Source organism: Geodermatophilus sp. SYSU D01176 (assembly GCF_054050015.1).
In genome coordinates this window covers 1-49,982 of the sequence record NZ_JBJGYN010000036.1, presented here as the reverse complement: position 1 = coordinate 49,982, position 49,982 = coordinate 1, and the positions used below count along the sequence as shown (strand labels likewise).

Annotated in this window: 47 protein-coding genes, 1 pseudogene and 1 riboswitch; of the genes and pseudogenes, 18 read left to right on the top strand and 30 right to left on the bottom strand. The window is 74.6% G+C overall.

The window, feature by feature from the left end; genetic code table 11:
* Nucleotides 1-43 precede the first annotated feature (43 nt).
* The 3 genes from ACI78Z_RS17845 to ACI78Z_RS17835 all read right to left on the bottom strand — a co-directional run bounded on the left by ACI78Z_RS17845 (nucleotide 44) and on the right by ACI78Z_RS17835 (nucleotide 2,082).
* Nucleotides 44-196 (bottom strand): hypothetical protein, encoded by a 153-nt coding sequence (locus ACI78Z_RS17845; RefSeq protein WP_457037886.1) that lies wholly within the window; start codon nucleotides 194-196, stop codon nucleotides 44-46.
* Between the two features lie 3 nt (nucleotides 197-199).
* A complete protein-coding gene (locus tag ACI78Z_RS17840) occupies nucleotides 200-856 on the bottom strand; it encodes a class E sortase (protein WP_457037885.1) in 657 nt (218 codons plus the stop codon).
* Between the two features lie 65 nt (nucleotides 857-921).
* A complete protein-coding gene (locus tag ACI78Z_RS17835) occupies nucleotides 922-2,082 on the bottom strand; it encodes a PKD domain-containing protein (protein ID WP_457037884.1) in 1,161 nt (386 codons plus the stop codon).
* A 298-nt stretch (nucleotides 2,083-2,380) separates the two neighbouring features.
* On the opposite strand from ACI78Z_RS17835, the gene ACI78Z_RS17830 reads away from it, so the two are divergent.
* Nucleotides 2,381-3,019, top strand: coding sequence for a dihydrofolate reductase family protein (locus ACI78Z_RS17830; RefSeq protein WP_457037883.1), 639 nt, complete (start codon nucleotides 2,381-2,383; stop codon nucleotides 3,017-3,019).
* Here the strand turns inward: ACI78Z_RS17830 and ACI78Z_RS17825 are convergent.
* Nucleotides 3,009-4,220, bottom strand: coding sequence for an EAL domain-containing protein (locus ACI78Z_RS17825; protein ID WP_457037882.1), 1,212 nt, complete (start codon nucleotides 4,218-4,220; stop codon nucleotides 3,009-3,011). The genes ACI78Z_RS17830 and ACI78Z_RS17825 overlap by 11 nt on opposite strands.
* A gap of 134 nt (nucleotides 4,221-4,354) precedes the next feature.
* On the opposite strand from ACI78Z_RS17825, the gene ACI78Z_RS17820 reads away from it, so the two are divergent.
* The gene (locus tag ACI78Z_RS17820) at nucleotides 4,355-5,344 is read left to right on the top strand and encodes an LLM class flavin-dependent oxidoreductase (RefSeq protein WP_457037881.1); all 990 of its coding nucleotides are present in this window, start codon (nucleotides 4,355-4,357) and stop codon (nucleotides 5,342-5,344) included.
* Between the two features lie 131 nt (nucleotides 5,345-5,475).
* Here ACI78Z_RS17820 and ACI78Z_RS17815 read toward each other — a convergent pair whose 3' ends face one another.
* From ACI78Z_RS17815 to ACI78Z_RS17740, 16 genes are all read right to left on the bottom strand, one after another.
* Entirely contained in the window at nucleotides 5,476-6,018 is a 543-nt protein-coding gene (locus tag ACI78Z_RS17815; RefSeq protein ID WP_457037880.1) for an aggregation-promoting factor C-terminal-like domain-containing protein, read from the bottom strand.
* A 255-nt stretch (nucleotides 6,019-6,273) separates the two neighbouring features.
* A riboswitch (cyclic di-AMP (ydaO/yuaA leader) is annotated at nucleotides 6,274-6,432 on the bottom strand.
* A 453-nt stretch (nucleotides 6,433-6,885) separates the two neighbouring features.
* The gene (locus ACI78Z_RS17810) at nucleotides 6,886-7,317 is read right to left on the bottom strand and encodes a VOC family protein (protein WP_457037879.1); all 432 of its coding nucleotides are present in this window, start codon (nucleotides 7,315-7,317) and stop codon (nucleotides 6,886-6,888) included.
* A complete protein-coding gene (locus ACI78Z_RS17805; RefSeq protein WP_457037878.1) occupies nucleotides 7,314-8,162 on the bottom strand; it encodes a TcmI family type II polyketide cyclase in 849 nt (282 codons plus the stop codon). The genes ACI78Z_RS17810 and ACI78Z_RS17805 overlap by 4 nt, the downstream gene beginning before the upstream one ends.
* On the bottom strand, nucleotides 8,159-9,442 hold the full coding sequence (locus tag ACI78Z_RS17800; RefSeq protein WP_457037877.1) for a cytochrome P450 family protein: 1,284 nt from the start codon (nucleotides 9,440-9,442) through the stop codon (nucleotides 8,159-8,161). The genes ACI78Z_RS17805 and ACI78Z_RS17800 overlap by 4 nt, the downstream gene beginning before the upstream one ends.
* Before the next feature lie 67 nt (nucleotides 9,443-9,509).
* Nucleotides 9,510-12,374, bottom strand: a complete 2,865-nt coding sequence (locus tag ACI78Z_RS17795) for an FAD-dependent monooxygenase (RefSeq protein ID WP_457037876.1) — start codon at nucleotides 12,372-12,374, stop codon at nucleotides 9,510-9,512.
* Complete coding sequence (locus ACI78Z_RS17790) at nucleotides 12,371-12,715, bottom strand: antibiotic biosynthesis monooxygenase family protein (RefSeq protein ID WP_457037875.1); 345 nt, start codon at nucleotides 12,713-12,715, stop codon at nucleotides 12,371-12,373. Before ACI78Z_RS17790 ends, ACI78Z_RS17795 begins: the two co-directional genes overlap by 4 nt.
* A complete protein-coding gene (locus tag ACI78Z_RS17785) occupies nucleotides 12,712-13,953 on the bottom strand; it encodes a beta-ketoacyl synthase N-terminal-like domain-containing protein (protein ID WP_457037874.1) in 1,242 nt (413 codons plus the stop codon). Before ACI78Z_RS17785 ends, ACI78Z_RS17790 begins: the two co-directional genes overlap by 4 nt.
* Before the next feature lie 73 nt (nucleotides 13,954-14,026).
* Nucleotides 14,027-15,319: a beta-ketoacyl-[acyl-carrier-protein] synthase family protein gene (locus tag ACI78Z_RS17780; protein ID WP_457037873.1), complete on the bottom strand. Its 1,293-nt coding sequence runs from the start codon at nucleotides 15,317-15,319 to the stop codon at nucleotides 14,027-14,029.
* Between the two features lie 103 nt (nucleotides 15,320-15,422).
* Nucleotides 15,423-15,848 carry a cupin domain-containing protein gene (locus tag ACI78Z_RS17775; RefSeq protein ID WP_457037872.1) on the bottom strand — a complete coding sequence of 142 codons (426 nt, stop codon included), beginning with the start codon at nucleotides 15,846-15,848 and terminating at the stop codon, nucleotides 15,423-15,425.
* On the bottom strand, nucleotides 15,845-16,807 hold the full coding sequence (locus tag ACI78Z_RS17770; RefSeq protein ID WP_457037871.1) for an ACP S-malonyltransferase: 963 nt from the start codon (nucleotides 16,805-16,807) through the stop codon (nucleotides 15,845-15,847). The genes ACI78Z_RS17775 and ACI78Z_RS17770 overlap by 4 nt, the downstream gene beginning before the upstream one ends.
* On the bottom strand, nucleotides 16,804-17,313 hold the full coding sequence (locus ACI78Z_RS17765) for an SRPBCC family protein (protein ID WP_457037870.1): 510 nt from the start codon (nucleotides 17,311-17,313) through the stop codon (nucleotides 16,804-16,806). The genes ACI78Z_RS17770 and ACI78Z_RS17765 overlap by 4 nt, the downstream gene beginning before the upstream one ends.
* A 23-nt stretch (nucleotides 17,314-17,336) precedes the next feature.
* On the bottom strand, nucleotides 17,337-17,597 hold the full coding sequence (locus ACI78Z_RS17760) for an acyl carrier protein (protein ID WP_457037869.1): 261 nt from the start codon (nucleotides 17,595-17,597) through the stop codon (nucleotides 17,337-17,339).
* Complete coding sequence (locus tag ACI78Z_RS17755) at nucleotides 17,561-19,084, bottom strand: acetyl-CoA carboxylase biotin carboxylase subunit (protein ID WP_457037868.1); 1,524 nt, start codon at nucleotides 19,082-19,084, stop codon at nucleotides 17,561-17,563. The genes ACI78Z_RS17760 and ACI78Z_RS17755 overlap by 37 nt, the downstream gene beginning before the upstream one ends.
* Nucleotides 19,081-19,614, bottom strand: a complete 534-nt coding sequence (gene accB, locus ACI78Z_RS17750) for an acetyl-CoA carboxylase biotin carboxyl carrier protein (protein ID WP_457037867.1) — start codon at nucleotides 19,612-19,614, stop codon at nucleotides 19,081-19,083. Before accB ends, ACI78Z_RS17755 begins: the two co-directional genes overlap by 4 nt.
* A gap of 2 nt (nucleotides 19,615-19,616) precedes the next feature.
* Nucleotides 19,617-21,323, bottom strand: coding sequence for an acetyl-CoA carboxylase carboxyltransferase subunit alpha (locus ACI78Z_RS17745; protein WP_457037866.1), 1,707 nt, complete (start codon nucleotides 21,321-21,323; stop codon nucleotides 19,617-19,619).
* A 28-nt stretch (nucleotides 21,324-21,351) separates the two neighbouring features.
* Nucleotides 21,352-21,678: a TcmI family type II polyketide cyclase gene (locus ACI78Z_RS17740; protein WP_457037865.1), complete on the bottom strand. Its 327-nt coding sequence runs from the start codon at nucleotides 21,676-21,678 to the stop codon at nucleotides 21,352-21,354.
* 410 nt (nucleotides 21,679-22,088) lie between these two features.
* Here ACI78Z_RS17740 and ACI78Z_RS17735 point away from each other — a divergent pair, with 410 nt between their 5' ends.
* The 7 genes and pseudogenes from ACI78Z_RS17735 (at nucleotide 22,089) to ACI78Z_RS17705 (ending at nucleotide 28,587) form a co-directional block, all read left to right on the top strand.
* Nucleotides 22,089-22,790: a LuxR C-terminal-related transcriptional regulator gene (locus ACI78Z_RS17735; protein ID WP_457037864.1), complete on the top strand. Its 702-nt coding sequence runs from the start codon at nucleotides 22,089-22,091 to the stop codon at nucleotides 22,788-22,790.
* Nucleotides 22,791-23,028: 238 nt separating this feature from the next.
* Nucleotides 23,029-23,748, top strand: a complete 720-nt coding sequence (locus ACI78Z_RS17730) for a LuxR C-terminal-related transcriptional regulator (protein WP_457037863.1) — start codon at nucleotides 23,029-23,031, stop codon at nucleotides 23,746-23,748.
* A 203-nt stretch (nucleotides 23,749-23,951) separates the two neighbouring features.
* Nucleotides 23,952-25,040 (top strand): alkene reductase, encoded by a 1,089-nt coding sequence (locus tag ACI78Z_RS17725; RefSeq protein ID WP_457037862.1) that lies wholly within the window; start codon nucleotides 23,952-23,954, stop codon nucleotides 25,038-25,040.
* Nucleotides 25,041-25,242: 202 nt separating this feature from the next.
* Nucleotides 25,243-26,376 carry a serine hydrolase domain-containing protein gene (locus ACI78Z_RS17720; RefSeq protein ID WP_457037861.1) on the top strand — a complete coding sequence of 378 codons (1,134 nt, stop codon included), beginning with the start codon at nucleotides 25,243-25,245 and terminating at the stop codon, nucleotides 26,374-26,376.
* A 19-nt stretch (nucleotides 26,377-26,395) separates the two neighbouring features.
* Complete coding sequence (locus ACI78Z_RS17715; protein WP_457037860.1) at nucleotides 26,396-26,956, top strand: hypothetical protein; 561 nt, start codon at nucleotides 26,396-26,398, stop codon at nucleotides 26,954-26,956.
* A gap of 129 nt (nucleotides 26,957-27,085) precedes the next feature.
* Nucleotides 27,086-27,652: pseudogene (locus ACI78Z_RS17710) on the top strand (peroxiredoxin family protein); the annotation flags it as partial.
* A complete protein-coding gene (locus ACI78Z_RS17705; RefSeq protein ID WP_457037859.1) occupies nucleotides 27,649-28,587 on the top strand; it encodes an oxidoreductase in 939 nt (312 codons plus the stop codon). The pseudogene ACI78Z_RS17710 and the gene ACI78Z_RS17705, both read left to right, overlap by 4 nt.
* A 16-nt stretch (nucleotides 28,588-28,603) precedes the next feature.
* Here ACI78Z_RS17705 and ACI78Z_RS17700 read toward each other — a convergent pair whose 3' ends face one another.
* Genes ACI78Z_RS17700 through ACI78Z_RS17680 form a run of 5 tightly spaced genes read right to left on the bottom strand, consistent with a single transcriptional unit; the run spans nucleotide 28,604 to nucleotide 34,580 of the window.
* The gene (locus ACI78Z_RS17700; RefSeq protein WP_457037858.1) at nucleotides 28,604-29,269 is read right to left on the bottom strand and encodes a CoxG family protein; all 666 of its coding nucleotides are present in this window, start codon (nucleotides 29,267-29,269) and stop codon (nucleotides 28,604-28,606) included.
* Complete coding sequence (gene cutA / locus ACI78Z_RS17695; RefSeq protein WP_457037857.1) at nucleotides 29,266-31,680, bottom strand: aerobic carbon-monoxide dehydrogenase large subunit; 2,415 nt, start codon at nucleotides 31,678-31,680, stop codon at nucleotides 29,266-29,268. Before cutA ends, ACI78Z_RS17700 begins: the two co-directional genes overlap by 4 nt.
* 40 nt (nucleotides 31,681-31,720) lie before the next feature.
* Nucleotides 31,721-32,239, bottom strand: coding sequence for a (2Fe-2S)-binding protein (locus tag ACI78Z_RS17690; protein ID WP_457037856.1), 519 nt, complete (start codon nucleotides 32,237-32,239; stop codon nucleotides 31,721-31,723).
* Nucleotides 32,236-33,108, bottom strand: coding sequence for an FAD binding domain-containing protein (locus ACI78Z_RS17685; protein ID WP_457037855.1), 873 nt, complete (start codon nucleotides 33,106-33,108; stop codon nucleotides 32,236-32,238). Before ACI78Z_RS17685 ends, ACI78Z_RS17690 begins: the two co-directional genes overlap by 4 nt.
* Nucleotides 33,105-34,580, bottom strand: coding sequence for a uracil-xanthine permease family protein (locus tag ACI78Z_RS17680; RefSeq protein ID WP_457037854.1), 1,476 nt, complete (start codon nucleotides 34,578-34,580; stop codon nucleotides 33,105-33,107). Before ACI78Z_RS17680 ends, ACI78Z_RS17685 begins: the two co-directional genes overlap by 4 nt.
* A 176-nt stretch (nucleotides 34,581-34,756) precedes the next feature.
* Here ACI78Z_RS17680 and ACI78Z_RS17675 point away from each other — a divergent pair, with 176 nt between their 5' ends.
* From ACI78Z_RS17675 to ACI78Z_RS17665, 3 genes are read left to right on the top strand one after another with little or no spacing between them, the layout of a single operon-like run.
* Nucleotides 34,757-36,229, top strand: coding sequence for an FdrA family protein (locus ACI78Z_RS17675; RefSeq protein WP_457037853.1), 1,473 nt, complete (start codon nucleotides 34,757-34,759; stop codon nucleotides 36,227-36,229).
* The gene (locus tag ACI78Z_RS17670; RefSeq protein ID WP_457037852.1) at nucleotides 36,226-37,623 is read left to right on the top strand and encodes a DUF1116 domain-containing protein; all 1,398 of its coding nucleotides are present in this window, start codon (nucleotides 36,226-36,228) and stop codon (nucleotides 37,621-37,623) included. Before ACI78Z_RS17675 ends, ACI78Z_RS17670 begins: the two co-directional genes overlap by 4 nt.
* On the top strand, nucleotides 37,620-38,297 hold the full coding sequence (locus ACI78Z_RS17665) for a hypothetical protein (protein WP_457037851.1): 678 nt from the start codon (nucleotides 37,620-37,622) through the stop codon (nucleotides 38,295-38,297). The genes ACI78Z_RS17670 and ACI78Z_RS17665 overlap by 4 nt, the downstream gene beginning before the upstream one ends.
* A 91-nt stretch (nucleotides 38,298-38,388) precedes the next feature.
* On the opposite strand, the gene ACI78Z_RS17660 is transcribed toward ACI78Z_RS17665, so the two are convergent.
* On the bottom strand, nucleotides 38,389-39,141 hold the full coding sequence (locus tag ACI78Z_RS17660) for a DUF2470 domain-containing protein (RefSeq protein ID WP_457037850.1): 753 nt from the start codon (nucleotides 39,139-39,141) through the stop codon (nucleotides 38,389-38,391).
* A gap of 62 nt (nucleotides 39,142-39,203) precedes the next feature.
* Here ACI78Z_RS17660 and rpsD point away from each other — a divergent pair, with 62 nt between their 5' ends.
* From rpsD to ACI78Z_RS17645, 3 genes are all read left to right on the top strand, one after another.
* Nucleotides 39,204-39,806, top strand: a complete 603-nt coding sequence (gene rpsD, locus ACI78Z_RS17655) for a 30S ribosomal protein S4 (protein WP_457037849.1) — start codon at nucleotides 39,204-39,206, stop codon at nucleotides 39,804-39,806.
* A 381-nt stretch (nucleotides 39,807-40,187) separates the two neighbouring features.
* A complete protein-coding gene (locus tag ACI78Z_RS17650) occupies nucleotides 40,188-40,322 on the top strand; it encodes a hypothetical protein (protein ID WP_457037848.1) in 135 nt (44 codons plus the stop codon).
* Nucleotides 40,319-40,606: a Dabb family protein gene (locus ACI78Z_RS17645; protein ID WP_457037847.1), complete on the top strand. Its 288-nt coding sequence runs from the start codon at nucleotides 40,319-40,321 to the stop codon at nucleotides 40,604-40,606. Before ACI78Z_RS17650 ends, ACI78Z_RS17645 begins: the two co-directional genes overlap by 4 nt.
* 104 nt (nucleotides 40,607-40,710) lie before the next feature.
* On the opposite strand, the gene ACI78Z_RS17640 is transcribed toward ACI78Z_RS17645, so the two are convergent.
* From ACI78Z_RS17640 to ACI78Z_RS17630, 3 genes are all read right to left on the bottom strand, one after another.
* Nucleotides 40,711-41,952, bottom strand: coding sequence for a Cache 3/Cache 2 fusion domain-containing protein (locus ACI78Z_RS17640; RefSeq protein ID WP_457037846.1), 1,242 nt, complete (start codon nucleotides 41,950-41,952; stop codon nucleotides 40,711-40,713).
* A 132-nt stretch (nucleotides 41,953-42,084) separates the two neighbouring features.
* Nucleotides 42,085-43,188, bottom strand: coding sequence for a barbiturase (bar, locus tag ACI78Z_RS17635; protein ID WP_457037845.1), 1,104 nt, complete (start codon nucleotides 43,186-43,188; stop codon nucleotides 42,085-42,087).
* A gap of 26 nt (nucleotides 43,189-43,214) precedes the next feature.
* On the bottom strand, nucleotides 43,215-44,165 hold the full coding sequence (locus ACI78Z_RS17630; protein ID WP_457037844.1) for a carbamate kinase: 951 nt from the start codon (nucleotides 44,163-44,165) through the stop codon (nucleotides 43,215-43,217).
* Between the two features lie 157 nt (nucleotides 44,166-44,322).
* On the opposite strand from ACI78Z_RS17630, the gene ACI78Z_RS17625 reads away from it, so the two are divergent.
* A complete protein-coding gene (locus tag ACI78Z_RS17625; protein ID WP_457037843.1) occupies nucleotides 44,323-45,531 on the top strand; it encodes a sensor domain-containing phosphodiesterase in 1,209 nt (402 codons plus the stop codon).
* Between the two features lie 7 nt (nucleotides 45,532-45,538).
* Here the strand turns inward: ACI78Z_RS17625 and ACI78Z_RS17620 are convergent, their stop codons facing one another.
* A complete protein-coding gene (locus ACI78Z_RS17620; protein ID WP_457037842.1) occupies nucleotides 45,539-46,357 on the bottom strand; it encodes a PHP domain-containing protein in 819 nt (272 codons plus the stop codon).
* Between the two features lie 80 nt (nucleotides 46,358-46,437).
* On the opposite strand from ACI78Z_RS17620, the gene ACI78Z_RS17615 reads away from it, so the two are divergent.
* Both ACI78Z_RS17615 and ACI78Z_RS17610 read left to right on the top strand, forming a co-directional pair.
* Nucleotides 46,438-48,711: a DEAD/DEAH box helicase gene (locus tag ACI78Z_RS17615; protein ID WP_457037841.1), complete on the top strand. Its 2,274-nt coding sequence runs from the start codon at nucleotides 46,438-46,440 to the stop codon at nucleotides 48,709-48,711.
* A gap of 40 nt (nucleotides 48,712-48,751) precedes the next feature.
* Nucleotides 48,752-49,375, top strand: a complete 624-nt coding sequence (locus tag ACI78Z_RS17610) for an alpha-ketoglutarate-dependent dioxygenase AlkB (protein ID WP_457037840.1) — start codon at nucleotides 48,752-48,754, stop codon at nucleotides 49,373-49,375.
* The last annotated feature ends 607 nt before the right edge of the window (nucleotides 49,376-49,982 follow it).

The following is a 49,982-nucleotide window of genomic DNA, read 5'->3' as shown; positions in this document are numbered from 1 at the left end:
CGACGCCCTGGCGCGCGCGAGAGGCAGTACGGGGCCAGAGTGCTCAGAGGGTGGGGTTCCACAGGCCGTCAGGACCGTCCAGCGTCGGGAAGACGGCGAACAGCAGCAGCGCCGCCACGACGAGGAAGAGCAGGACGGCCGTCGCCACCCGCACCGCGAGCGGGCCGGGCAGGTGGCGCCAGATCCACGGGTACACGGCTCAGACCTCCTCGAGGGCCGCGGGGCCGTCCGGGACCTCGGCCTTGCTCACCGAGGCCTCCAGCTCGCCGTGGACGACGAGCCGCTCGCGGGTGGAGAACGTCGGGTGGCAGGTGGTCATGGTCAGGAAGGCGCCGGTCGCCGCCCCGTCCGCCGCCCCGCCGGGCGTCGGCGCGACGACGCTGCTCTCGCTCGGGTCGACGACGGTCGTGGTCGTCACCCGGTAGACGTGCCAGGCGTCCACGGTCTCCACGACGACGGGGTCGCCGGGCTGGAGCACGTCGAGGTTGAGGAAGGGGCTGCCGCGCCCGACGCGGTGGCCTGCCATGGCGAAGTTGCCCTGCTCGCCAGGCAGCGCCGAGCCGACGTAGTGGCCGGGGCCGTCCTCGAGCTCGGCGGGGTCGGTCCCCTCGACCACCGCGCGGGTCCAGTCCGCGCCGAAGCGCGGGATGTGGACGAAGGCGAAGGCCTGGCCGAAGTCCGGCTCCGCGTGCGGCGCACCGGACTCCCAGTCCTCGCGGAGCTCCTCGGCCACCTGGTCCTGCGCCCGGTCGCTCCGGAGGTCGGTGACCCAGACCTCGTAGAGCACGAACAGCAGCAGCACCGCGCCGGCGGTGATCGCGAGCTCGGAGAGCCCGCGGACGATCGTGCGGATCATCGGTCCCCCTGACCGAGGGCGTCCCGCCCGCCGGGTGCCGGCGGGCGGGACGCGACGAGCGACGGTCAGGACGCGGAGCCGGCCCTGCGGCGACGGCTCACGACCAGCCCGGCGCCGCCACCGGCGAGCACGAGACCGCCGATCGCGGCCAGGCCGAGGACGTCGGCGCCGGTGTCGGGCAGCGGGGTGCCGTACTCGGTCGGCTCCGCCGGGTCGGTCGGGCCACCGTCGGTCGCGGGGACGACGACCTGGCGGGTGGCCGTGGTCGAGGCGCCGTCGTCGTCGGTGACGGTCAGCGTGACGGTGTAGGTGCCCGCGGCGGCGTACCGGTGCGTCACCTCGGCGCCCTCGGCGGTCGCGCCGTTCCCGAAGTCCCAGCGGTAGCCGGTGATCTCGCCGTCGCTGTCGGTGGACCCGGCGGCGGAGAAGGTGAAGTCCGCGCCGGTGTTGGTGGCCGTGACCGCGGCGATCGGCGCCTGGTTGGCCGGGTCCCCGCCCGTGTCCCCGCCCGTGTCCCCGCCGGTGTCCCCGCCGGTGTCGCCACCGGCGTCGCCGCCGGTGCCGGGGCCGGAGCTGAACCGGAACTCGTTGCAGCCGAACGTCATGCCGTGGACGACCACGTCGGCGCCGGGCTGGTACAGCAACTGGAAGCCCAGGCTGGTCACCGTGGCGTCGGGGTAGGCGGCGCTGATCTCGACGAGGCTGGCCTCGTCGTTGCTCTCGGACTCGAGCGCGCTCAGCGGGCCGAGCGCGCTCCACCACAGGTCGGCCGGCGCACCCGCCTCCGGCTCCCAGTACACGAGGATGGCCTGGGCGGGGTCCTCGTTCGCCGGCCCGTCGAGGTCGACGTACAGCTCGTAGGTCGGGTGGTTGCCGACCGGCTGGCCCTCGGCGAGCGTGGCGTCCAGGTCGACGTTGGACTGCGCGGTGGCGTCGGCCAGCGGGATCTCGAGCCCGTCCATGAACCAGGAGGCGTACGCGGCGCCGTCCGGGTCGTCCTCGGTCGAGGGCATCGTGAGGTGCAGGCCCCCGGCCAGCATCTCCGCGGTGGCGCCGTCGCCCACACCGGTGAGCTCACCGTCGAAGGCCGCCTCGAGTCCGGCCAGGTCGAGCGGGGTGACGCCGCAGCCGCTCGCCGAGGCGATCCCCGGTGCGACCGTGCTGATCAGGGCGATCGAGCCGAGGCCCAGGGCTCCTGTGGTGAGCAGGCTGGTGGTGCGCTTCATGACAACCCCCGATGTCAGTGGACGTGCGGGGGTGGGTCGGCCCGGCCCCCGTCGAGCGGTGCCGACACTGACCGCCGGTACAGGGGGTCGACACCCCCCGTTCCCGCCGTCCGGCGCACCCCAGCCCTGGGGGACATCCGTCGCGCCGTCACTCGCAGTCACGTCGTCGGGCGCGCTCCGCAGTGGTCGCACCCCCAGGTCCGGGGATTGCCCGCCCGACCGATGAGGACCGGCCCCGAGCGCCGTCCCAGGAGCAGCGGCCGCCGTCCCCGCGGCCCGGCACCCGAGGAGGACCACCGTGCGACCACTCGTCGTCACCGAGTTCACGACCCTGGACGGCGTCGTGCAGGCCCCCGGCGGCCCCGACGAGGACACCACCGGCGGCTTCCCGCACGGCGGCTGGCTGGTGCCCTTCTTCGAGGAGACCCTCGGCGCGCAGATCGACGCCTGGTTCGCCGGCGTCGAGGACTTCCTGCTCGGCCGCGGGACCTACGAGATCTTCGCCGCGGCCTGGCCGCAGATGCCGACCGAGGGCGACCCGGTGTCGGAGGCGCTGAACACCCGGACCAAGCACGTCGCCTCCCGCACGCTGACCTCGCTGGAGTGGTCCGGCGCGCGGCTGGTCGAGGGCGACGTGGTGGAGGCGGTGCGCGCGCTGCGGGCCGCGGACGGCGGTGAGCTGCAGGTGCACGGCTCCCCCGGCCTGGTGCAGACGCTGCTGCGCGCCGACCTGGTCGACGAGCTGCGGCTGGTCGTGGCGCCGGTGGTCCTCGGGCAGGGCAAGCGGCTGTTCGGGGACGGCGCGATCCCTCGGTCGTGGCGGCTGACCGCGTCCTCGACGACGCCCACGGGCGTGCTGCTGTGCACCTACCGCCGGGGCGGCGAGGTCGAGACCGGCGCGATGGGACCCGAGTACGAGGACGCCGTCAGCGGCTGAGCGCGAGCCCCTCGGCCGGTGTCCGGGGCAGCGGGACGGCGAGCGCCTCGGGCGGGCCCGGCCGGCCGAAGTGCCAGCCCTGGCCGGAGTCGACGCCCAGCGCCCGCAGCGCGGCCGCGTCGTCCGCCGTCTCCACGCCCTCGGCGACCACGCGGGCGCCGGAGCCGTGCGCGAAGGTGACCAGCGAGCCGACCAGCGTGGACAGCACGCGGTCGGTGGCCACGCCGCTGGCGATGCTGCGGTCGAGCTTGATGACGTCGGGGGCGGTGACCACGATGTGCCGCAGCGAGGAGAAGCCGGCGCCGACGTCGTCGATCGCCAGCCGCAGCCCGGCGGCGCGGAACGGCGCCAGGACGGCGGACAGCCGGTCGTAGTCCTCCACCGCGTCGTGTTCGGTCAGCTCCAGGACGACGCGGTCCAGCGGTATCCGGCCCAGCAGCTCGGCGCACTCCGGGGCGAGCACAGCGGCGGGGGAGACGTTCATCGCCACGTACCCGCAGACCCGGTCGAGGTGCTCGGCGGCCCGGGCCAGGGCCTGCAGCTCGAGGACGTCGCCCAGGCCGACGCTGTGCGCCTCGGCGAAGACGACGTCGGGGGTGCGGTTCCAGTCGGCCGGGAAGCGGGACAGCGCCTCGGCGCCGACGCGGGTGCCCGTGGCGAGGTCGACGATCGGCTGCAGCAGGACGACGGGCCCGCCGCCGGCGACGACCGGCTGGAGCCGGCCCTCGATCTCGGTGCGCCGCCCGCGTTCGCGGACCTCGGGCTCGACGATGACGGCGGCCGCGGAGGCGAGCACCTTCATCAGCGCCTCGTCGCGCTTGCCGAGCTCCTTGTCCGACCGGAAGCCGAAGGCGCAGAACGTGCCGTAGAGGGTGCCGTCGGACAGGTGCACCGGCGTGGAGACGTAGCTGCGGATGCGCGGGATGCGCGCCGAGGGCAGGGACATCGCCAGCGGGAACCGCTTCACGTCGGGGATGACGGCGGGCAGCTTCCCGTCGAGGATCGCCTGGCAGAACGAGGCGTCCTGGCGCACCTTGGCGCCCTCCTGCACCAGCACCGGCACCGAGGTCTCCACGACCTCCAGGTGCTGCGTCGTGCCGTCGAGACGACTGAGGAAGGCGACGCTGAGGTCCAGCGACTCCTTGGCGGTCACCAGCAGGTCGGCGATCTGCTGGTCGGCGGCCGAACGCTTCCTGCGCATGGGCTGCCTCCTCTCGTCCTGCACGGTCATCGGCCGTCCAGGACGTGAGCTGGAGCGCCCTCACCCGTTGGGGGAAGGACGGCGGGACGACGGTGGTTGCGCAGGACAACACCAGCTGAGAGGTCCGAGAGCACATGAGCATCCCGTTGTCCGTCCTCGACCTGGCGCCGATCTCGACGGGCCAGACGCCGGGCGAGAGCATCGCGGCGAGCGTCGCGCTGGCCCAGCGGGCGGAGCAGTCCGGGTACCGCCGGGTCTGGTACGCCGAGCACCACAACATGCCGACGATCGCCTCCTCGGCGACCAGCGTGCTCATCGCGCACGTCGGCGCGCACACGTCGTCCATCCGGCTGGGCGCCGGCGGCGTCATGCTGCCCAACCACTCGCCGCTGACCATCGCCGAGCAGTTCGGCACCCTGGACGCGGTGTACCCGGGCCGGATCGACCTGGGGCTGGGCCGCGCGCCGGGCTCGGACCAGAACACGATGTACGCGCTGCGCCGCGACCCGCGCTCGGCCGACCGCTTCCCGCAGGACGTGCTCGAGCTGCAGGGCTACCTGACCGGCGAGACCCGCGTGCCCGGCGTCGACGCCGTCCCCGGGAAGGGCTCGGACGTCCCCCTCTACATCCTGGGTTCGTCGATGTTCGGCGCGACGCTCGCCGCCGCGCTGGGCCTGCCGTACGCCTTCGCCTCGCACTTCGCGCCGGCGATGCTCGAGCCCGCGGTGGAGGCCTACCGGAGGGAGTTCCAGCCGTCGGCGCAGCTGGAGCGGCCCTACGTGATCGCCGGGGTCAACGCCGTGGCCGCCGACAGCCGCGCCGCCGCGGAGGAGGCGTTCGCCGCGGCCCGCCGGCGGCTGGCCGTCGGCCTGTTCGGCCGCGGCCGGAAGCTGTCGGACGACGAGGCGCAGCTGCTGCTCGACGGCGGCGCCGGCCTGCACGTCGACACGATGCTGACCCACACCGCCGTCGGCACCCCGGCCGAGGTGCGCGAGTACCTGACCGGCTTCGCGCGCGCGGCCGACGCCGACGAGCTGATCGTCGCCCACCAGTTCCCGGGCGTGGAAGGTCGGCTGCGGTCGGTCGAGCTCACCGCGGAGGCGATGGAGTCCGTCGCCGCCTGAGAGAGGGCCCCGCTCCCCACCCTTCGCAAGCTCAGGGCGGGCCCCGGGACGGGGCCGTTGCGGGCGTTCCTCGCGCTGTGCCGGCGTTGTTGCGGCCGCAGAGCACGAGGAACGCCCGCAGAGCCCGAGGATCAGTACCAGTTGTTGGCCTGGTGGAAGCTCCAGGCGGCGCAGGGGCTGCCGTAGCGCTGCTCGATGTAGACCAGGCCCGCGTCGATCTGCCGGAACGGGTCCGACGTCTTCGCGATGCCGGTGCCCGCCCAGGTCCCGTTCAGGAACTGGGCGATGCCGTACGCCGTGCTCGTCGGGTTCTGCGCGGCCGGGTTCCACCCGCTCTCCGCCTCCCACAGCGCGTCGAGGCAGTCGAACTGGCCGTCCCCGACCCGGCCCGCCGCGTAGTCCTTGTAGGCCTGCTCCCCGGTGCCGGTGGGCGCCGGTGCCGGTGCCGGTGCGGGCGCGGGGGCCGGTGCGGGAGCGGGTGCGGGAGCGGGTGCCGCGGCGTCGTCCCGCCTGCGGTCGCCGTCCCACCGGGAGCCGTCCCAGGACGACGACCGGTCGCCGTCCCGTCCCGGCTCGTCGGCCTGGGCGAGCGACTGCCCGGCGAAGGTGAGCGTGAGCGTCATGGCGCCCGTGGCGGTCAGCAGGTGCAGGGTGCGGCGGGTGCGTGCGTGCATGAGGACAGTTCCTCCGGGGTGCGAGCTGCGGGAGGGCGCGCGCCGATGGCCGGCGGCGCCGGTGCGGGACGAGCTGCGGCACGAGGCCTGGACGTGCAGGGTCGGCAGCCGGGCGCGCGGCACCGGCCGGACGACGGGCTCGGTCCGGCTGCAGGGGTGCCGTGCGGTGGCTGGTCCTGACAGGAAGGCAGGCGGGAGCGCGACAGCTCCAGGCCTGCGGGCGCGGGGCTCGAGAGGCCCCGGCGCGATGGAACTCCGTTCTCCCCTGGCCGCCTACCGGGTGAGCTGACGGGTTCGGGCTGGGAGGGCCCTACCCGCCCCCGGACGGCGTCCGGGAGCGGGACTCACCCCGGTGGTACAGGTGGGTCCCCGGCTCGCGCCCCCACAGGGTGCGCGACTCGGCGGCATCCGGCGCGGGTTCCCCGGGTGGGGAGGTGCCGACCGGCCGGACGCAGGGAAACGTAGGGCCGTGACCGTTCCGTGACAATCGCAGGGCCCGGTTCGGCGCCGGCACCCCTGTGACAGGCCGCCGACACGCCAGGACGCGCGCTCGTCAGCTCACCCTGTGCGACCACCGGTGCCGGCCAGGGGCTCGCTGTCGCGGTTGCTGCGGGGCGTGGAGGAGGAGCTCGGACCTGGCGACCCGGTCCAGCCTCACCGCGCTCGCCGGGCTCAGCCGGGTGAGCGAGCGCGTCGCACGTCCGGTCCGTCGCTGCGTTCCCCGGCGAGGTGTGTCTTCGCGCTGCGCACCCGTCCATCCCGGTCGTCGTCCCGGCGGCGGCGATCGCAGGCTGGAGGAACGGAGGAAACGGTCCGGGCAGGACGGTGGCCGGCCCGGGACGCACCCGGGCCGGCCACCGTCAGCCGTCAGTTCGCCGTGGTGACGGCTATGTAGTCACCGGTGTAGTGCGGCGTGGCCGCGACCCCCTGCAGGCCGAGCAGGTTGCCGAAGGGGTCGACGACGACCGCGGTGACGAACGGCCCGTGGGGCGTGGGCGGCGTGTACTCCGTCGCCCCCATTGCCTTCAGGCGCGTGAGGGTGGCCGCCAGGTCGTCGACGCGCCAGTGCACGATCGCGCCGGCCGGGCCGGCGGCCCTGCCCGCGGGGGCCCGGCTGCTGTCTGCGAGGGCCAGCTCGCCCTGGTGGTCGCCGATGACGAACTTGGCGTAGACGACGCGCCCGTCCGGCCCGGGCCGGGTGAAGACGGGCGCCTGGCCCAGCAGCTCGGTGTACCAGTCCGTGGCCGCGGCCACGTCGTCCACCAGGAAGACGAGCGCCGAGAACCCCCGCAGGCTCACTGCCCGGCCTCGGGCTGCCAGTCCGGAGCCACCCAGCGGTGGAACACCCGGGCCACCGAGTCGCGCGGGCTCTGCCAGGTCTCCGGGCGGTACGGGCTGACGTAGGGGGCGAGGTCCGCCATGACCTTCGCGAAGGCCGGCCGCATCGACTCGTGGTTCTCCCGCACGGCCGCGGCCTTGACCCGGTCCTGCTCGAGGAGGTGCACGAACACGTCCTCCATCGAGTACAGCCAGCGGCCGGTGACGCCGGTCTCCGTCGGCAGCCCACCCGCGTCGGACTCGGCGAACACCCGGGCGATGTCCTCCTCGCTGCCCGGCTTCATCCGCTGGACGATGACGGTCATCTCCCGGTCGGGGGAGACCTCGCCCTCGGGCACCCACGTGTAGAAGTGCTTCGCCACCGAGTGCGACGGGTTCTGCCAGTAGCTCGGGTAGGGCGTCACGTAGGGGGCGATGGCCTCGGCGATCGCCTGGAACGCCGGCAGGCCACGGCGCTGGCCGGAGACCTCCGGGTCCTCCTTGCGCTCGATGACGTGCAGGTACAGGCCCTCGTAGGAGAGCAGGACCCGGCCGACGACGCCGAGGTCCTGCGGCCGGGTGGTCCGGTCGTAGTAGGCGAACACCGGCCCGACCTTGTCCTCGCTGCCGGGGGCCATCCGGCAGACGATGACGTTGCGGAACGGGCGCCAGGTGCCCGAGTACCAGGTCGCGGGCGCCGAGGAGGTGTTCGCGAACTCGACGGTGTCGTTCGCCCAGGGCGGTTCCGTGGGGGTCGTCGAGGCGTCGGCCGCGGGGTCGGCCGAGGGAGCGGCCTCGGGGTTGGCCGAGGGTGTCGTCTGCGTCATCGGGGGCCTCCTTCGGTGGGAGTGGGGGTGAAGCGGAGCGGGAGCTCGAGCAGCCCTCGGAAGGCCGAGGCGGCCGGGAGCCACTGCAGGTCCTCGACGGGGACGTCGAGGCGCAGGTCGGGCAGGCGGACGAGGATCCGGCGCAGCGCCGTCGTCGCCTCCAGGCGGGCCAGGGCGGTGCCCAGGCAGTAGTGGATGCCGTGCCCGAAGGACATGTGCGGGGTGTCGCCGCGGGTGAGGTCGAGCGCGTCGGGGTCCTGGGTCAGCGCCGGGTCGTGGTTGGCGGAGCTGAGCACGATCGTGACGATCGAGCCCGCCGGGACGGGCACACCGCCGATCTCGAGGTCCTCGGTCGCGAACCGGAAGCTCGACACCGGCACCGACCCGTCGAAGCGCAGCAGCTCCTCCACGGCGTCGGGCAGCAGGTCGGGGTCGGCCAGCAGCTTGGCCATCTCCTCGGGGTGGGTCAGCAGCGCGACCACGGCGTTGCCCAGGAAGTCCGAGGTGGTCTGGTAGCCGGCGAACAGCAGCAGGAAGCAGGTGCTCACCAGCTCCGCCTCCGACAGCCGGCCGTCGCCGTCGCGCGCGGCGATGAGCGCGCTGACCAGGTCCTCGCCGGACTCCCGGCGCTTGGCGGCGACCAGGCCGGTGAAGTAGGCGTGCAGCCGCTCCTGGGCCTGCCCGATGGCGGCCCGGTCCTCCTGGGGGCTGCGCCCGCCGGTGCCGACGGTCCGGATGACCTGGGTGCCGGCCAGGATCTCCTCGTGGTCGGCCTCGGGGATGCCGAGCAGGTCGCCGATGACCGCCAGCGGCAGCCGGAGGGCGAACTCGTCGACGAACTCGGTCCGCCCCTTCGGCGCCATGCGGTCGAGCAGCCCCTCGACGATCTCCTCCACCCGGGGCCGCATCGCCTCGATCCGCCGCGGGGTGAACGCCTGGGTCACCAGGCGGCGCAGCCGGCTGTGCTCGGGCGGGTCGGAGTTGAGCATGTTGGTGTTGATCTGCCGCGCCTTCTCGCCGAACACCGCCAGGTAGGTGTCCCCGGCGCGGTACAGGTCCTTGGACAGCCGCGGGTCCGACAGCGCCTGCCGGGCGTCGTCGTACCGGGTGACCAGGAACGAGTCGAAGCGCGGCGTCCGCACCTTCACCACCGGCCGCTCGGCGCGCAGCCGGGCGTAGACGGGGTAGGGGTCGGCGCGGAACTCCGGCGTGTAGATCTCCTGACCGGGGACGACGTCGTCCGGGGGTGCGGCCGACGCCGGTGGTGCGGTCTGGGTCATGTCGTCTCCCTGGGGGGTGGGGCGGTCTCGGGTGCGGTCCGTCGGGAGCGGGCCGTGGCTGGGCCGGTCACTGCGCGAACACCCCCGCCAGGTGGTCGAGGAGGGCGTCCTCGTCCAGCGGGCGGCTGCGGAAGCCGACGTGGCCGTCGGGGCGGACCAGGTAGGCCGCCGTCCCCGCGCCCGCGGTGCCGTAGGCCGCGGCGAAGCTGCCCGCGGCGTCGCGGACGACGGGCAGGTCGACCAGCAGCGGCACCCGGGCGTCGGGGGCGGCGACCAGGTAGGCGCCCACCTCGCCGCGGGTCTGCTGCCTCACGGCGACGGCCAGCTTCTCCAGGTCCGACACCTGCTCCTCCGACGCGGTGGCGTCGGCCGCCAGCAGCAGCGTGGAGCGGGTGCCGCGGGTGAGGTCGAACAGCCGCAGCGGGTGCGCGACGCCGAAGCGCCGCAGCCCGTGCACGTCCGGGGCGCGGTGCCCGGGCTCCGGCCCGGCGGGGAAGCCGCCGGGGGCCGTCTCGCCGACCAGCGGGCTACCGGCGTAGTTCATGGTCATCTGCATCTCGAGCAGGAACTGCGCCTTCTCGTCGGCCATGTCCATCTCGTCGGTGAACGCGATGGCCACGGCGCGGTCGACGATCATCTTCCCCGCGGGACGGCGCTCGGCCTCGTAGCTGTCCAGCAGCCCGGGCGCGGCCAGCCCGCGTACGGCGAGGGCGAGCTTCCAGCCGAGGTTCCAGGCGTCCTGGATGCCGGTGTTCATCCCCTGTCCGCCGGCCGGCGGGTGCAGGTGCGCGGCGTCGCCGGCGACGAAGACCCGCCCCTCGCGGTAGCGGTCGACGATGCCGTGCTTGATCCGGAAGATCGACGACCAGCGCAGGTTGCTCGCCGTCGTCCCGGGCGGCCCCAGGTCGTCGATCGCGGCCTGCATGTCGGCCAGCGTGGGCGGCTCGTACTCCTGCCAGAACCCGGGCGGGACGACGCCGGAGCCGACCGCGTCCTGCCACCGCTGGGGGGCCAGGGTCGCGATCCGGTAGCGGTTGCGGCCCTTGAGCGGGACGCAGACGAGCATCCCGGTGAAGTCGTCCTCGTTCTCGATGCGCACGAAGCGCACCAGGTGCCCGGCCGGCAGGTCCCAGTCGACGTCGACGTCCCCGAGCATGAACAGCTGCGGGAACATCGACAGCCCGCCCTCGAAGGCCAGCCCGAGCCCGGCGCGGACGGCGCTGTGCGCCCCGTCGCAGCCGACCAGGTACTGGGCACGGGTCGTCTCGAGCTCGCCCGAGGCGTGCCGCAGCTGCGCGGTGACGCCCTCGTCGTCCTGGCTGAAGGCGACCAGTTCGACGCCGCGCTCGACCACCACGCCGAGGGAGGTCAGCTTGGCGCCGAGGATGCGCTCGGTGTCGTACTGCGGCAGGCCCAGGTGGGCGTAGGGCAGCTCGTCGAGACCGGCCCAGTCGACCTGGTGGGTCTGCACGCCGTTGACGAACACCGTCTGGCCGTACAGCCAGATCCCGGCGTCCATCGCCTCGGTGACGATGCCCTGGTCCTCCCAGATCTCCATCGTCCGGCAGTGGATGCCGATCGCCTTGTCCGCCTGCGTCGACGCCTGGGGGCGCTTGTCCACGACGCGGACGGCGATGCCGCGGCGGGCCAGCTCGATGGCGTGGGTCAGGCCGGCCGGGCCGGCGCCGACGACGAGCACCTCGACCGCCCGCCCGGGCCGTGCGGCGACGTCCGCCGCCGCGGGGAGGACGGGCGCCGGGGCGTGCGTCTCCTCGGGTTTCTCCACGAACTCCTGCACGCTGGCGCTGGGCACCGGCGCCACCCGGTCAGGGTGCCTTTCGCGCGCGGAAGGCACCTCGGGGGCCCGCACCGGTGGCCCGGCCACCAGCTCCAGGTCCGGCTCCGGCGCCACGGACACGCCGACGTCCACGGCCGCCGGCTGCTGCGCGGGTCCGGGCGTCGCCGGTCGGGCGCGCAGCGCGAACACCCGGCGGTCCTCGCCCCTGGCCAGCCACCGGCCCAGCGGCCCGGCGGCCCAGTTCGCCGGTTCCGCCGCCCAGTCGGTGAAGCGCTGCTCGGAGTCCCACTCGGCGACGACGTGGTAGCGCCGCCCGTCGGGCTCGCGCAGCAGCTCCTCGCGGGCGTGGCCCGGAGCGCTGCGGGCGAGCTGCGCGGCGGCGAGGTAGGCGAGCTCGAAGGCGTCGGCCTCCCAGGGCTCGACGGCGACGGCGGTGTCGACGCGCACCCGCTCCACCTCGACGTCCCCGCCGGGCGAGAGCAGCTCCGGGAAGTCCGTGTCCGCGTCGGGCCGCTGCCGGATCTCCAGCACCTCGCGCCGGAACTCCACCGAGTGCCACCGGGCCAGCGGTGCGCCGGCCACCATGTGCACCGGGTCCTCGACCCACTGCACGAAGTCGTCCTCGGACTCCCACTCCGCGAAGATGTGGTACCGCAGGCCGCTCGCGTCGCGCAGCAGCTCCTCGCGCACGTACCCGCGGGAGTCGCCGATCCGCTGGGTGACCGTCGCGTAAGCACGCTCGAAGGCCACCTGCTCGCCCGGCTTGACGCTGGTGGAGAAGTCGATGCGCACCGGCCGGGGCCGCTCGGCCTGCACCGTGGCCAGCACGGTGAAGGTCGAGCGGGTGGCGTCCTCGCGCAGGTCGCGCAGCGCCTCGGTGAGCGTCTCCCGGGCGGCACTGCGCCCGAAGGCGTCCACCGACGCCCGGTCGGTCCAGTCGCTGACGATGCCGAACCAGCGCGGGTCGCCCTCGTCGCGCATCAGCTCCTGGCGCAGGTTGCCCGGCACCCGGGCGATCTCCGCGGCGGCCCGGTGCCAGGCCGCCTCGAACTCCGCCTCGCAGCCCGCCCGCGCGCGCATCCGCAGGAGGGTCCGCACCGTCGTCCTGCCGCCGTCCGCCAGTGTCGCCGTCATGCGCGGACCTCCGCCGGGCGGCCCGCGCCCGGGACGACGGCCAGCACCTCGTAGGTGTTGCGGCTGGCGTCCTCGCGCAGGTCCCGCAGCGCCTCGGTCAGCGTCTCGCGGGCACTGCTGCGGCCGAACCCGTCGACCGCGGCCCGGTCGGTCCAGTCGCTGGTGATGAGGAAGGTGCGCGGGTCGTCGGCGTCGCGGATGAGCTCCTGGCGCAGGTTGCCCGGCACCCGGCTGATCTCCGCCGCCGCCCGGCGCCAGGCGGCCTCGAAGTCGGCCTCCCGGCCCTCGAGGGTGCGCATCCGCAGGATCGTCCGCACCGTCCCGCCCGAGGGGGTGGTCACGGCGTCCCCTCCCCGGCCGGGCGGCGCAGCACGAGGCAGCTGTTGAAGCCACCGGCGCCGCGGGCCAGGACGACCACGGTCGACACCTGCTGCACGCGGGCGTCCCGCACCAGGTCGACGCCGGGCGCCTCGACCGGCTGCTCGAGGAACGCCGTCCCCGGGACGATGCCGTCGCGGGCGGCGAGCAGCGCGGTGGCGACGGCGAGCGCCGAGCCCCCGGCCATGAGCCGGCCGGTCCAGGACGACGGCGCGGTGACCGGCACCGGCGTCGCCCGGTTCCCGAACACGGCGCCGATCGCCTGCAGCTCGAGCGCGTCGAGCTCCGGCGTCCCGGCCCCGTCGGCGATCACGAGGTCGACCTCGTCGGGCGACACGCGGGCGTCGGCGAGGGCCAGCCGCATCGCCCGGGCGTACTGGGTGGCGTCGGGCGCGGGGTCCTCGTGGTGGTGGGCGTCGTGCGTGGCGCCGTAGCCGGCGACCTCGCCCCACACCTTCTCCGCGCCGCGGGCCCGCGCGGCGCCGGGCTCCTCGAGGAGCAGGATCGCGCCGCCCTCCCCGACGACGTGGCCGTTGGCGCGCCGGTCGAACGGCAGGTACGCCTCCTCGGGACGGGTGGCGGTGGACAGCCGGCCGCTGGTCGCCTGGCACAGCAGGGCGTAGGGGCACATCCCGGCCTCGGTGCCGCCGACGAGCACCGCGGGGGTGCCGCGGCGGGCGACGCGGCGCGCCCAGCCGATGCTGTCCAGCCCGCCGGCGCCCTCGCTGACCACGACGCCGGAGGGGCCCTTGTAGCCGTCGCGGATGGAGATCTGGCCCGTGCTGGCCGCGTAGAACCAGGCGATGGACTGGTAGGCGCCGACCGACCGGGGGCCCTTCGCCCACAGCCCCTGGATCTCGTGCTGGCTGAACTCGTTGCCGCCCGAGCCCGACGCCAGGAACACCGAGGTGGCGTAGACGTCCTCGGGCTGCTCGTAGCGGGCGTCGGCCGCCGCGAGGGTGGCCGCGGCCAGCGACATCCACGTCCAGCGGTCGGTCTGCACCTTCAGCTGCGGCGACACGTGCTCGTCGGGGTCGAAGTCGCGCACCTGCCCGGCCAGGGTGATGCCGTAGGGCGAGGAGTCGAAGCCCTCGATGGGACCGATCGCCGGCCGGCCGCGCAGCATCGACTCCCAGTGCGCCTCGACGCCCACCCCGGTCGGGGCGACGACCCCGATCCCGGTGACCAGCAGGCCGGTCACGACTCCTCCTCGCTGGCGCTCGTCGGCGTCGGGACCGACGGTGCTGTGGTCATGGGTGACCTCGCGAGCTCGGTCACTCTGTCCTCCTCGTGGGGGCGGCCAGCACGATGGCCGACTGGAACCCGCCGAACCCGCTGCCGACCGAGACCGCGACGTCGACCTTCTGCTCGCGGGCGACCTTGGGCACGTAGTCCAGGTCGCACTCGGGGTCGGGCACCTCGTAGTTGGCGGTGGGGGGCAGGACGCCGCGCTGCACGGCCAGCGCCGTCGCGGCGACCTCGATCGAGCCGATCGCGCCCAGGGAGTGGCCGATCATCGACTTGATCGAGCTCATCGCCACCCGGTCGGCCGCCGGCCCGAGGCTCTTGTGCACCGCCGCGGTCTCGTGCCGGTCGTTCTGCTTGGTGCCGGAGCCGTGCGCGTTGACGTAGCCGACCTCGCCGGGGTCGATGCGGCCCTGGTCGAGCGCCTGGCGGACCGCTTCGGCCATCTCGGTGCCGTCGGGCTTGAGGCCGGTCATGTGGAAGGCGTTGCAGCGGCTGGCGTAGCCGGTGACCTCGCAGTAGACCTCCGCGCCCCGCGCCCGGGCGTGCTCGAGCTCCTCCAGGATCAGCACCGCGGCGCCCTCGCCCATGACGAAGCCGTTGCGGCGGGCGTCGAAGGGCTTCGAGGCGTGCTCGGGGTCGGCGTTGTTGTCCGTCGTGGCCCGGATCGTGTCGAAGCAGGCCATCGAGATCGGCGAGATGGGGGCGTCGCTGGCCCCCGCGACCACGACGTCGGCATCGCCGTCCTCGATCAGCTGGCTGCCGTAGCCGATCGCGTCGATGCCGGAGGTGCAGCCCGTGGAGACCACGGTGGCCGGCCCGTGGGCACCGAAGCGCACGGCGAGCTCGGTGGCGCCGCAGCTGGGGACGAGGGCGTGGGACAGGAAGCGGGAGGCGTAGCGGGGGTCGACCAGCCAGTGCGTGCCCGCGTCGCTGACCGAGACGTACTCCTGCTCCAGCCGCATGGTGGCCCCGACGGCGCTGCCCAGGGTGATCCCGACCCGGTCGGGGTCCGGGGCGTCGGGCGAGTCCGACCCGATGGGGAGCCCGCTGTCGGCCACGGCCTCGTCGGCGGCCACCATCGCCATCTGCACGAAGCGGTCGTTGCGGTGCACCTCCTGGGCGGTCAGGCCCAGGAGCCGGCCGTCGAAGTCGACCTCGGCGGCCACCTGGGACCGGAACCGGCTCGCGTCGAAGAACGTGATGCGCCGCGTCGCCGTCCGGCCGGCGGTGATCATGTCCCAGAAGCCCTCGCGGCCCATCGACCCGGGAGCGACCACCCCGATCCCGGTGACGACGACCCGGCGCCGGTCGGCGTTCACTGTTCGACTCCGCGGTCGTTCCGCTCCTCGGTCGCTGTCCCCCGCAAGCGGGAGGTGCCCCCAGCGCGCAGCGATGCTCGCTCCCGCGTCGTCTCCACGGCGGTCACCGCGCGCTCGGCGGCAGCTCGGTGTCCACGTGCCCCAGCTCCGGCCGCGGGGCCAGCGGGCCGCAGAGGAACACGAAGGTCGCCGTCGTCGCCGAGTCGTTGACGATGCGGTGCTTGACGCCGATCGGGATGTGGACGGCGGACTCGCCGACCAGCCGCCGCTCCTCGCCGTCCAGGGTGACCAGGACGTCGCCGCTCTGGCAGTAGAGGAACTCCTCCGAGTACGGGTGCCAGTGCTCGGTGACGATCTCGCCGGGCTCCAGGGTCAGGGTGCCCATGAAGCCGGCGGTGGAGCCGACGCTCGCCGGCGACAGCAGGACGCGGATGTCCCCGCCGCGCCGGCGGTTGGCGGGTGTGTCCGCCCGGTGGACGGTGGGTCCGCAGCGCACCTTCGCCGACGGGGGGTGCTGGATGGTGGTCATGTCTCTCCTCCGGTGGGGACGGGCACCGCGGGGGCGGGCTCCGGTGGGGTGGTCGGGAGCGGCGTCCCGGGCCCGGTGGCGAGGTGCACCGGGAGGTCGGGGTGGACCTGGCGGATCAGCGGTCCCAGCACCGGGACGGCGGCCACCTCGACGACCGCGGTCGCCCCGGCCTCGACCAGCGCGCGGGAGGTCGCCTCCCACTGCACCGGCGAGGTCAGGTGGGCGCGCAGGCACCGGGCCAGCTGCTCGGGGTCCCGGGTCGGCCGGCCGTCGACGTTGGGGACGACGGGCACGTCGGGCTCCGACCAGTCGAGGTCGGCGAGCGCGGCGGCCAGGTGCCGGGCGACCGGCTCCACCAGCGGGCCGTGGCAGGCGGCGCGCCCGGGCAGCCGGACCAGGTCCAGCCCGGCGGCGGTCACGGCCTCCTGCGCCCGGGCCAGCGCCTCGCAGCCGCCCGCGAGCAGGACCTGGGCGGGGCCGTCGAACGACGCCACGGCCAGCGGCCCGCTGGTGCCGACGTCGGCGACGACCGCCCGCGCGACGTCGCCGGCGCCGGGCCCGACGACGGCCGCCATGCCCGCGCACGACGGGCGGGGCGACAGCGCCAGCAGCTCGGCCCGCCAGTGGACGAGTTCCACGACCTGGTCGAGGGGCAGGGCGCCGGCGGCCACCAGGGCGGCGTACTCGCCCACCCCGTGCCCGGCGACGGCGACCGGCCGCAGGCCGCGCGCGGTCAGGCTGCGGTATCCGGCGATCCCGCTGACCACGACCTCGACGTGGGCGGCCGTGGTGTCGCAGCACAGGTTGAGCGGGTCGCGCCACCACGTGGCCACGTCGCGCCCCACCACGGCGGAGGCCTCGTCCACCACCGCGCGGGCCGCCTCGTCTGCGAGCCACGCGTCGATCGCGCCGGCCCGGACGCCGGCCTCCCCGGCGAGGACGACGGCGGTGCCGATCACGTCGCCGGCTCCCCGGACCGGGCCGCCGCCGCGGCCTCCACCTTGTCCTTGATGATCTTCATCTGGACCTTGCTGTTGGCGTCGATCCGCCGGGTCATGCCCTCGGTGTCGATGGGCGCCTCCGGGCGCATCCGGAAGTCCTGGACCCACCGCATCCGCGTGCCGGACCCCTCCGGGGCGTAGCTCCAGTGGATGTCCATGAACTCGAACGGGCCGGGCTCGACGCGGCGGGCGCGCACCTCGCGGGCCACCGGGTCGAGGGTGCGCTCGGAGACCCAGCTCCAGACCCGCCCGCTCTCGTCGGGGTGCATCTTGAGGCGGAACCGGAACCACGTGTCGGTCGACGCGAGGATCTCCACCTCGCTGTACTCGGTGAACAGGTCCGGCCACGACGGCAGGTCGTTGGTCATCGCCCAGACGTGGTCGATGTCGGCGTCGATGACGATCGAGTTGTCCGTGTGCCCGGCGGTCGCGGTGGCGGTGCCCGGCTCGAGGGTGCTGCTCACGGTGTCCTCCTGGTGGGGTCGGTTCAGGCCATGCCGGCCGACGACTGGGCCGCGTTGACCGTGTCGACGATCTCGCCGAGCGTGTAGCGGTCCGGGCTGTCGTCGGGCATCTCGGTGCCGAAGCGGTCCTGCAGCTCGGTCTGCAGGTTGAGGAAGGCCAGCGAGTCCAGGCCGATGTCGCAGAAGCGGGCGTCCGGGTCGGTCGTGTGCGACGTCGTGGGCAGCCCGGCCTTCTCCGAGAGCAGGGTCATGAGGTCGCTGAGAGTGAAGGTCGTGTCGGGCACGGTGTCGGTCCTTCCGGTGGGGTGGCGGGATCCGGCTGCGCGGCTGCGGCCGGGGTCTGGACGAGGGAGAGCGAGCCGCGGGCGGCGGCCGGGAGGCCGGGCTCGGGGGCGTCGGCGAGGGAGGCGGCCCGGGCGAGCACCTCGGGCAGGTGCCGGTCGAGGAACTGCACGTCGTGGCGGTCGGCGGTGACGTCGGGGTCGCGCAGCAGGGCCCGGTGCAGGTCGATCGTGGTGTGGACGCCGGGGCCCTCCACCCGCAGCTCGGCCAGGGCGCGGTCCATCCGGCGGATGGCCTGCTCCCGGTCGGGGGCCCAGACGATGAGCTTGCCCAGCAGCGAGTCGTAGTCCGGGCTCACCGTGTCGCCCTGCCGGTAGCCGGTGTCGAACCGGGTCCACGGCCCGTCGGGCACCTGCAGGACGTCGAGCCGGCCGGGCGCCGGCGCGAAGTTCCGGGTGGGGTCCTCGGCGTTGATCCGGCACTCGATGGCCGCCCCGCGGGGGACGACGTCGGACTGGGTCAGCTGCAGGCGCCGGCCGGCGGAGACGAGGATCTGCTCGCGGACCAGGTCCACGCCGGTGAGCAGCTCGGTGACCGGGTGCTCGACCTGGATGCGGGCGTTCATCTCCATGAAGTAGGCCGACCCGGTCTCGTCGACCAGGAACTCCATGGTCCCGGCGCCGGTGTAGCCGACCGAGAGCGCGCCGTGGACGGCCAGCCGGCCGAGCTCCGCGCGCTGCTCGGGGCTGAGGTGGCCGGCCGGCCCCTCCTCGAGCAACTTCTGGTGCCGCCGCTGCAGCGAGCAGTCCCGCTCGCCGAGGGAGACGCCGTTGCCGTGGGTGTCGCAGAGGACCTGCACCTCCACGTGCCGCGCGCGAGGCAGGTGGCGCTCGAGGTAGACGGCGGGGTCCCGGAACACCGCGCGGGCCGTGGCCCGGGTGGTGGTGAACGCGTCGGCCAGGTCCCGCGCCTCGCGGACGACCGTCATGCCCCGGCCGCCGCCGCCCGCGGCCGCCTTGATGATCAGCGGGTAGCCGATCCGCGCGGCGACCTCCCGCGCCTCGTCGACGGTGCCGACCGGCTCCACCACGCCGGGCAGCAGCGGCAGCCCGGCGTCGGCCATGAGCCGGCGCGCGGTGGCCTTGTTGCCCATCTGCTGCATCACCGCCGGCGGGGGGCCGACGAAGGTCAGCCCCTCCGCGGCGCAGATCTCGGCGAAGTCCGGGTCCTCGGAGAGGAAGCCGTACCCGGGGTGGATCGCGTCGGCGCCGGTGCGCAGCGCCGCCTCCACGATGTTGGCCACGTGCAGGTAGCTGCGCCGCGGGGCGGGCGGCCCGATGTGCACGGCCTCGTCGGCCAGGTCGACGACGGCGGAGTTCCGGTCCGACGTCGAGTACACGGCGACGACCTCGATGCCGAGCTCACGGCAGGCCCGGGCCACCCGGACGGCGATCTCGCCGCGGTTGGCGACGAGCACCCGGCCGATCACCGGTTCCGCCCCGTGGGCCGCAGCCGCATGAGGACCTGGTCGTACTCGACCGACTCGGCGTCGTCGACCAGGACCTCGGCCACCACCCCCGCCTCGTCGGCGAGGATCGGGTTCATCAGCTTCATCGCCTCGACGATCCCGACGGTCTGGCCCGGCTCCACCTCGTCGCCGACCCGGACGAACGGGTCGGCCCCGGGTGAGGGCGCCACGTAGAAGGTGCCGACCAGGGGGGAGCGGACGGTCGCCTCGTCCGCCGCCGCCTCGGCGGGCCCGGCCGCGCGGACGTCGCGTGCGGCCGGGGTGGCCGGCGCCGGGGTCTCCGGCGCGGCGGCGGGCTCGGTCGACCGGGCATCGGCGGCCCACTCGACCTCGATGGCGCGGTCGCCGTCGCGCACGGTGAGCCGGCGCAGCCCGCCGGGGAGGCTGTAGGCCAGCGCCACGACCTCCTCGCGCAGGTCCCGGGGCCGGTCGTCCGGCTCGGAGGTCTGTGCTGCGGTGCTCATCCGCGGGGTGAGTTCACTGGTGGACACCGTCACACCTCCACCGGCTGCAGGGTTCGGTCGTCCCCGCCGATGCGGTCCAGCCGCCGGGACCGCGCGTCCAGCAGCGTGGCCAGGTCGAGGCGGCACACGTCGTCGAGTTCGCGGATGAGCGCCTGGCGCAGCAGTCGGGCGGCCGCGGCCGGGTCGGTGTGGGCGCCACCGGGAGGCTCGGGCACCACCGAGGTGGCGATCCCCGACGCCCGCAGGTGGGCCGCGCCGAGCCGCATCGCCCGGGCGGCGGTCGGTGCGGCCACCGCCGTCCGCCACAGGATGGCCGCGCACCCCTCGGGGCTGATGACCGACAGGTAGGCGTTCTGCATCACCAGCAGCCGGTCGGAGGTGCACAGCGCGAGCGCGCCGCCACTCCCGCCCTCCCCGGTGACCACGGCGACGACCGGGACCCGCAGCCTGCTGCTGCGCATGATCGTCTCGGCGATCGCGTGCGACTGGCCGCGTTCCTCGGCCTCGGGCCCGGGGTGGGCGCCGGGGGTGTCGACGAGGGTGACGACGGGGAACCCGAAGGACTCGGCGTGGTCGAGCAGCCGCAGCGCCTTGCGGTAGCCCTCGGGGTGCGGCATCCCGAAGTTGCGGGCCACCCGCTCGCGGACCGTGTGGCCCTTCTCCTGGCCGATGACGACCACCGTGCGCCCGCCGATCGAGGCGACCCCGCCGACCACGGCGGCGTCGTCGGCGAAGGACCGGTCACCGTGCAGCTCGACGAAGTCGTCGAACGCCGTGTGCAGGTAGTCCAGGGTGGTGGGCCGCTCGACGACCCGCGCCCGCTGGACGACGTCCCACGGGTCGGCGTCCTCGTCGACCACCGGGAGCTCGACGGGGCCGGCGTCGTCCATCGCCTCGTCCGAGATGCCCGGCCCGTGGAGGGCCAGCAGGCGGGCGAGCAGCGGCCGCAGGTCGGCCCGGCTCTCGACGCGGTCGACCAGGCCGTGGGCGAGGAGGAACTCGGCGGTCTGGAAGTCGGCCGGCAGCTCGGCGCGGATGGTCTCCTGCACCACGCGTGGCCCGGCGAAGCCGACGTGCGCGCCCCGCTCGCCCACCAGGACCGACGCGAGGGTCGCGAAGGAGGCGGAGACCCCGCCGTACGTCGGGTCGGTGAGGACGCACACCGACAGCAGCCCGGCCTCGCGGAGCCGGCCGTACGCCTGGCTGACCCGGGCCATCTGGAACAGCGAGAAGACGCCCTCCTGCATGCGGGCACCGCCGCTCGCGCAGACGGTCACCAGCGGCAGGCCGTGCTGGAGGGCCAGGTCCGCGGCGCCACTCACCCGCCGGCCGACCTCGACGCCCATGCTGCCGCCGAGGAAGGCGAAGTCCATGACGGCGACGACCGCCTCGGCGCCGCCGATCCGGGCGGTGCCGACCACGACGGCCTCGGACTCACCGGAGCGGCGCGCGGCGTCGGCCAGCCGGTCGGGGTAGTCGCGCAGGTCGGTGAAGTGCAGCGGGTCGGGGTTCCCGGGCAGGAACGCCGTCTCGGTGAAGCTGCCCGGGTCGGTGAGCAGCACGATCCGGGCACGGGCGCTCAGCCGGAGGTGGTGGTCACACTCCGGGCAGACGTGCAGGTTGCGGTCGAGCCGCTTGCGGTACAGCAGCCAGCCGCAGTCGGGGCAGCAGACCCAGCCCGCCTGCTCCGACGCTGCCGGGACGGCCGCAGCCGTGGTCGGCGAGGAACGTGTCATGACGGCCTCCCAGTCGCTCGGAGCGGTCTCACTCCGCGGACGACGTCCAGTGGTAGAAGCGACGGGCCATCGCGTCCTGCGGTGAGCGCCAGTTCGGGTCGTAGGCCTCGATGTAGGGGCGGAGGTCGTCGCTCACGGCGCGGAAGGCCGGCAGGCTCTGGGCGATGCGCATCGCCTCGGGAGCCGGCCGGTCGAAGTCGATGAGGTGCACGTAGAGGCCGTGGAACTGGTACAGCGAGCGGTTCCGCACGCCGATCTCGTGGGGCATCGAGGTGGCGTCGTAGCGGCCGAAGACGTCGGCGACCTTGTCGGCGTCGGTCGGCGCCATCTTGGCGATGATCATCGTCTGGTGCACGGGGACTCCCAGCGTCGCTGCGGCCCGGGGGAGGGGCTCGGGGATGCGACGACGCTAGGTCGGCGCGGGAGTCCTGGACATCGGCCGCAGGTCCAGTTGCCGGGCACGCCCGGGGGGTGGGAGGAGGGCGTGCGGTGCCCGCCCGGAGCAGGACCGATGCCCTCCGGGACGGCCGGCTCGACCCGCCGGGAGGACCAGGGACCGTCGGCCCGTGGTCGTACGACCGCCACTCCGGGAGGACGACGGGCACGACCTGGGTATGAACTCGCCGACGGTTCGTGTCCCGCCCCGTCGGCGGGTGTGGCGACCTGCGCGGATGCGGCCTAACTTGCGAGACCGCACCTGACGGTCGCCTCCGACGGGGGCCGCACGGGGAGAGGGGCGGACGCATGGCCGGATCGGGAGACGTCGTGCCTGCACCGGCCGTGTCCGGCGTCGACCCGCCGGTCCGGGTGCTGATCTGTGACGACCACGAGGTCCTGCGGCACGGGCTGCGCACCGTCCTGCGCCGCATCCCCGGCCTCAGCGTCGTGGCCGAGGCGGACTGCGTCGCCGAGGCGCTCGCGCTGGCCGCCTCGGTCCGCCCGGACGTCACCCTCGTCGGCCTCGACGGGCAGGGGCCGCTCCTGCAGGACCTGGTGCGCCAGCTGACCGCGATGGGCGTGCGGGTCGTGCTGCTCGGCGAGGCCGGTGCCGGGAGCGACCTGATCGACGTCCTCCGGGCCGGGGCGCGCGGCTACGTGCACACGACCGTCAGCCCCCAGCGGCTGGTCGAGGCCGTGCGTGCGGTGGCCCGGGGGGAGACCGTCCTGGACGCCAGCGTCACCGGGGAGCTGCTGCACCGCCTGGACGACGTGCCGCGCTCGCCGGGGGACCGGCCGGGCCACGGCCCGCTGACCGCCCGGCAGCAGGCGGTGGCCGAGCTCGTGGCCGAGGGCCTGACCAACGCCGAGATCGCCGCCCGCCTGCAGGTGAGCCGGGCGACGGTCAAGGGCCACATCACGGTGGCCCTGCGCCGGCTGGGGCTGCGCGACCGCACCCAGCTGGCGATCCACGTGCACCGGAGCGCGCGCCCCGGAGACGGGCAGGACGCGTTCCCGGCCGGAGGCTGAGCCGCAGGTCGGCGTGGCGATCGGCGGATTTCTGTGAAGAGCCTGGGAACGAACTGGACACAACGTCCGCGCATCCCGCTAGAGTCACTCCAGTCCGGAGTAAAACGGGCGCGTGTCGAAACTGCCGGTCCGTCGGGCGAGGCCTCGTCGGGCGGGTCACAGGGGGAACGACATGGACGATGACGGCGTCAGAGGGCCCGGCTCGCTGGAGTTCGGACGACACGACACCGCGGGCCCCGTGCCCGTTCCGCGGCGCGGCGGGTCGGCACCCGTGTGCCCGCACGCCGTCCCCCCACCCACCAGCCTGGTGTGCGTCCTGCTCTGCGAGGACCGTGAGGTGTTCCGCATCGGGCTGCGGGTCGTCCTCGAGGCCGAACCGGACATGGCGGTCGTCGCCGAGACGACGCACCTCCCCGAGGCCCTCGAGGCGGCCGACTGTGCGGGCGCCGTGGTCGTCGTCGTCCGGCAGGGCCTGGTCGCCGGTGACGCCCTCCCGCTGCTGCGCACCCTGTGCCGGCGGAACGCTTCGGTCCTCGTGCTGGCCGAGCCCGAGATGGAGACCGAGCCGCAGCTCGTGGAGATCCTGCAGGCCGGCGTCCGCGGGTACCTGCCCCGCCGATCGGGGGCGAAGCGGCTGGTCGACGGCGTGCGGGCGCTGGCCCGGCACGAGGCGGCGCTGGACCCGGCGGCGACCAGCCACCTGGTGCACCACCTGACCTCGGCACCCCGTCCGGGGTCGGCCCCGGCGCTGCGCGCCCTCGACCGGCTGACCGACCGGCAGCGCGAGGTCGCCGAGCTGGTGGCGCAGGGGCTGAGCAACGAGGAGATCGCCGGCCGGCTGTTCCTCAGCCTGGCGACGGTCAAGAGCCACCTGACGGCGTCGATGCGCCGCCTCGAGGTCCGCTCCCGGACCGAGCTGGCCATCCTGGTCACCCGGGAGAGCTCACCGGCCGCGTGACGGAGGGCCCTGCAGGGGGCCGCGGTCCGGTGAGCCGCCGGGGTCCTGGCGAGGCCACTCTCGCGCTGCTCTTGATGCTCCCGCGCTGCTGCAACGGCGCGGAAGCGGGTGGAACGGCGCCGGAGTCGGCCCGCCAACACCCGCCGTTCGCACTGTGAGCGGCGTGACGGTGGCGGTCCGGAATGGACCACTCCGTCGCGGCGATGGAACTACCCGTGGACCTGTTCTCCCCTGTGACCCTGGGCGACATCGAGCTCGCCAACCGCGTCGTCATGGCCCCGCTGACCCGCATGCGCTCCGGCGCCTCCGGCGTGCCCGGGGACCTCGTCGTCGAGCACTACCGGCAGCGCGCGAGCCTCGGCCTGATCATCACCGAGGGCACCTACCCGAACCACGAGGGTCAGGCCTTCGTCGGCCAGCCCGGCATCGTGACCGACGAGCAGGTCGAGGGCTGGCGCCGCGTGGCCGACGCCGTGCACGCCCGCGGCGGCCGCATCGTCCTGCAGGTCATGCACGGCGGCCGGGTGACCCACCCCGACGTCAACGGCGGCCGCCGCGTCGTGGCCCCGAGCGCGATCGCGATCGACGGCGAGGGCCACACCGAGAGGGGCAAGCAGCCCTACCCGGTGCCGCACGCGCTGACCGTCGACGAGGCGCGCCAGACCCTGCAGGACTTCGTCTCCGCATCCACTCGCGCGATCGAGGCCGGGCTGGACGGGGTGGAGATCCACGGCGCCAACGGCTACCTGCTGCACGAGTTCCTCTCGCCGGCGTCCAACCAGCGCACCGACGAGTACGGCGGCTCGCCTGCGAACCGGGCACGCTTCGTCGTCCAGGTGGTGACGGCGGTGGCCGCGGCGGTCGGCGCCGGAAAGGTCGGCCTGCGGATCTCCCCCGAGCACAACATCCAGGACGCCTACGAGACCGACCGCGACGACGTCCGGGCCACCTACGGGGCGCTGGTCGACCAGCTGCGTCCGCTGGGCCTGGCCTACCTGTCGGTGCTGCACGCCGAGCCGGGCGGGGAGCTGGTGCAGGAGCTGCGCGAGCGCTTCGGCGGGCACCTGATCGCCAACAGCGGCTTCGGCTCGGTCACCACGCGCGCGGAGGCGGTGCGCCTCATCGAGGCCGCGCACGCCGACGCCGTCGCCGTGGGCCGCGCCGCCATCGCCAACCCCGACCTGGTCGAGCGGTGGGCCGGCGAGCACCCGGAGAACGAGCCGAAGGCGCACCTCTTCTACGCCAGCGGCGCCGAGGGCTACACCGACTACCCGACCCTCAAGGCCGGCTGAGCCGCACGAGCACACGCTGAGGGCCCTCTCGATCAGATCGAGAGGGCCCTCAGCGTGTGCTCGCCCCGCCGGGCGCAGGCGCGGCGGCGGTCGAGCCGGAACCGGAAGTGCCTCACCCGCAGGTGGTGGACCGCGGCGGGCCATGGGCGTGGTCTCATCGTCGCGGCGCGACACCGGGGTCGGGCGGGAACGAGGAGGCTCGATGGCCGAGGTGCACGGTAGCTGCGACGACCGCTTCTCCGGGGTCCGGGAGGCGCTCGAGCGCGCCCTCGACGCCGACGAGCTGGGGGTGTCGATCGCCGTCGACCTCGACGGGGAGACCGTCGTCGACCTGTGGGGCGGGTACCGCGACCCCGACCGGACCGTCCCGTGGACCGAGGACACGATCGTCAACGGCTGGTCGACGACGAAGACCGTGCTCGCCCTGGCCGCGCTGCTGCTCGTCGAGCGGGGCGAGCTGGACCTCTACGCGCCGGTCGCCGACTACTGGCCGGAGTTCGCGGCCAAGGGCAAGAAGGACGTCGAGGTGCGGCACCTGCTGTCGCACACGTCGGGCGTCTCCGGCTGGGAGCGGCCGTTCTCGATCCGGGACATGTACGACTGGCCGTCGGCGACCGAGCGGCTGGCCGCGCAGGCGCCGTGGTGGGAGCCGGGGACGGCGTCGGGTTACCACGCGAACAACCAGGGGCACCTGGTGGGTGAGCTGGTCCGGCGGATCACCGGGCACACCTTCAAGCAGTTCGTGGCCGACCAGATCGCCCGGCCGCTGGGCGCGGACCTCCAGATCGGCGCGCGGGAGTCGGACTGGGACCGCATCGCGCCCGTCGTCCCGCCGCCGCGGCCGGAGGAGGACCCGCGGGAGCTGGACCCAGAGTCGGTGATGGTCAAGACCTACACCGCACCGGTCGCGTCGGCTCGTGCCGCCAACTCACCGGAGTGGCGCCGGGCGGACCTCGGTGCGCTCAACGGGCACACCAACGCCCGCGGCCTCATGCGGGCCATGCGGGTGCTGTCGCTCGGCGGGGAGGTCGACGGCGTGCGGCTGCTGTCGCCGGGGACGATCGATCTGGTCTTCGACCAGCAGTCCGACGGCGTGGACCTGGTGCTCGAGGCGCCGTTCCGCTTCGGCATCGGCTACTGCCTGGGCTCGCCGATCGTCCCGTACGTGCCCGAGGGGCGGACCTTCTTCTGGGGCGGCTGGGGCGGGTCGATGATCGTGATGGACCTCGACCGCCGGCTGACCATCAGCTACCTGATGAACCGCATGGCGCCGGGGATCCTGGGCTCGGACCGCAGCGAGGCCTACATCCGGGCGGTGTACTCCGCGCTCGGCTGAGGCCCGGGGGAGGCGCGGCATGGACCTCGACGACGTGGTGCCGGTGGCCGACCACGTCACCCGGCAGTCGCGGGTGATCGACGCGCCGCCGTCGATCGTGTGGGAGGAGCTGCACCGGCTGCGGCTCTCGTCGCTTCCGGTCACCCTGCTCTTCAGCGCGGTGCGCGCCCTGCCGGTGCTGCTGGCGGGCCGGGGGCGGCGCCGCGGTGGGCTCGACCGGACCTTCCTCGACGTGGTGCCGATCCCGGAGCTGGCCTCCGATCCGCCCTCGCACGTGCTGTTCGGCGGCGTGCTGCAGGCCTGGCGCCTGTTCGGTGGCAGGCGACCGCCCGTGCTGGACGCGGCAGGGGTCCGGGGCTGGTCGGAGCCGGGCTGGGTGAAGGTCGGCATGGAGTTCCGGCTGACGCCGGCCCTCGGCGGCACGCGGCTGAGCTGCGAGACGCGGATCGTCGCCACCGATCCGCGGACGCGGCAGCGCTTCGGCCTCTACTGGCTCGCCGTCCAGCCGGGCAGCTCGGCCATCCGCTGGGAGCTGCTGACCGCCGTCGCCATGCGGGCGGAGGCGCGCGCCGGCAGCTGACGGGCGGGCACGGACCAGCCCTCTTAGGCTCCCCGGATGGACTCTGCCGACCTGCTGGCCCTGCGCTCCGACGAGCGCGCCGCCCTCGTGCTGCTCGGTCTGCGCGGCGACTGGTAGCCGTACTGCTGCGCCCAGGCGGTCCGCCTGGCCCGATCGATGTCCCGCCTCGCCGACGCCGGCGCGGAGCTGGTGCTCGGCTCCACCGACCCACCGGAGGTGCAGCTGGCGATGAACCGCACCTGGCACCTGCCCTACCGCTGGGTCAGCGACCCCGACGGGTCGCGGCTGGCCAAACCGCTCGGCGCCTGGGACCACGACGCGTCGATCTTCCGTCCCGTCGTCGTCGTGGTGGCCCCGGACGGCAGCGAGGTGTTCCGCGAGCTGTCCCGGGACTTCACCGACCGTCCGGACGACGAGCCGATCCTCGCCGCCGTCGAGGCGCTCGGGCTCGACCCGGTGCCGCTGCCCGCGGCGTGGGATCCCCCGGACATCGGGCCGCGGCCGTCGAAGCGCGCGTTCCAGCCGTCGTCGTTCACCCCCTACTTCCGCGCGATCAAGTTCAACACCGGCGCGCTGAGCGAGCGGATGGTCGACGAGCGCGACCGCGAGCAGCTGCTCACCGAGAAGCGGATGGCCGAGTCGTTCCTCGCGGCGTTCGACGAGTGGCGCGCCGAGCACCCGCCGGACCGGGGATGACCTGGACCGAGCGCGACATCCCGGACCTGAGCGGCCGGACGGCGGTGGTGACCGGCGCCAACGGTGGGCTGGGTCTGCAGACGGCGCTGGCGCTCGCGGGCGCGGGTGCGCACGTGGTGATGGCAGCCCGGGACGCTTCGAAGACCGCGGCCGCGGAGGAGCGGATCCGGGTGAGCCACCCCTCGGCGTCGCTCGAGGTCGTGCCGTTGGACCTGGGCGACCTGTCGTCGGTGGCCGCCGCTGCGCGGTCGGTGCTCGATCGGCACGAGCGCGTGGACCTGCTGGTGAACAACGCCGGGGTGATGGCGATGCCGCAGCGGACGACGGCCGACGGGTTCGAGATGCAGTTCGGCGTCAACCACCTGGGGCACTGGGCGCTGACCGCGCACCTGCTGCGGGCGCTGCTGCGGGCGCCGGCAGCGCGGGTGGTGACGGTGACGAGCACGGCGCGGCACCGGGCCGGGCGGATGGACCCGGCGGACGTCCACCTCGAGCGGGGCTACGGGGCGTGGTCGGCCTACGCGCGGTCGAAGATGGCCAACCTGCACTTCGGGCTGGGGCTGCAGCAGCGGTTTGCCCGCGTCGGTGTCCGCGCGTCGAGCCTGGTCGCACACCCTGGGCTGACGAACACCGACCTGCAGGGCCGCGCGGTGCGCGAGGGCGGCGCCGGCTGGGTGGGGGCGTTCTTCGAGGTGCTCACCGCGCGGTCGGGGATGTCGCCGTTCGAGGGCGCCCGGCCGCAGCTGCGCGCCGCGACCGATCCGCAGGCACGCGGCGGGGAGCTGTACGCGCCGCGGTACGGCTCGCACGGTCCGGCCGTGCAGCGGCCGATCCTGCGCCGGTGGGGCCAGCAGGAGCAGATCGACACCCTGTGGCAGGTCTCCGAGCGCGAGACCGGCATCCCGCTGGACGTCGCTGCAGCAGGAGCCCCGTGACGGTGCGGCGGGTCCCCTAGCTCCGCCGACCCAGGCGGTAGCCGACGAGGACGCCGATCAGGGTGAGCAGACTGCCACCGGCGGCGCCGAGAGCCAGGGTCCGCAGGTCGGACGTTCCCGCGGGAACGCCGGCACGCCCGGTGAAGACCTGCGGTCGGGGAGCAGCGGGCGCCTCGGCGTCCGTCGCGCTCACAGCGGCCGCCGACGGGCGGGCCTCGGCCACGACCGGGGCCGGAGCGCCCGCGCCGGCCAGCTCGGCGTCCACCGCGGTGAAGAACTGCGCAGCCATCCGCTTCGCGACGCCGGTGATCATCCGCTGGCCCACGCCGGCCACCGGGCCGCCCACCACCGCCTCCGCCGAGTAGGTCAGCACCGTCGAGGAGTCGCCGTCCGGCGCCAGCTCGATGGTCACCGTGGCCCGCACCTGTCCCGGCGCCCCTGCCCCGGACGCGTGCATCACGTAGGACGTCGGCCGCTGCTGGTCGGTCAGGTGCACCTCGCCGGCGTACGTCCCCTTCACCGCACCAACGCCCACCGAGACGTCCATGCGGTACGAGTCCTCGCCGACCCGCTCCAGCGCCAGGCACCCCGGGATGGTCCGCGCCAGCACCGCGGGATCCGTGAGCGCCCGCCACACGTCGTCCGGGGACCCGTGCAGCACCGCCGAGCCGTCGAGGTTCACACGCCCACTCCCGTCCTGCGACTCGAGGCCGCCGTCCGCTCGGCCGTCTCCGAACGCATGAGGTCGTACAGCTCGGTGGGGGAGATCGGCATCGCGGTGATCCGCCGTCCCACCGCGTCCTCGATCGCCGACGCCAGCGCCGCCGACCCCGGGATCACCCCGGCCTCACCGGCGCCCTTGATGCCCAGCGGGTTCAGCGGCGACGGCGTCTGCTGGTGGTCGATCACGATGTCCGGGACCTCCGACGCGTACGGCATGAGGAAGTCCATGAAGGAGGCGTTCTGCAACTGCCCGTCGGCGTCGTAGGCCATCCGCTCGTACAGCGCCCCGCCCACGCCCTGCGCGACCCCGCCGTGCACCTGACCCTCGACGATCATCGGGTTCACCACGTTGCCGCAGTCGTGCACCACCGCGTAGTTCACGACGTCGATCTCCCACGTCGCCGGGTCGACCTCCACCACCGCCGCGTGCGCGCCGGAGGCGAACGTCGAGCGCAGCGGGGAGTAGTAGTCGCGGTGCTCCAGTCCCGGGGCGTCGCCCTCGGCGACCGGCGGCTTGGTGTCGTCGTGCGTCGCGAACTGCGTCGCCTGCTTGGCCGCCTCGTCGAACGCGTACCGCAGCGGGTTGGACAGCACCGCCACCGTCCGCAGCGGGATCGTGGCCCCCGGCGTCCCCTTCACCTGGACGACGCCGTCGGCGATCTCCAGGTCCGACGGGTCGGCCTCCAGGACGTCGGCGGCGATCCGCAGCGCCTTCTCCCGCACCCCGCGCGCGGCCAGCGCGATCGCGTTGCCGCTCATCACCGCGGCCCGCGAGGCGAACGTGCCGACGGCGTACGGGAAGCGGCGGGTGTCCCCGGTGGTGACCTCGACGTCCTCGATCGGCACCCCGAGCTCGGAGGCGACGATCTGCGCGAACGACGTCTCGTGCCCCTGGCCCTGCGTCGTCAGCCCGGTCGAGACCAATACCCTGCCGCTGCCCAGCACCTGCACGTGCCCACCCTCGTACGGGCCGGGCCCGGTGCCCTCCACGTACAGCGCCATCCCGACGCCGAGCAGCCTGCCGCGCGCCTCGGCGTCGTCCCGCAGCGCGTCGATCCCGTCCCAGCCGACCAGTGCCTTGAGCTTGTCGAGCAGCGCCGGGTAGTCGCCGGAGTCGTAGATGACCGGACGGCCGTCCTGGAACGTCAGGTGGTGGTCGTACGGGAACTGGTCGGGCTGGATGAGGTTGCGCTCCCGGACGACGGCCCGGTCCAGGCCGAGCGCGTCGGCGATGCGGTCCATCGTCCGCTCCATCGCGAAGCAGCCCTGCGGCCGCCCGGCGCCGCGGTACGGCGTCACGATGACGGTGTTCGTGTAGACGCTCTCCACGACCACCCGGTACACGGGGATCACGTACGGGCCGACCAGTTGGGTCGCGGTCACGATCGGCACGATGATCCCGTAGGGCGTGTACGCGCCGTTGTCGTGCCAGATGTGGACATCGAGCGCGGTGATCCGGCCGTCGTCGTCGAACCCGACGCTGATCTCCTGCCGCTGCTGCCGCTCGTGGGCGCTGGAGATGAAGTGCTCGCGGCGGTCCTCGGTCCACTTCACCTCGCGGCCCAGCGCGATCGCCGCCATCGGCACCAGCAGCTCCTCGGGCCACGGGTGCACGATCTTCACGCCGAAGCCGCCGCCGACGTCCGGCGCGATCACCTCGACCTCGTCCAGCGAGAGCTGCAGCTTGGCGGCGATGGCGGCCCGCACCGACGTCGAGGCCTGGGTGCTGGTGTGCACCCGCAGCGAGCGGTCGCCGGCGTCCCACCGCGCGTGCACGCCCTTGCCCTCCAGTGGCGTGCAGGCGCTGCGCTCGACGTACTGGGTGAAGGACAGCGTGTGCGGGGCCGCGGCCAGCGCCGGCTCGACGTCCCCGGTCTCCTGGCGGTGGCGGGCCGCGACGTTGTCGGGGATCTCCTCGTGGACGGCGTGCTCAGCGGCCCGCGCGGCGTCCACGCCGACGACGACCGGCAGCTCCTCGTAGGTGACGGCGATCCGATCGGCGGCGTCCTCGGCGACGTACCGGTCGGTCGCCACGACCATGACGACCGGCTCGCCGACGTGGTTCACCTCGCCGTTGGCCAGCGGGTGGCCGGTGCGCGGCGCGTGGAGTTGCGGGTGCGGGATGAGCACGGGCAGCGGCTCGGCGAGCGGGCCGGTGAGGTCCTCGTAGGTGTAGATGGCGACCAGGCCCTCGACGTCGAGGGCGGCGTCCACGTCGACGTCGACGATGCGCGCGTGCGCGTGCGGGCTGCGCACGAACGCGGCGGCCAGCGCGCCCGCGCCGATGTCGTCGAGGTAGCGGCCGCGGCCGGTGATCAGCCGGGCGTCCTCCCGCCGGCGGACCGGCTCGCCGAACAGCCTCGTCGTCACCGCAGCCTCCTCCCAGGTGCCTTTCGCGCGCGAAAGGCAGTCACTGGGCATCCCGCATCGTCGCGGCCGCGTGGCGCACGGCCTTCTTGATGTTCGCGTAGCCGGTGCACCGGCAGAGGTTGCCGCCGACCAGGTCGTCGACCTCCTCCTCGGTGATCTCCTCCGCCGCGTCCCGCGCCTCGAGCCCGGCGGCGATCGTCACGAGGAAGCCCGGCGTGCAGAAGCCGCACTGCAGGGCGTGGCACTCACGGAACGCCTCCTGCACCGGGTGCAGCACCTGCCCGCCCCGGCCGTCGTCGCGGGCCAGGCCCTCCACCGTCGTCACCGACGCACCGTCCACCTGGACGGCGAGCAGCAGGCAGGAGCGCACCGGTTCGCCGTCGACCAGCACCGTGCAGGCCCCGCAGACGCCGTGCTCGCAGCCGACGTGGGTGCCGGTCAGCCCGAGGTCGTGCCGCAGCGCGTCGGACAGCAGCCGCCGCACCGGCACGGTGGCTTCACGTGGAACACCGTTCACGGTCAGCCGGACGGTGCGCTCGGTGTCGACGGAAGCAGTCACTCGGGACCCCCTGCAGCCTCGGCCGCGGCGTCGGCCAGCGTCCGCTCGGTCAGCACGCCCACCAGCAGCCGGCGGTAGTCGGCGCTGGCGTGCAGGTCGCCGTCGGGCTCGACCAGCGTGCGGGCCAGCGCGCCGGCCGCCGCCCAGTCGGCCTTCTCCACCGGAGAACCGGCGACGGCGTCGGTGAGGTCGTACACCTCCGGGGTCGGCCCCACCGAGACGTACGAGGCGCGGAGGGCGGCGACGCGGCGGTCCTCGTCGAGGGTGACGACGACGCCCGCGCCGCACACCGCGTAGTCGCCCTTGCGGCGGGCCACCTCGGCGAAGGCGGTGCCCGACCGCGGCGGCAGGGCCGGGAAGAAGGCCGAGGTGACGACGGCGGCGCCCGGCAGCGAGGTCTCCAGCGGGCCGACGAACAGATCCCGCCAGCCGAGGGTGTCGGTCCCGGACGTCGAGGCCACCGCCACCGAGCCGCCGGTCAGCGCGAGCACCGATGTCATCTCGCCGGAGGGGTCGGCGTGCGCGATCGAGCCCACCGTCGTCCCCCGGTTGCGGATCGCCGGGTGCGCGACGTTCGCCGTCGCCCGGGCCAGCAGCGGTTGGACCCGGGCGGCGGCTCCGTGCGCCAGCAGCCCCGCGTGCCGGACCAGCGCCCCCACCCGCACGCCGTCCCCGGTGGCCTCGACGGTGTCGAGGCCGGGTACCCGGTTGAGATCCACCAGCGTGGCCGGCGCCGCGAGCCGCATCGAGAGCAGCGGGAGCAGCGACTGGCCGCCGGCGAGCACCTTGGCGCCCTCCTCGGCGGCGAGGACCTCGAGGGCCTCGGGCACCGAGCGGGGGTCGGCGTACCGGAAGGGCGCGGGTTTCACCGGGAGCGGGTCTCCCCGGGCGTCGTCGAGCCGGTGACACCCGGCCGCCCCACCTCGTCGACCGACGACGGGTCGGCGCCGTAGTCGTGTGCCCCCGTGTGGCCGAGCGCGGGGCCGGTGCCGCCGACGAACTCGCGCTCGGCGTCCAGCGCGGCCTTCATCTCGGCCGGCGCCAGGGCGCGGGCCACGTGCCAGCCGAGGACCGCCACGATCGTGCCCAGCGCGATGCCGCCGAGCGAGAAGCTCTCGGTGATCTGCAGGTTCACGTTCCCGATCGCGATGATGATGCCCGCGGCGAGCGGCACCAGGTTGATCGGGTTGGCGAAGTCGACCCGGTTCTCCTTCCAGATCTTGGCGCCGAGCAGGCCGATCATCCCGTAGAGGACGACGGTGATGCCGCCGAGCACGCCACCCGGGACGATGTTGATCAGCGCGCCGAACTTCGGGCAGAGGCCGAGCAGGATCGCGACGATCGCGGCCACGTAGTACGCCGCCGTGGAGTAGACGCGGGTGGCGGCCATGACGCCGATGTTCTCCGCGTAGGTGGTGGTCGGGGAGCCACCGACCGAGGTGGCCACGACGGTCGCGACACCGTCGGCCGCGATGGCCCGGCCCATGTACGGGTCGAGATCGCGCTTGGTCATCTCGGCGACCGCCTTCACGTGCCCGGTGTTCTCCGCGACCAGCGCGATCACGGCCGGGAGCACGAGCAGGCTGAAGTTGAGCGAGAAGGACGGCGCGATGAAGTCGGGAGCGCCGAACCAGGGGGCGTCGACGACCGAGTCGAAGTTGATCCGGTCGCGGGTGCTCACCGTGCCGGTGCCGTCGGGCGAGGTGATCTGACCGACGGTCGCGTCGAGGAGGACCGACAGCAGGTAGCCGAAGACGAGGCCCAGCAGGATGGAGATGCGGGCCCAGAAGCCGCGGAGCAGCAGCGAGGCGATGATGACGAACGCCATCGTGGCCAGCGCCACCCACTGGTCCTGCGGCCAGTAGATGCCGGCGACGACCGGTGCCAGGTTGAAGCCGATCAGCAGGACCACCGCGCCGGTGACCGCCGGCGGCAGGATCGCGTGCAGGAAGCGCACGCCGGCGACGTGGATGAGCACGCCGACCAGGGCCAGGACGACGCCGGAGACCAGGATGGCGCCGACGACGTCGGAAGAGTCGCCGCCGGAGGCCCGGACCGCGACCACGCCGCCCACGAAGGAGGCGCTGGTGCCGAGGTAGCTCGGGACCTTCCCGTTGACGATGAGCAGGAAGATGATCGTCGCGATCCCGCTCATCATGATCGCGAGGTTCGGGTCGAGCCCCATGACGATCGGGAAGACGAAGGTCGCGCCGAACATCGCGACGACGTGCTGCGCGCCGATCCCGACGGTCCGCGGCCAGGACAGCCGCTCGTCGGGCGCCACCGCCTCACCCAGCGGCGGGGTCTTCCCGTCCCCGTAGAGCTTCCAGCCGAACGCCATGACCGCCTCCACTCGACCCGCTCCTGGGACCTGGCCGGCTCCCCCCGACGGACGTCGCCGGCACCCAGGGACGCGCCAATGTGACACGGCCAGGGACACGGCGGAAGTACCTCAGTGCTAAATCGTCGTTGCGCGGATGTCTCACCGCTGAGAGACCTGCCGGTACGGTCGGTGAGGTGACCGAACTGCCCGTCCGCCACGTCTCCCTGCGCAGCGGCGTGTACGCGGACTCCGTCCGGCTCATGCAGGTCAGCCGGGACGTCGGCGCCCGCGCGGGGGTCACCGCCGTCCTCGTCGCGATGGCCACGCCGCTGAACCTCGAGCTCGCCGCGGGCATGGGCCTGGCCCCCGCGGACGGTGCCTCGCCCGACCAGCTCCTGGTCGCGATCGAGGCCGAGGACGACGCCGCGCTGGCCGCCGCGGTCGCCGCCGTCGACGCCGCGCTGGCCGCCCGCGAGCGCGCCGCCGGGCCCGCCCAGGCCGTGCCGCTGCGCACCATCGGCGCCGGCCTCGACGCGCTGGACGCCGACGGCCCGGCGCTCGCCGTCGTCAGCGTCCCGGGGCCGTACGCCGTCGCCGAGGCCGCCGACGCGATCGCCGCCGGCCGCAGCGTGCTGGTCTTCTCCGACGGGGTCCCGGTCGGGGCCGAGGTCGCGCTCAAGCGCGCCGCGCACGACGCCGGCGTGCTGGTCATGGGCCCCGACTGCGGGACGGCGATCGTCTCCGGCCTCGCCCTCGGTTTCGCCAACGTGGTCCGCCGCGGCCCGGTCGGCCTGGTCGCGGCGTCCGGCACCGGCGCGCAGCAGGTGTCCTGCCTGCTCGACACGGCCGGCGTCGGGGTCTCCCACGTGCTCGGCGTCGGGGGCCGCGACCTGTCCGAGGCGGTCGGCGGGCTGGCCACGCTCGACGCGCTGGCCCTGCTCGACGTCGACCCGGCCACCGAGCAGCTGATGCTGGTGTCCAAGCCGCCCGCGCCGTCGGTGGCGGCCCGGGTGCGGGAGGCCGCGACCCGCCTGTCGGTCCCGGTGCGATCGGCCGCGCTGTCGCCGGAGAGCCCCGACCTCACCGCCGCGGTCGAGGAGCTGCTCCGGGACATGGGGGTCGCGGTGCCGGAGTGGCCGTCGCGCACCTCGTCGGCGACGGCCCCGCCGGGCGCCGTCCTCAAGGGCCTCTACGCCGGCGGCACCCTCGCCGACGAGGCGATGCTGCTGGCCGCCCCCGTGCTCGGCGACGTCCGCTCGAACACCCCGCTGCGCCCCGAGCTCGACCTCGGGACGGACCTGTCCGTCCGCGGCCACGTCGTCGTCGACTTCGGGGACGACGCGCTGACCGTCGGCCGGGCGCACCCGATGATCGACCCGACGCTGCGGCTGGAGGCGCTGGCCCGGGTGGCGGCGTCGGGGGAGCCCGCGGTGGTGCTCGTGGACGTCGTCCTCGGGTACGGCGCCGACCCCGACCCGGCCGCGACCCTGGCCCCGGTGCTGCAGGCGGCCGGGCTGCCCGCCGTCGTCGCGCTCATCGGCACCGAGGCCGACCCGCAGGGCTGGTCGCGCCAGGCCGACGCCCTCGCCGCGGCCGGTGCCGCCGTGTTCGCCTCCAACGCGCAGGCCACCCGGCACGCGCTCGACCTGCTGGGAGCCGCGCGATGAGTCTGCTGTCCGGACCACCGGCGGTCGTCGCCGCAGGCGTCGACGTCTTCTCCGCCGCGCTGCGCGCCCAGGGCGCCGACGTGCACGACGTCGACTGGCGCCCGCCCGGCTTCGGCGACCCGGCCGACCTCGCCACCCTCGCCCTCGACCGGCGCCGGGCCGCGGCCAACCGCACCGCCGTCGAGCGGGTGATGGCCGCGGGGTCCCGGCTGGTCGACGTCCGCCCGGCGCGCGACGTGCTCGGCCTGCCCGACCGCACGCTGCTGCACTCCGGACCGCCGCTGGCCTGGGAGAACGCCTCGGGCCCGATGCGCGGCGCGCTGATCGGGGCGTGCCTGTTCGAGGGCTGGGCGTCCACGGTGGAGGAGGCGGAGCGCATCCTCGCCGCCGGGGAGATCGCCCTCGACCCGTGCCACCACCACCGCACGGTGGGCCCGATGGCCGGGGTGACGTCGCCGTCCATGTGGACGTGGTGCCTGGAGGACCCGGTCACCGGCGGGCAGGCGTTCTGCACCCTCAACGAGGGCCTGGGCAAGGTGCTGCGGATGGGCGCGTACAGCGACGAGGTGCTCACCCGGCTGCGCTGGATGCGGGACGTCCTCGGGCCGGTGCTCCAGGCGGCGGTGCGCTCGATGGCCGAGCCGCTGGACGTCAAGGCGGTGCTCGCGCAGATGCTGCAGATGGGCGACGAGGGGCACAACCGCAACCGCGCCGGCTCGCTGATGACCCTGCGCGAGCTCTCGCCGGCGGTCGTGGAGGTCGGTGCGCCGTCGTCCGACGTCGCCGCGGTGCTGCGCTTCATCGGCGGTAACGAGCACTTCTTCCTCAACCTCGGCATGCCGACGGCGAAGCTCGCGATGGACGCCGCGCGCGACGTGCCCGGCTCGACGATGGTCACGGTGATGTCCCGGAACGGCACCGAGTTCGGCATCCGGACCGCCGGCACCGGCGACCGCTGGTTCACCGGCCCGGCGCAGACCCCGGTCGGGCTCTTCCTCGGCGACTACGGCCCGGCCGACGCCAACCCCGACATCGGCGACTCCGCGATCATGGAGACCTACGGCGTCGGCGGCTTCACCATGGCCGCGGCGCCGGCGATCGTCCGGTTCGTCGGCGGCACCGTGCCCGACGCGCTGGCCACGACCGAGCGGATGTACCAGCTGACGCTGGCCGAGAACCCGGCGATGCAGGTCCCGATCCTCGGCTTCCGCGGTGCCCCGACCGGCATCGACGTCCTCGCCGTGGCGCGCACCGGGTGGCTGCCGCAGATCAACACCGGCATGGCCGGGCGGGTCGCCGGCACCGGGCAGGTGGGCGCGGGCCTCGTTCAGCCGCCGCGGGAGTGCTTCGAGCAGGCACTGGCCGCGCTCGCGGAGGAGTCCCGCGCGGCGTGACCTCGCGGCGAGATCGCCGATCTCGCCGTTTGCCGGGGCGGTCGGCGTACGGCGAGGTTGCGGCCACGTGGAGCAGCAACTGGCCGCACGGGGAGCCGGGCGACGACCTGCACCGGCTGTTGGAGCCGCCGGAGAACGAGGTTCCGGTCACCCTGCCGCAGAACGTGCTGCTGGCCCGTACCGAGGGAGTCGCAGTGGCCCTGCTGGACCTCCAGGTGTACTCGACGGGAGCGGCGTTCCAGCTCGCCGTCCGGGTACGCCCGTCCGCGCGCGCGAGCCTCGGCCACCGACTGGACGAGCTGATGTGGGACCGCGGCCGTGGCAGCGCCCACTTCCTCCTCGGCATCGAGCTGGCCGACGGGAGGCGCGGCAGCAACGTGCCGGGGAGGAGCACCGAGGGCGTTCTCTTCCACTCGAGGGGTGGCTCGGGCGGCGACAGCTCCCTCACGCAGCGGTGGTGGCTCTCACCTCTCCCGCCGGAGGGTCCGCTGCGACTCGTCGTCCGCTGCGCTGAGTCGGGCATCGCTGAGGCCGCCGTCGAGCTCGACGCGTCAGCGATGCGCGCGGCCGCGGAGCACGTCGTCGAGCTGTGGCCCTGGGAGCCCGAGCCCCCTCACCGCGAGCCGCCGCGCCCGCCGGACCTCTCCGGCGACAGCTGGTTCGCCCGCCGCTGAGGTCCCGCGGCTCCCGGCGAGACCACGTGATCTCGCACGCTCTGGGCCGCGCGGACGTGCGAGATCGCGTGATCTCGCCGCGCAGGACGCGTCAGCCAGTGCAGCTCAGCAGGGTGCGGAGGGCGGCCGGCAGCTCACCGGCCGACGTGAGGGGGGTGGGGTACGGCGTCCGCAGGTCGTAGCAGCCGGTGCGGGGCTCGACCCGGAACAGGACGCCGTGCCGGTCGAGGCCGAGCAGGTGCGCCCGGTCGTCGCCGGCCCACGCCTGCACCCGGGCGCACAGCTCGGCGAGCGGACCGGCGTGCTCCCTCATCAGGTCCTCCTCCGCGGCACCCAGCGGGTCGGGACGGGCGGCGGCGTACTCCTCCGGCGCGATCTCGGTGCAGCCGCCGCCCTCGTGCAGCAGCAGCTCGGCGACGTCGAGGCGCAGCAGCGTCGCGGTGAGCCCGACGTCGAGCAGGACGTCGTCCGGGCGGACGGCGGCGAAGTCCAGCAGCAGGGCGGCCTCGTCCCTGGCGGGCACCGGCGTCAGCCAGCCGGCCAGCTCGAGCCGCGCCCGCAGCGGGTTGCGCAGCGGCCGGGAGGAGCGGGAGGTCACGGTCACCTTCGCCGGCAGGTCGCCCTCCGGGGCCTCGCGCACCGCCGTCGCCAGCCCGCCGCTGCGCGGGACGACGACCAGCACCTGACCGTCGTCGAGCGTGGCCGCGGCCAGCAGCCGGCTGGCGCCCAGGCCGAGCGCGTGCACCGAGGCGGCCGGCCGGGTGGCGACCGTGCGGGCCCGCTCGGCGGCGTCGGCGGTGCGGTCCGGGTGCACGGGGGAGGACGTCGGGCGTCCGATGGTCATGGGTGCCCCTCGGGGGTCGACGTCGTGGAATAAGGTGAGCCTAACCAAACATTGGAGGCCCCGTGAACACCCCGCGTCCCAAGGTCCGGATCAGCCGCGCCCTCGGCATCCCGCTCACGCCCAAGGCCGTCGAGTACTTCGAGCGCCGCCCGTACCCGCCCGGGGAGCACGGCCGCAAGCGCCGCAAGGACAGCGACTACTCCACCCGGCTGCGCGAGAAGCAGCGGCTGCGGGCCCAGTACGACATCAGCGAGACGCAGCTGCGCGCCGCCTTCGACCGGGCCCGGCGCACCGGCGGCAAGACCGGCGAGGCGCTGATCCAGGACCTCGAGTCCCGCCTCGACGCGACCGTGCTGCGGGCCGGCTTCGCGCGCACCATCCACCAGGCCCGCCAGTTCGTCACCCACCAGCACGTGCTGGTCAACGGCACGCGGGTCGACCGGCCCTCCTACCGGCTCAGGCCCGGCGACTGCGTGCAGATCGCCGAGAAGTCGAAGACCAAGGAGCCCTTCGTCGTGGCCGCCTCGGGCGCGCACGCCACCGCCCCCGCCTACCTCGAGGTGCGCCTGGCCGACCTCCTGGTCCGCGTCGACCGCGTGCCCGGCCGCGACGAGGTGCCGGTGGTCTGCGAGGAGCAGTTGGTCGTCGAGCACTACTCCCGCTGATCCGCCGCGAGATCTGCACACCGGCGGTCATCGGGCCCCCGATCGCCACGACTGTGCAGATCTCGCGCCGCGCGGGTAGCCCGCCGCACCTTCTTCAACCACTTCCCCACGAAGGCCGCCGCGCTGTTCGACCTCGACCCCGAGGACGCCGGCCGGCTGACCGACCTGCTCGCCGCGGCCGACGGGGCGGCCGGCCCCTGGGCGGGGCTGGGGTCGGTCTGCCGGGAGTACCTGGTCCCGCACACCGCGACCCTCGCCGTTCGCCGCTGGCTGGCCGAGGACCCGGAGCTCGCGGCCTACGCGCGCACGGCCTACGCGCACATCGCGGTCGCCCTCGACGGGCGGGGACGCCGCCAGTGGCCGGGTGACGACCTCGCGGCCGTGCTGGCGGCGCAGGCTGCCGCCGCCGTCCTCGGCTCGGCCTTCACCACCTGGCAGCCCGACGACGATCCCGCCGCCTTCCTCGACCTCGTGGAGCGGGGGTTCGCGCTGGTCAGGGTCACACTGGGCCGGTGATCCGCAACGTCGTGGTCGGCCGGGTGCGCCCGGGCACCGACCTGTCCCTCGTCCAGCAGGCGCTCGAGGCCATCGCCGCCCTGCCCGTGGAGGGGCTGGTCGACGTCCGGGTCGGGCTGGACGCCGGCCTGCGCCCGGGCGCGTGGAGCTTCGCCATCACCAGCGAGTTCGTCGATGCCGAGGCCTACCGGGTCTACGACGCCGAGGCCGAGCACAACCGCATCCGGCGCGAGCAGTTCGACCCGGTCTGCGAGGAGATCGCGCGGGTGCAGTTCGAGGTCTGACTGTGACCCGCCGTGTGGGCAGTTGCGGTCGCCGGGGACGGCGTGTCGTCGCGTGTCCCCGACCGCACCTGCGCACTCGGCCGACCGCGCTGCCCGAGCGGTGCTCAGCCCGGCAGCGCGTCCAGCGGCAGCCCGACGTACAGCATCCCGACCAGCTCCCCGTCGGTGGAGTGCAGGCCCTCGTACGCGGTGAAGTAGGGGCGGTCGGCGACGGTCGCCTCGCCGGTGTAGGTCCGCCCCGCCAGGACGGCGGTGAGCACCGGGTTGGCGCTGCCGTCGGCGTTGCGGCGGGGGATGTAGCTGCCGACGTTGCGCCGGCCCTGCGCCGTGACGACGGTGGTGGCGGCGCGCACCATGCTGCCGTCGCCGTCCGGGCGCTGGAACAGCGTGCAGCTGCCCCCCACGAGCGCGACGACGTCGTCGACCAGGGGCGCCGGACGGCGCGGGTCGTCGTCCCGGGTCAGCGGCACGCCGCCGAGGAGCAGGTCGGGCAGCTCGACCGCCCGCGTCGCGTCGGTGACCTGGTCGCGCACGGTCAGCCGACGGCGGGCGTCGCCGAGCCGCACGCCACCGGCCTCGTCCAGCAGGTCCTCGGCCACGGCCAGCGCCCGGCGGACGTAGGCCTCGCGCTGGTCGGCGGCGAGCGCGGCCACCGCCTCGGTGATCCGGGCCGACCCGCCGGCCGCCCGCTCGACGCTCTCGACGACCCGGTCGGTCGCGGCCCGCTGCTGCTCGACGGCCGCGGCGACGGTGTCCTGCGCCGCGGCGATGGACCCCAGGGTCGTGGTGATCCGCGAGACCACGTCGACGGCCGAGCGGGTCTCCCGGTGCACCGCCTCGACCTGGGCGCCGATGTCCCCGGCCGCCCGGGCGGTGCGCTCGGCGAGCTGCTTGACCTCGTCGGCGACGACGGCGAAGCCGCGGCCCACCTCGCCGGCGCGGGCGGCCTCCACGTAGGCGTTGAGCGCCAGGAACCGGCTCTGCTGGCTGATCGCCGAGAGCAGCCGGACGATCTCGGTGATCGCGTCGGTGGCGCCCTGCAGCGCGGCGATCCGCTCGTCGACCGCCCTCGCGTCGCGGACCGCATCCTCGGTGACGGCCGAGGCGTGCGTCGTGGACCGCGAGATGTCGCCGATCGCGCTGCGCAGCTCGGCGAGGGACTCCGCGGCCTGCCGCGAGGTGTCGGAGACCTCCCGGCTCGCCTGGGCGAGCACCCCGGCCCGCTGCGCGGCGTCGTCCGCCCCGCCCCCGCCCGCGCGCTCGAGGCGCCGGCGCGCCCGGCCGTCGGCCGGCCGGGCGGGCGGGGCGACTCCGGGGACGGTCCCCCGGGCAGACGACGCGCGCACCACTCGACTCCTCCACACACCGGCCCGACGCACCGGGCCGGTACCGGATCAGGTCTGCCCTCGGGGTGGCGACCACGGTAGGTCGCCGTCCGCCACGCGGTGTGAGGCGCGCCGGGCGACCGGCGCCGCAGCTCAGACCCGGATGATCGCCGCCACGGGCCCGCCGCCCGACGGGCCCTGGTGCACCGCCGCCACCGACACGAACACCGCCGGGTCGCCGGTCACCGAGGCCGCCACCCCGCCGACGCACGCCTTGATCTGCCGGTGCCAGAAGACGTCGGAGTCGTCGAGCATCGCGTTGCGCCGGCCGCGCACGTAGCCGGTCGGGTCGGCCTCGCACTTGAGGAAGACGTTGACCAGCCGGTCACCGAGGTCGCCGGGGTGCGGCCGCTCGGGCAGCTCCAGGCCGGCGTCCCGGATGGCGTTCCAGATGCCGTCCTGGTCGAGCGCGTCGCGCATCACCGAGTGGCCGATCCGGTAGTTGCCGCCGTGCCCGCGCGCGTTGCCCACGACGACGATCTGCGCCCGGTCCAGCTCCACCCCCGACGAGCAGGACGCGACCGCGCTGAACAGCGACAGGTCGCGCATGACCTGCTCCTGGCGCGGCATCTCGATCTCGCCGAGGGCCACCGCGATGCCCAGCGCCGTCGTCCCGTTGGACAGGTCCATCGAGCCGTGCGGCTCGTCGTAGTAGGTGTCCTTGCCGCGGGCCTTGGCGTCGCGGATGGTCTCGATGGTCAGCAGCGGCGTCTTGGTCTGGACGTAGTGGACGTCGGCCGGGTCGGTGATCCCGGCCTCCGCCATGGCCCGGCGCACGCCCTCGGCGACCTTCTCGACCATCGCGATGCGGCCGATGTCCTCGGGCAGCAGCACGTCGCTCATCGCGTAGCCCACGGTCAGTCGCGGCTCGTCGGTCCTCTCCACCGCGTCCTCGGGCAGCGTGGCGAAGACCGTGGCGTGCGGGCTGATGACGCCGTCCGTGCCGCCGGACCACACGATCGGGATCTCCCCGACCTCCTCCTTGGACCGCGTGCCCTTCTCGAGCAGCACCTCGCGGAAGGCCCGGTCGGCGATGATCCGGGTGTAGTCGTTGACCCCGCCGTTGCCCTCCGTCTTGCCGATGACGGCGACGACCCGGTCGGCCTCCATGACGCCCTCGTCGATGAGCCTCGCCAGCTCGGAGGCGTCGCTGACGTTGTGCAGCGGGACCTTGCGGACCTCGATCGGTGCGGGCACGGAGCTTCCTCTTCTCTAGGGGTGGTCTAGGGGGCGGTGAGGACGGTTCCGACGTCGCCGGTCACGGCGTCGGCGATGGACTCCAGGGACGTGACGACGGCACGGGTACCGCCGGAGGCGACGAACCGCAACGCGGCCTCGACCTTGGGGCCCATCGAGCCGCGGGCGAACTCGCCGGCCGCGGCGTGTGCGCGCAGCTCGTCGGGGGTGACCCGGCCCAGCGGCCGGGCGGCGGGCGTGCCGTACCCGACCAGCACCTGGGGGACGTCGGTCGCGATGACCAGCGTGCCGGCGTCGAGCTCGCGGGCGAGCAGCGCGGCGGTGAGGTCCTTGTCGACGACGGCCTCGACCCCGCGCAGCGCCCCGCCGGTGCCGTCGTCCACCACCGGGACGCCGCCCCCGCCGGCGCAGACGACGACGAACCCGGCCGCGAGCAGCGCCTCGATGGCGGGCACGTCGACCACCCGCTGGGGGTCGGGTGAGGCGACCACGCGCCGCCAGCCGCGCTCGCCGCGGTCCTCCCACACCTGCCCGTGGGCCATCGAGCGCTCGGCCTGCTCGCGCGGGAGGTAGCGGCCGACCGGCTTGGACGGCTCGTCGAAGTGCGGGTCGCCGGCGTCGACCAGCGTGCGGGTGACCAGGGCGGCCGTGCGCTGCGGCAGCCCGCGGGCGGCCAGCGCCGCGTCGAGCTCGTCGGCCAGCGTGAAGCCGATGGTGGCCTGGGTCTGGGCCACGCACCAGTCCAGCGGCACCGGCGGGACCTCGTGGGCGGCCAGCTCGTTCTTCACCAGCAGGTTGCCGACCTGCGGTCCGTTGCCGTGGGTGAGCACCACCTGGACGCCGGCGGCCACGACCGCAGCGATGTGTCGGCAGGCGGCCGCGATCGCGTCGCGCTGCGCGCGGGGCGTCGCCGAGCCGTCGGGGCCGGTCATCGCGTTGCCCCCGAGGGCGATGACGACGCGGCGGGCGCTGGTCACCCCGGCGACCCTAGCCGGGAATGCCTTAGCGGTGAAGTACCCGCCGAGGGGTGACGACTGCGGACAGTGACGCACTGGAAACCGGCCGTGCTGCGCGGGACACTGGGGGCCGATGGCGCCGCTGTCGCGGGCCCGGGCCCCGAGCCGATGGGGAGACATGGCGGACTCTGTGTGTGACGGCGGTGTGAGCCTCCTCGACCGGATCGTCGACGACCCCTGGGTGACCTGGCTGCTCGAGACGGCGCGCGAGCGGGTCGGTACCGACGTCGCGTACCTCGCCGACTTCGCCCCCGGCGAGCAGCGGGTGCGGCTGGTCGCCGGCGACGTGGCCGCCCTCCCGGTCGCCGCCGGTACGGCCGTGCCGCTCGAGGGCACCTTCTGCGTCCGGGTCCTGTCGGGGCTCCTGCCGCCCGTGGTCACCGCGGCCGGCCGGACACCGGACACCCGCGAGCTGCCCGCGACCGCGGAGCTGGGCATCGGCTCGTACGTCGGCGCACCCGTGCGCGGCGCGGGCGGGCGCCCCCTGGGCATGCTCTGCTGCCTCGGGCGCGGCGACGGTGTCGAGCTGGACGCGGACTCGGCGCGCTTCGTCGAGTTCCTCGCCGACCTGGTCGGCCAGCGGCTCGGTGACCTGGACGACGCGGCGCAGGCCCGCGAGCGGCTCGTCGCCGAGCTGCCCGGGCGCGGCGTCCACACCGTCTTCCAGCCGATCGTCGAGGTCGACGGCGGGCGGGTGGTCGGCTACGAGGCGCTGACCCGGTTCGCCGGGGCGGACACTGCGACGGTCTTCGCCGAGGCGGCGCTCAGCGGCCAGGGCCTGGCTGTCGAGCGGCTGGCGCTGGAGACCGCGCTGGCCGCGGTCGACCGGCACCGCCCGGCCGTGCCGGTCACGATCAACCTCTCACCGGACGCCCTCCTGGAGCCGGACGTCCTCGACCTGCTGCTGGAGCCGCACCACGGCGTGGTGGGCGTCGAGATCACCGAGCACCGTCCGGTGACCGACTACGCCGCGCTCGGCCGCGTGCGGGAACAGCTCCGGCAGGCCGGCCGCCCGGTGAGCGTCGACGACGCCGGCGCCGGGTACGCCTCGCTGCGGCACGTGCTGCGCCTGCGGCCGGACACCGTCAAGCTCGACGCGGCCATCGTCAGCGGGGTGCACACCGACCCCGCCCGCCAGGCGCTGGTCACCGCGCTGGTGCGCTTCGCGGCGGACATCGGTGCCACCGTCGTGGCCGAGGGCGTGGAGCTCGCCGAGGAGCGGGACCTGCTGGCCGCACGGGGGGTCCGGTACGGCCAGGGCTGGTTGTGGGGACGGCCGGGACCGCTGCCCTCGGCCGGGAACCCGGAGGGGACGCCGTTCCGCTGACGCGGACTCAGCGGCGCCAGAAGTCGAAGGCGTCCCGTCCGGGCCGGAAGCCGGCCGCCTCGACGACGTCCACCGCGAGGTCGAAGTGCTGGCCGACGCCGGCCGGCTGGTGGGCGTCGCTGCCGAAGCTGACCGCCTCGCCGCCCTCCTCGTGGAACCAGCGCACCTGGTCGACCGAGGCCAGCGGGCTGGTCGTGTTCACCTCGAGCGCCCGACCGGTGCCGGCCAGCGCCCGGAAGACCGCGCGGTACTCCTCCTCGTAGTCCTTCTCGGAGTACCGGTCGCTGCCGCCGGGCCAGTACCGCCGCGGGAAGTCGACGTGGGCGAGCACCTCGAAGACGTCGCTGTTCTCCACCATGTCGACGACCTCGGCCAGGTAGCGGCGCATCGTGCTGTCCGGGTCGGGGTAGAGCAGCCGGCCGATGCCGTAGAGCCGGCCGTCCTGGCTCAGCGAGTGCAGCGAGCCGAGCACCCGGTCGACGGGGGAGTCGCGCAGGTGGGCGGCGACGCTGGCCGCGAACAGGTGCGGCTCACCGGTCTCCACGCCCGACCAGATCCGCAGCTCCGGGAAGCGCTCGCGGCACTCCTCGAGGTCGGCGGAGTAGCCCTCGATGTCGATGGGCAGGTGCCGCGAGGCGTGCCGGTCGACCAGACCCTCGGCGGTCGCGCGGTCCTCCGGCGTCCAGGTCGTGAAGTCGAGGTGCTCGGTGAAGGCGATGGCGGGCAGGCCCCGGGCCACCGCCCGCTCGCACGCGCGCACCATCGTGGAGGAGTCGGCGGTGTCCCAGGACCACCTGGTGTGCACGTGGTTGTCCGGCGGTCGCATCGCCTGTGGATTCTCCACTCCGTCCCCAGGGTCCGCGCGGCGGACGGTCCTGTCGTCGTCGGTGCCTACTGTCGGGAGCCATGACCACCGCCGCGCCGTCCGCCGACCTCGCCACCGAGGCCCTCGACGTCCTCCGGGAGCTGACCGGCCGGCCCGACGCGGTCTTTCGCGAGGGTCAGGACGCCGCCGTCGCCGCGCTGGTCGAGCGCTCCGAGCGGGCGCTGGTCGTGCAGCGCACCGGGTGGGGCAAGTCGGCGGTCTACTTCGTCTCCACCGCGCTGCTGCGCCGCCGCGGTGCCGGCCCGACCCTGCTGGTCAGCCCGCTGCTCGCGTTGATGCGCGACCAGGTCGCCGCGGCGGCGCGCGCCGGCATCCGCGCCGTGGAGATCTCGAGCGCCAACGCCACCGAGTGGGACGACGTCGCCGCCGCGCTGGCCGCCGACGCCGTCGACGTCCTCCTGGTCTCCCCGGAGCGGCTGACCAACCCGCGCTTCCGCGAGGAGCAGCTGCCCGGGCTGGTCGCCCGCTGCGGGCTGCTCGTCGTCGACGAGGCGCACTGCGTCTCCGACTGGGGGCACGACTTCCGGCCCGACTACCGCCGCATCCGCGACCTGCTGGGCACCCTGCCGGCCGGGACGCCGGTGCTCGCCACGACCGCCACGGCCAACGAGCGGGTGGTCGCCGACGTCGCCGAGCAGCTCGGTGCCGGCGGTGTGGGCGTGACGACGGTGCGCGGGCCCCTCGCCCGCGACTCGCTGCGCCTGGGGGTGCTGCGGCTGCCCACCGACCGGGCCCGGCTGGCCTGGCTCGCCGCCCACCTGGGCGACCTGCCGGGCAGCGGCATCGTCTACACGCTGACCGTGGCGGCGGCCGAGGAGACGGCGTCCCTGCTGCGGGACGCCGGCCACGAGGTGCGCGCCTACACCGGCCGGCTCGACGACGCCGACCGCAAGGACGCCGAGGAGGCGCTCCGGGAGAACCGGGTCAAGGGCCTGGTGGCGACTTCCGCGCTCGGTATGGGCTTCGACAAGCCCGACCTCGGCTTCGTGGTCCACCTCGGGGCGCCGTCGTCGCCGGTCAGCTACTACCAGCAGGTGGGCCGCGCCGGACGCGCCGTCGAGCACGCCGACGTGCTGCTCCTCCCCGGCCCCGAGGACCTCGCGATCTGGCAGTGGTTCGCCACCTCCTCCATGCCGCGCGAGGACCACGCCGCCGCCGTGCTGGCGGCGATGGCCGACGGGAAGGCGTGGTCGGTGGCCCGGCTGGAGACGGTGGCCGACGTCCGCCGCTCCCGGCTTGAGCTGCTGCTCAAGGTGCTCGCCGTCGACGGCGCGGTCGAGCGGGTGCAGGGTGGATGGCGCTCCACCGGCCGCCCGTGGGTCTACGACGCCGACCGGTACGCCCGCGTCACCCGCACCCGGGAGGCCGAGCAGCGGGCGATGATCGCCTACGCGCGCCCGGTCGACGAGGCGCGGTGCCGGATGGCCTTCCTCCAGGAGGCCCTCGACGACCCGACCGCCGCCCCCTGCGGTCGCTGCGACGTCTGCGCCGGCCCCTGGTACTCCTCCGACGTCCCGGAGGGCGCGGCCCAGGCCGCCTCCGCCGTACTCGACCGCCCCGGCGTGGAGCTCGCCCCGCGGGCCCAGTGGCCGACCGGCGCCGACCGGCTCGGCGTCGAGGTGAAGGGCAAGATCGCGCCCGGCGAGCAGCTCGACCCGGGCCGGGCCGTCGCTCGGCTCACCGACCTCGGCTGGGGGCAGCGGCTGCGCTCCCTGCTGGGGGACGACGGCGTCGGCGGTACGGCCGTGCTGCAGGGTCCCGCGCCGAGCCTGCGAGGCGTGGGGGGCAGCGGGGTCCCTCCTTTCAAGGCGCCGGGCCTGGAGGAGGACCCGGACGCCGCGTTCGACGTGCCGGTGCTACGGACGCCGTCGGACGTGCCGCCGGACGAGGAGCTGCTGCGCGCGTGCGCCCGGGTGCTCGGTTCATGGGACTGGGCCGAGCGCCCGGCCGCCGTGGTGGCCGTCCCTTCCCGCCGGCGGCCGCGCCTGGTCACGGGGCTGGCGCAGGGGCTGGCCGGGCTCGGCCGGCTGCCGTACCTCGGGGAGCTGTCCCTGGCGCACGGCGGGCCCGCCGGCCAGCCCGGCGGCAACAGCGCCTTCCGGCTGGCCGGGGTGTGGCAGCGCATCGTCGTGGGCTCCGAGCTGCGGGCACGGCTGGCCGAGCTGGGCCCCGTGCCGGTACTGCTGGTCGACGACCTCGCCGACTCCCGCTGGACGATGACCGTCGCCGGCCGGGAGCTGCGGCTGGCCGGTGCCTCTCGGGTGCTGCCCTTCGCGCTCGCGCTCACCGCCTAGGGGCTCGTACACACGTTCGATCCGGCGTAGCCTCCCGCCCATGTCGCTCGCGCACCAGCCGTCGATGTGGGACCTCGCCGAGCAGGCCATGCTCCGGCCGCTCGCCGTCACTCGGCACGACCTCGGCCGGGGCGCCTGGGTCGACCACCTGCCCGGTTGGGTCGAGGGGTCTGACGAGGTGCTCGACGTGCTGCTCGGGGACATCGGCTGGCGGGGCGACCGCCGGCAGATGTACGAGCGGGAGGTCGCCGTCCCCCGGTTGCTGCGGTGGTACGGCGGGGACGAACCGCTGCCGCACCCGCTGCTGACCGAGGCGCGGAACGCGCTGAACGCCCACTACGGCCCCGAGCTCGGTGAGCCGTTCGTCAGTGCGGGCATGTGCCTCTACCGGGACGGCCGGGACAGCGTGGCGTGGCACGGCGACCGGATCGGTCGTGGCCGCAGTGCCGACACGATGGTCGCCATCGTGTCCTTCGGGTGCCCGCGGCCGTTGCTGCTCCGCCCGGTCGGCGGTGGCGAGAGCCTGCGTTTCCCCCTGGGGCACGGTGACCTCGTCGTCATGGGCGGCTCCTGCCAGCGCACCTGGGAACACTGCATCCCCAAGACCGCGAAGCCCGTCGGTCCGCGGGTGAGCGTGCAGTTCCGACCCCGCGGCGTGGCCTGAGCGCTCCGACGCAGTGCGCTGACCTGGGTCGGAGTGGCCGCTGGGGGACCGCGTCACACACCCCGCGGTCGGGGACACCGCGGCCGCGCCGCCGGTTGCCAGCCTCCGGCTCCGCGACGAGGCGTACGGATGCGCCGGCGAGCGTGACGGGTGGATGGCGGTGAGCCCGGTGTCGTCAGGGGATCGGTCCACAGCCGGCCCGGACGTGGGTGCCCTGGAGACGGGTCGTCGAGCGGGGACGGACCTCCCGGGCACCCCTCTGCAAAGGCCTCTGGCGGTGGTGTACTGTTCTCTCTGCACCGAGCGAGAACGGACCGGGCCGCCAGCCTGGTCAACCGCCGGACGAACCCCCGAGGTTCAACTGCTGCGGAGCGCGGTGTACAGTCGAGATACCGCCTCGAACGAAGCCCGAGAGGGTCGAGTCGCTGTGCGTCCGCTCCTTGAGAACTCAACAGCGTGCCGAAAGTCAGTGCCAAGTAACAGACCCCTTTGTGGGTTTCTTTGGGTTGATGGATGTCGCGAGTGTCAGCTCGCGGTTCTCGGCCTGGTATCAAGCATCTACGGAGAGTTTGATCCTGGCTCAGGACGAACGCTGGCGGCGTGCTTA

Excerpts from the sequence above, each read along its gene's own strand:
- ACI78Z_RS17840 (WP_457037885.1), bottom strand. The coding sequence starts at position 856 with ATGATCCGCACGATCGTCCGCGGGCTCTCCGAGCTCGCGATCACCGCC.
- ACI78Z_RS17835 (WP_457037884.1), bottom strand. The coding sequence starts at position 2,082 with ATGAAGCGCACCACCAGCCTGCTCACCACAGGAGCCCTGGGCCTCGGC.
- ACI78Z_RS17825 (WP_457037882.1), bottom strand. The coding sequence starts at position 4,220 with ATGCGCAGGAAGCGTTCGGCCGCCGACCAGCAGATCGCCGACCTGCTG.
- ACI78Z_RS17820 (WP_457037881.1), top strand. The coding sequence starts at position 4,355 with ATGAGCATCCCGTTGTCCGTCCTCGACCTGGCGCCGATCTCGACGGGC.
- ACI78Z_RS17815 (WP_457037880.1), bottom strand. The coding sequence starts at position 6,018 with ATGCACGCACGCACCCGCCGCACCCTGCACCTGCTGACCGCCACGGGC.
- ACI78Z_RS17805 (WP_457037878.1), bottom strand. The coding sequence starts at position 8,162 with ATGACGCAGACGACACCCTCGGCCAACCCCGAGGCCGCTCCCTCGGCC.
- ACI78Z_RS17800 (WP_457037877.1), bottom strand. The coding sequence starts at position 9,442 with ATGACCCAGACCGCACCACCGGCGTCGGCCGCACCCCCGGACGACGTC.
- ACI78Z_RS17795 (WP_457037876.1), bottom strand. The coding sequence starts at position 12,374 with ATGACGGCGACACTGGCGGACGGCGGCAGGACGACGGTGCGGACCCTC.
- ACI78Z_RS17775 (WP_457037872.1), bottom strand. The coding sequence starts at position 15,848 with ATGACCACCATCCAGCACCCCCCGTCGGCGAAGGTGCGCTGCGGACCC.
- ACI78Z_RS17745 (WP_457037866.1), bottom strand. The coding sequence starts at position 21,323 with ATGACACGTTCCTCGCCGACCACGGCTGCGGCCGTCCCGGCAGCGTCG.
- ACI78Z_RS17725 (WP_457037862.1), top strand. The coding sequence starts at position 23,952 with ATGGAACTACCCGTGGACCTGTTCTCCCCTGTGACCCTGGGCGACATC.
- ACI78Z_RS17720 (WP_457037861.1), top strand. The coding sequence starts at position 25,243 with ATGGCCGAGGTGCACGGTAGCTGCGACGACCGCTTCTCCGGGGTCCGG.
- ACI78Z_RS17715 (WP_457037860.1), top strand. The coding sequence starts at position 26,396 with ATGGACCTCGACGACGTGGTGCCGGTGGCCGACCACGTCACCCGGCAG.
- ACI78Z_RS17705 (WP_457037859.1), top strand. The coding sequence starts at position 27,649 with ATGACCTGGACCGAGCGCGACATCCCGGACCTGAGCGGCCGGACGGCG.
- ACI78Z_RS17680 (WP_457037854.1), bottom strand. The coding sequence starts at position 34,580 with ATGGCGTTCGGCTGGAAGCTCTACGGGGACGGGAAGACCCCGCCGCTG.
- ACI78Z_RS17670 (WP_457037852.1), top strand. The coding sequence starts at position 36,226 with ATGAGTCTGCTGTCCGGACCACCGGCGGTCGTCGCCGCAGGCGTCGAC.
- ACI78Z_RS17660 (WP_457037850.1), bottom strand. The coding sequence starts at position 39,141 with ATGACCATCGGACGCCCGACGTCCTCCCCCGTGCACCCGGACCGCACC.
- ACI78Z_RS17625 (WP_457037843.1), top strand. The coding sequence starts at position 44,323 with ATGGCGGACTCTGTGTGTGACGGCGGTGTGAGCCTCCTCGACCGGATC.
- ACI78Z_RS17620 (WP_457037842.1), bottom strand. The coding sequence starts at position 46,357 with ATGCGACCGCCGGACAACCACGTGCACACCAGGTGGTCCTGGGACACC.
- ACI78Z_RS17615 (WP_457037841.1), top strand. The coding sequence starts at position 46,438 with ATGACCACCGCCGCGCCGTCCGCCGACCTCGCCACCGAGGCCCTCGAC.
- ACI78Z_RS17610 (WP_457037840.1), top strand. The coding sequence starts at position 48,752 with ATGTCGCTCGCGCACCAGCCGTCGATGTGGGACCTCGCCGAGCAGGCC.